The sequence below is a fragment of the Arthrobacter sp. Y3223166 genome (assembly GCF_059090935.1).
Genome location: NZ_JBNHGE010000014.1, coordinates 1 through 57,235, shown reverse-complemented (window position 1 = coordinate 57,235; position 57,235 = coordinate 1). Strand labels below are relative to the sequence as shown.

Below are 57,235 nucleotides of genomic sequence, written 5' to 3'. Positions count from 1 at the left end.
GTCCTGGGTGGACTGGAACAACGTGGACCAGCCGCTGCTCGAGTTCGTGGCCACCGTCAACCGGTTAAGGGCCGAACACCCGACCTTCCGGCGGCGCACGTTCTTCGACGGGAAGCCGGTCCGCCGGGGCCAGGGCGAGCCGTTGAGCGACGTCGTCTGGCTAACCACGGAGGGAACTCCGATGGAGCCCGAGGACTGGGACGAGGCCCTCGGCCGCTGCATCGGCGTCTTCCTCAACGGCCAGGGCATCCGCGGGCGCGACGACCGCGGGCAGCGGATCACGGACGAGCACTTCCTGGTGTACTTCAACGCCGCCGACGACGACGTGCCGTTTGTGCTGCCGCCGCGGGAGTACTCGGCGGCCTGGGACATCATCATCGACACGGCCGGCGGCGACCAACTGCCCGGCCCGCTGACGGCCGGAACGAAGGTGCCGGTCGCCGCCAAGTCCACGGTGGTCCTCAAGGCCCACACGGCGCCGGAAGAAGAGCCCGACCACTCGGTCGCCGCCTCCGTTGCCGCGATGGCCGAGGCGGAGCGGGCGGCCGGGGCCGAGCCGGACGGGGCCGAGCCGGACGGGGAACCCGGGCAGCAGGGCGCCGGGAGCGAGACGGGGCAGGTGAAAGGATGAGGGCCCCGGCGTCGACCTACCGGCTGCAGATCAGGGAATCGTTCACGCTCTATGACGCCGCCGAACTGCTGCCCTACCTGCACCGGCTCGGCGTCGACTGGGTATACCTGTCGCCCCTGCTGACCGCGGAGCCGGGGTCCGACCACGGCTACGACGTTGTCGACTTCAGCGCGGTGGATCCGGCCCGGGGCGGGATCGACGGGCTGCGGGCGCTCTCCGCCGCCGCCCGGAAGTACGGAATGGGCGTCCTGGTGGACATCGTGCCGAACCACATGGGCGTGGCCACGCCGGCCAACAACCGCTGGTGGTGGTCGCTGCTGTCGGAGGGCCGCGGCTCCCGCTATGCGGAAGCGTTCGACATCGACTGGGACGCCGGCGGCGGCAAGCTCCGGCTGCCCGTGCTGGGCGACGGCGACGCGGAACTCGAGGCGTTGGAGCTGGCCGACGGCGAGCTGCGCTACTACGACCACCGCTTCCCCCTCGCCGAAGGGACCGGCGACGACGGCGCTACCGCCCGCGAAGTCCATGAGCGCCAGCACTACCAGCTGGTGAACTGGCGGCGGGCCGATGCCGAACTCAATTACCGCCGGTTCTTCGGCGTCAACTCCCTGGCCGGGGTCCGGGTGGAGGTGCCGTGGGTCTTCGACGAATCCCACGCCGAGATCAAGCGCTGGTTCGACGAGGGCCTGGTCGACGGGCTGCGCGTGGACCATCCCGACGGGCTGGCCGACCCCAAGGGCTATCTGCAGCGGCTGCACGAGCTGACCGGCGGCGCCTACGTCCTGGTCGAGAAGATCCTGGAGCCGGGGGAGGAGCTGCCGGCCGACTGGGCCTGCGCGGGCACCACCGGGTACGACGCGCTGGCGGACGTGGACCGGCTGCTGGTCGATCCCGACGGGCGGGAACGCCTCACCGACGCCGCCCCCGTCCAGCCCTACCAGCACATGATCCACGACACCAAGCGGGGCATTGCCGACGGTATCCTGCGCTCCGAGGTGCTGCGCCTGGCCCGGCTGGTTCCCGCCGGCACCGGCCTGGATTTCGAGACGGCGGCCGATGCGATCGCGGAACTCCTCAGCTGCTTCCCGGTGTACCGGAGCTACCTCCCGGTCGGGGCGCAGTACCTCGAGGAAGCCGGAATCGCCGCCCAGGTCCGCCGTCCCGACCTGGCCGACGCCGTCACCACCCTGCTGCCGCTGCTGAATCCGCAGGGAGTGCTCACCGAACTCGCGGTGCGGTTCCAGCAGACCTCCGGCATGGTCATGGCCAAGGGAGTGGAAGACACCGCGTTCTACCGCTACACCCGCCTGACCTCCCTGAACGAGGTGGGGGCGGACCCGTCGATCTTCGCGGTGGAGCCGTTCGAGCTCCACACCCGGTTGATCCGCCGGCAGCAGGAACTGCCGCTCGCCATGACCGCGCTGTCCACCCACGACACGAAGCGCAGCGAGGACACCCGGGCCCGCATCTCTGTGCTCGCGGAACTGGCGGACCAGTGGCCGGATTGGCTGGCGGAGCTCGACCGGCTGGCACCCTTCGGGGACCTGCCGTTCGCGGACCTGCTCTGGCAGACGGCGCTGGGAGCATGGCCGTTCAGCCGGGCACGGGCCCACGCTTACGCGGAGAAGGCCGCCCGGGAAGCAGGCAACAGCACCTCGTGGATCGCCCCGGACCATGACTTCGAAAAACAACTCCACGCCGCCGTGGACGCGGCCTTCGACAACCCGGAGGTGAACCGGCTGCTGGTCAACCTGGCGGAGAGGATCAAGCCCTTCGGCCGGAGCAACTCCCTCTCGGCCAAGCTCATCCAGCTGACCATGCCCGGAGTGCCCGATGTCTACCAGGGCACCGAGTTCTGGGACCACTCGCTGGTGGACCCGGACAACCGCCGGCCGGTAAATTTCACCGCCCGCCGCCGGGCGCTGGACGACCTGGACCGGGACGGGACGCCGCCGGTGGACGACGGCGCGGCAGCCAAACTGCTGGTGGTCGCCCGGGCGCTTCGGCTGCGTCGCGACCGGCCCGAGCTGTTCACCGGCTACGAGGTCGTCCCGGTCCGGGGCGCCGCGGCCGGCCACGCCTTCGGCTTCGACCGCGGCGGCGCCATCACGCTGGCCACCAGGCTCCCGGTGCGGCTGCAGCGCGACGGCGGGTGGCGGGACACCGCCGTCGTCCTGCCCGCCGGACGATACCGCGATGTGCTGAGCGGGCGGAGCCATGCTGGCAACGGCGTCCTGCCGTTGGCCGGCGTGCTGACGGAATTGCCGGTGGCGCTGCTGGTGCGCGAACAGGAGGAGACGTCATGAGCCGGGACTTCGCGGTGTGGGCTCCGCGTGCCGGAAGGGTGGAACTGCAGGCCGGCGCCGCACGGCTGCCGATGCAGGGCCCGGACGACGCCGGCTGGTGGCGTCTGGCAGACCCCGCCGCCGCGCCCGAGGGGGAAAGCGACTACGGCTATCTGCTGGACGGCGGGGACGCGGTGCTGCCGGATCCACGCTCGCGCCGGCAGCCGGACGGGGTGCACGGGATGTCCCGGACCTTCGACGCCGGGGCCCACGCCTGGCAGGACCAGGACTGGGTTTCGCCGGGGCTGGGCGGGGTGATCTACGAACTGCACATCGGCACGTTCACCTCTGAGGGCACGCTGGATTCCGCCGCGGCCAAGCTCGACTACCTGGCCGGGCTCGGGGTGGATTATGTGGAACTTCTGCCGGTCAACGCGTTCAACGGCACCCACAACTGGGGCTACGACGGCGTGCTCTGGTACGCGGTGCAGGAGAGCTACGGCGGGCCGGCCGCCTACCAGCGGTTCGTGGACGCCGCGCACGCCAAGGGCATCGGCGTCATCCAGGACGTGGTCTACAACCATTTGGGCCCCAGCGGAAACTATCTGCCGCGGTTCGGGCCGTACCTGAGCAGCGGCAGCGCCAACACCTGGGGCGAGTCCGTGAACCTGGACGGGCCCGGATCGGACGAGGTCCGCCGCTTCATCATCGACAACGTGCTGATGTGGTTCCGCGACTACCACGTGGACGGCCTGCGGCTGGATGCGGTGCACGCGCTGCGGGACGAGCGCGCCGTGCACATCCTCGAGGAGATCGCGGCGGCGACGGACGAGTGTGCCGCCGAGCTGGATAAGCCGTTGTTCCTGGTCGCCGAGTCGGACCTCAACAACCCGCGGCTGATCGAGTCCCGGCAGGTGAACGGCTACGGCCTGGCCGGCCAGTGGAGCGACGACTTCCACCATGCCGTGCACGTGAACCTCACCGGCGAAACCAGCGGCTACTACGCCGACTTTGCCGGACTGGGGGCGCTGGAGAAGGTGCTGCGGGACGGCTTCTTCCACGACGGCGGCTACTCCTCGTTCCGGGAACGGCACCACGGCCGCCCGATCGACAAGGACCGGGTGACCGCCCGGCAATTGGTGGTCTGCACCCAGAACCACGACCAGATCGGCAACCGTGCCACCGGAGACCGGCTCACCGGCACCCTCGGCTACGGGCAGCTGGCGCTGGCCGCCGTACTGAACCTGATGTCTCCGTTTACGCCGATGGTGTTCATGGGTGAGGAGTTTGCGGCGTCCACCCCGTGGCAATTCTTCACCTCCCATCCCGAACCGGAGCTCGGCGAGGCAACCTCCGCCGGCAGGCTCAAGGAGTTCGAGCGGATGGGCTGGGACCCCGCGGTAGTGCCCGATCCGCAGGACCCGGCGACGTTCCACAACTCAAAACTGGACTGGGCCGAGCCCGGCACGGGCGACCATGCCCGGCTCCTCGAGCTCTACACCCGGCTGATCGCCCTCCGGAAGCAGCATCCGGAGCTGACGGAACCGGACTTCGCGTCCGCGTCGGTGGAGTCCCAGGCGGAGGAGGGCTGGCTGATCCTGCGGCGCGGCTCCTTCGCGGTCTGCTGCAACTTCTCCACCGAGCCGAGGCGGCTGCCTGTCGGGCCGGGCACGCTGGTCCTGGCCACCGACGACGGCGTCAGGCTCGCCGCAGGGGGCAACGGCGGCAGAACAGGGTCTGCGTCCGGGGACGGCGCCGCGCTCGGAGCCGGGGACATCGCCGGCACAGCCGGCGGGACCGGGTCCGCGGAGGCCGCAGCAGCCGGCCCGCTGATGCTGCCCGCACACTCGGCCGCCATTGTCCGCGGCGGCCCCACCCGCTGAACCGAGGGGATTGCATGATCCGTGCCTGGTCCCCGGAGGACATCCGCGCCGCCGAACGGCCGCTGCTGGACGCCGGGCAGGGGCCGCTGCTGATGGCACGCGCCGCGGCCGGACTCGCGGCCGCCGTCGTCCGGGACCTGAAGCGCGTCCGGGGCCGGGTTTATGGCGCCCGGGTGGTGGTGCTGGCCGGCAGCGGCAACAACGGCGGCGACGCCCTCTTCGCCGCTGCTTCGGTGGCCCGCCGTGGCGCCATGGCGACGGCGGTGCTCACCTCGGAGCGGGTGCATGCGGCGGCGCTGGCCGCGTTCGAGAGGGCAGGAGGATCGGTGCTGCGGCTGGCGGCGGAAGGAGCCGGCGAGGGCCGGGCCCGCCAGGCCCCGAAGGCTGGTGAGGCTCCGCAGCTTCGGGAGGCCGCACGGGTCATCGGCGAGGCGGCCGCGACCTGTTGTGCCGCCGACGTGTTGGTCGACGGGATGTTGGGCACCGGCGCGTCCGGGGCATTGCGGGGACCGGCCCGGGAGCTGGTTCAAGCGGTCCTCGAACCGGAGCCGGGCCGCCGCCACCCGCGGATCGTGGCGTGCGACCTGCCCAGCGGCGTCGACGCCGAAACCGGCGAGGTGAACCACCCCGTGCTGCCGGCGGACCTCACGGTCACCTTCGGCGGAGCCAAGACCGGCCTGATGCTGGATCCCGCGGCGGCGCTCGCCGGTCGGGTGGAAACGGTGGACATCGGCATCGCGGACCTCCTTCCGGCGCCGCGGCTGCGGCGGCTCCAGGTACAGGATCTGGCCCGCTTGTGGCCCGTGCCCCGCCGAACCGACCACAAGTACACCCGCGGGGTGCTCGGTGTCGCCGCCGGCTCTGCGTCCTATCCCGGGGCTGCCCTGCTCGCGACCCAGGCGGCCGCCGCCACCGGCGTGGGCATGATCCGCTACCTCGGCCCGGCCGAGGTGTGCCGCCAGGTCAACGTGCTGACCCCCGAAGCCGTCTGCTCGCAGGAGTCCGTCGCCGCCTCCCGCGTTCAGGCGTGGCTGGTGGGGCCGGGAACCGACGGCGACGCGGAGCAGCGCCGGCGCACCAGGGACGCCCTGGCGTCCGGGCTGCCGGTGATTGCCGACGCCGGTGCCTTCGACGTGTTGCCCGCGGAGCCGGGACCCCGGGTGGTCCTGACGCCGCACGCCGGCGAACTGGTGCGCATCCTCTCAGCCCAAGGGGTGGAGACCGACCGGGAGCACATCGAGGCGGCCCCCGCGGAGTTCGCCGCGCTGGCCGCCGGGCTCACCGGGGCCACCGTCCTGCTCAAGGGCTCCGTAACGGTGATCGCCGCCCCGGACGGCGCCCTGTTCAGCCAGGACGACGGGCCGGTATGGCTGGCCACGGCCGGTTCGGGCGACACCCTGGCCGGGATCCTCGGCGCGCTCGCGGTGACCGTCCGGACCGAAGACCTGGAGGCGGCCGGTTTCGCCGCGGCCGAGCACGGGGCGGTGGTGGCTGCCATGGCCGCCTGCCTGCACGGGCTCGCCGCGACGGAGGCTTCCACGGAGGCATCCATGCGGGACGGCGCAGGGCGGGAGGTCGGGGCCCGGCCGCAGCCTCGGGGGACGGAGAGCCGCAGCGGGCGGCGCGCAACGCCGTCGTCGTCACCGGGCGCGCCCCTGGCCGCCTCCGCTATCAGCGCCGCCCTCCCCGCGGTTGTGGGCAGGATCATTGCCGGTAGGGACCGGTAGCCGCACGATGGCATGATGAGGGGATGGCGTATGAGGCTGCAGAGAACCGGTACCAGAACATTCCCTACCGCCGGGTGGGCCGCAGCGGGCTGAAGCTGCCCGCCGTCTCGCTGGGCCTCTGGCACAACTTCGGCGACGACAAGCCGTTCGAAGTGCAGGGCGCGATCCTGCGCCGGGCCTTCGACCTGGGGGTGACGCACTTCGATGTGGCCAACAACTACGGCCCGCCGGAGGGCAGCGCCGAAACCAATTTCGGCCGGCACATGCGCCAGGATTTCCTGCCCTACCGGGACGAACTGGTGATCTCCACCAAGGCCGGCTACCTGATGTGGCCCGGCCCGTACGGCGAGTGGGGTTCGCGCAAATACCTGCTCTCCAGCCTGGACGCCTCGCTGAAGCGGATGGGCCTGGACTACGTGGACATCTTCTACAGCCACCGGCCCGACCCGAACACGCCGCTGGAGGAGACGATGGGCGCGCTGGACCAGGCCGTCCGGTCCGGCAAGGCCATGTACGCGGGCATCTCGTCCTACACCCCCGAGCAAACCCGGGAGGCTGCACGGATCATGCGCGCGCTGGGGACCCCGCTGCTGATCCACCAGCCCTCATACTCGATGCTCAACCGCTGGGTGGAAGGCGGCAGCCCGAACCTGCTGGAAGTCCTGGAAGACGAAGGCATGGGTTGCATCGCGTTCTCGCCGCTGGCCCAAGGCATGCTCACCGACCGCTACCTGAACGGCATCCCTGGTGACTCCCGTGCCGCGCAGGACAAGTCGCTGTTCCCGCAGATGCTCTCCGACGAGAATCTGGACCGCGTCCGCGGACTGAACCAGTTGGCGGCGGACCGAGGCCAGTCGCTGGCGCAGCTGGCCATCGCCTGGGTGCTCCGCCGGCAAGCCAAGGGCGCCCCGGTCACCTCTGCCTTGATCGGGGCCTCGAGCGTGCAGCAACTGGAGGACAGTCTCGCCGCCGTGGCCAAACTGGACTTCACGGCCGAGGAAGCAGACGCGATCAACCGGTTCGCGGTGGACTCCGACATCAACATCTGGAAGCCGCAGGGCTAAGGGCGCCAAGGCCTCCAAATGCGGTTTCCGATCCGACTGGCCAAGGATCTTATTGATCAGGGGAAAAACCGCGTGACGGGGTACCCGGCGATACCTGTTTCCACTACGCTGTAGGGGTGCCGACCGCACCGCAGGGGCACGGCGCGGGGCACCGGAGGCAGGATCCTCCCGAGGGATGGCAACCTCAAGTAACCACTGTTGGGCCGGGGGCAGTCCCGTCTTTTTTCCGGCACCAGTGAGCGGCAGCGGCGATAGGAAGCCGGGGGGCCCGCCAGGCCGCTCATCGATGACAGGCGGACGCGCCTTCCGCGTTCCCGGCCTCCCGGAAAAGCACGGAAGCACTCTCAGTAATGAAAACTTCAGCAAGACTGCGCGTGTGGTTGATGATGACCGGCGTACTCCTGGGACTTCTCGCGTCAATCGGCGTAGCGGCACCGGCCGGTGCCAGCAGCGTGGCGGTACCTGCTTCGCATTCCGACCACGATTACGGCGACCACCACGACGACGACGCCACCCTGAAGCTGCGCATTTATGATGACGGCGATTACCGGGTAAGGGGCGAGGACTACGAAGCGAGGCGCGTCCACGTGTGGATCATCAACGTTTCGCGGGACCGCGTTGTGGATCATTTCTACGTCCGGACCCATGACGGCGACTTCACCATCCGTGGCGACGACCTGCGCTGCGACAGGACGTACAAGGCCGTCAGCTACAGCCGCGCCGACGGATGGGTGTCGAGCGACCGCGTCAAGTTCCGGTGCGACGACGACGACCACGGCCACGGCCACGGTCACCACTAGGAGATCACCCTTAAGGTAGGTATCCCAACGGTGGGGAGGGACGGGGCTCTCCCGGACCTCTTCACCGTCCTGAGCCACAGCATCACTTAAAACGGCAGTGAGGAGCCGCAGGCCCGAAAACGGCGCCGGCGGCTCCTCACCGATGTGGTCCGGTTGTGACCCGGTTCTAGGCGAACCAGGTATCCGGCGGACCCAGGTAGAGCAGCGAGCCGAAGACGGCGGCAACGGCTGCTATGACGACGGCGATGGCCGCCAGCGGGCGGGCGAGCACGGCGGCCTGCAGCTTTTCGAGGAAACCGTGCGGGGCGTCACCGCCTGCGCCGAGCCGCCAAACGTCGCCGAGCAGGCCGTGGCGGTCCATCGACTTCTCGACGGGAATCGTCGCATACGGAATGGCGGCAGAGACCACGGCCAGGATGCCGCGGCCTGCCGACCACCTTTGGTTCACCCAGGTGAAGCAGGTGCTGACGACGTAGCAGAGGAAGACAAAGCCGTGCAGGCCGCCCGCGATACTGACCGCCAGGCGTGCTTCCGGCACCAGCGCCCGCAGGAGCAGGGCCAGTAACAGCAACGTCCACGTCACCGCCTCGGCGAAGGCGACGGTACGGAACAGGGTACGCGGAGACATGCACGTCCTAGGAGACTAGTTGGCTGCGGCAATCGTGCCGTGGGTGTCCTCGGGGGTAGGGCACCCCCACTAATTTAGCCGAGGACCCGGCCACACCCGAAATGTTTCTGCACACAAGGCAACTTTGCATGGTGTGCAACTTAGCCCTACACTGGCCCGATGAGCGCACAAACTCCGGTTCCCCTGGAAGGGCTCCGTGAACGAAACAAGGCGGCTACGCGCGGCGCCATCACCGCGGCCGCCTTGCGGCTGACCAGGGAACAGGGGCCGGGCGGCTTTACGGTGGACCAGGTGGCAGCAGAGGCGGGCGTTTCGCGCCGGACCTTCTTCAACTACTTCCCCTCCGTCGAGGCGGCGGTCACGCGGCCGGTGGAAGAATTTTTGGCCGAGTCCTTCAAGCGGCTCGATGAGCGCCCGGACGACGAACCGATCATGGACGCGGTCCTGGCCACTTTCGGCGGGGAGATCAGTCAGGGCCGGCTTGCGCTGCTGTGCGAGATCTACCAGATGGGTATCGACGACGCCCAGTTGGAGCGCGTGCAACTGCAAGCCTGGAGCCAGGCCAGGCAATCGCTCGAAGACGGACTGCGCCCCCGGCTGCCGGAGAACGCCGGCGAGCTCATGGTCACGGCGCTTGCCGGTTCGCTGATCGCCTGCGCTCAGGCGGCCATGCGCATGGCCGCCACCCAAACCCCCGCCGGCGGGGCACCCGAACCGTCGGCCTTCCGCCAGCAGTTGCTCGAGAGCCTTGACATGCTGCGCAGCGGCTTCAACCCCCACTCCAAGGACTGACCCCATGGCCTCACTGCTCTACAGACTCGGTAAGCTCGCCGCGCGCAAACGCTGGTGGTTCGTCTCCATGTGGCTGGTGGTCATGGTCGCCGTCGGCGGATCCGTCGCTGCCTTCATGGGCACCCTCTCCAACAGCTTCACCATTCCCGGCACTCCCGCCCAAGCGGTTGCGGACGACCTGCGGGAGAAAATGCCGGCCGCCTCGGGCGGCCTCGGCACCATCGTGTTCACGACGGCCGACGGCCGGGCGTTCACCGCGGGGCACCAGGACGCCATTGCGGCCATCGCCGCGGACCTCACGAAGCTGGACGCGGTCAAGAACGCCACGAACCCGGTGGAATTGCAGGCCGCCCTGGACAATGCGCCACGGACGATCGCCGCCGGCGAAGAGAAGCTCGACGCCGCCGCACAACGGCTTGAGGACGCCCAGGCCGAGCTGGACGCGGGCAAGGCGCAGTTGGAGCCGGGCCTGCAGCAGCTGAAGGCGGCCGAGGCACAGATCGGGCAGCTGGAGGCAGCCGGCCAGGCGGCGATGGCCGAGCAGGCACGTGCCCGGCTGGAGCCGCAGCGGGCGCAGCTGGAAACGGCACGGGCCCGGTTGGCGGAAGCCGAACGCCGGCTGGCAGACGGCCGGGCGGAGTACGAGTCAGGCGTCGCCGATCTGGAGGCGGGGAAGCTGCGGCAGCAGTCCTCCGAGGGGCTGCGGTTCGTATCCGGGGACGGCTCGGCCGCGTTCATCCAGGTCCAGTTCGAGCAGGGCATGATGGAGGTTTCGAAGGAGGACCGCGAACAGGTCCAGGAGGTCACCGAGGCCGGCCTGGTGCCGGGACTGCGGGCGGAGTACAGCAAGGACATCGTCGAGGACATCTCCAGCCTGTTCGGAGCCGCCGAGATCATCGGCATCGCGGTCGCCGCCGCCGTCCTGGTGCTCATGCTCGGCACGCTCATCGCGGCCGGACTGCCGCTGCTGATGGCGATCGTCGGCGTGGGGGTCGGCGTGGGCGGCACCATGGCGCTCAGCGGTGTCATCGAGATGAGCTCGGTTTCGCCGGTGCTGGCGCTGATGCTGGGCCTGGCCGTGGGCATCGACTACTCCCTGTTCATCGTCAACCGCCACCGCACCCAGCTGCTCTCCGGCGTGCCGCTGATCGAATCGATCGGCCGGGCCACCGGCACCTCCGGCAACGCAGTGCTTTTTGCCGGGCTCACCGTGATCATCGCCCTCGCCGCGCTGGCGGTGCCGGGCATTCCGTTCCTGACGGTGCTGGGACTGGCCGGAGCCGCCACCGTGGCGGTCGCCGTCGTCGTCGCCTTGACCTTGACCCCGGCGATGCTGGCCATCATGGGCAGGCGCATTCTCTCCCGACGCGCATGGGCCAAGGCCGGCCTGCCCGGCCCGGCCGCCGCCGACGCAGAGACCACGACGAGGGTGGCGGACTTCCACAACGACCCCAAGCGCAGCTGGGGCAAGACGGTGACGAAGCACCCGTGGCTCGCGCTGGCCGCGGGCGTGGCGGTGCTGGGCCTGATGGCGGTGCCGGCCGCCGAGCTGCGGCTGGGCCTGCCGGACGGCAGCTCCGAGCCTGCGGACTCTACGGCCTACCAGTCCTACCGCCAACTGGGCGAGAGCTTCGGCGAGGGAATCAACGGCCCGCTCATCGTGGTGGCCGACCTCCCTGCGGGCATGGAAGGGACCGGGACCGACGAGGCGCTGCTGCGGCTATCGCAGGAGCTGCGGTCGATGGACCACGTCGCCGCAGCCGTTCCGACCGGCACCAGCGGGGACGGGCGCACCGCCGTGCTCCAGGTCATCCCCGCAGAGGGCCCGGCGGCCGAAAGCACCGAGGAGCTGGTCCATAACCTCCGGGCGCAGGCCGGTGCACTCGAGCAGGAGACCGGCATCGCGATCTCCGTGACCGGGCAGCCGGCGATGCAGATCGACGTCTCCGACAAGCTGGCGGACGCCATGCCGGTCTATCTGGCCATCGTGATCGGGCTCTCGCTGATCCTGCTGCTGCTGGTCTTCCGCTCCGTCCTGGTGCCGCTGCTGGCCACCGCCGGTTTCCTGCTGTCACTCGGGGCCAGCTTCGGCGCCGTGGTGGCGATCTACCAGTGGGGCTGGCTGGGCGGCATCTTCGACGTCCACGACCCCGGGCCGATCCTGAGCTTCCTGCCGATGATCATGATCGGCGTGCTGTTCGGCCTGGCGATGGACTACCAGATGTTCCTGGTCTCCGGCATGCGTGAATCCTATGCGCACGGCGAGGACGCCAGGGCCGCCGTGGTCAGCGGCTTCAACCACGGCGCCAAGGTAGTCACGGCCGCGGCAATCATTATGGTCTCCGTGTTCGCCGGGTTCATCTTTTCCCACCTGACCATGGTCCGGCCGATCGGCTTCGCGCTGGCCCTGGGCGTGCTGCTGGACGCGTTCGTGGTGCGGATGACGCTGATCCCGGCGGCGATGCACCTGTTCGGCAAGGCGGCCTGGTGGATGCCGGCCTGGCTGGACAAGGTGCTCCCTGACGTGGACGTGGAAGGCGCCAAGCTCGCGCAGCACGCCCCGCGGCCCGAGCAGGCCGAGGCGCAGCCCGCCGGGGCGCGCTAACGTCCCGGACGGGCCCGGGGGTGCCGGCCTCCGGCGAGCCGGAACGATTCGTCCAGCAATTCTTCGAGATTGCCGGGTTCGACTTTGTCCAAGCGCATCAGCACCAGCAGCCGGGAACGCTCGTGGTGCGGGGTCCAAAAGAAGACGTCCGGAGCCGTCGCGGCCAGGGCGTCGCGCTCGTCGGACTTGACGGTCAGCACGCCCGGCTCCCACATCCGCGCCATCAGCGACTTGGCGAACCAGGCGGGCTGGCCCCAGCTGAGCCGCTCGGTGACGCCGGGCAGGGCCAGACAGAGGCGGCGCACATCGTCCTCGGTGGGCATGTCCTCACCCTGCCACGTGCGGCGCCGGCGGACCAGCCTCCCCGGCCGGCCTTACCGGCCGGCCTTACCGGCCGGCCGGCCGGGGCCGCGATCAGGCCCGGTCAGTTCCAGCGGTATCCGTGGGCCTGTTCGTAAGCCGCGAGCAGGCGGTTGGCCACGTGGCCGGAGGTAATCAGCGGGTGGATCATGAAGGCCCGCAGGGCCGCCGCGCGGTCGCCCTGCCCGCCGCGGATGACCTCCTGCTCCACGGCCTTGATCTGCGTCATCAGTCCGGCCTGGTGCAGGGTCAGCGGCTTTACCGGCAGGGGACGGGCGCCGTCCGCATCCACCACCGACGGAACCTCCACGACGGCGTCGTCCGGCAGTTGAGGGATGGTGCCGGCGTTGCGCACGTTGAGGATCAGCTCCGTGCGCTCGCCGGACAGGAGGGCGCGCATCACGTCCAGGGCCACCTGCTCGTAGCCGCCGGCGGCCAGGTCCTGTTCGTCGCGCGAGACGCCGATCTCGCGGGCTTCGGAGAGATAGCCCTCCTCGCGGCGGCGCAGGGCGTCCTCCCAGTCCGCGTAGGGGGTTCCGGAAGCCTGCAGCCTGGCGTACAACTCCTGCTGCAAGTCGTGGATGGACTCGCCGCGGGTCTGGGCGGCGCCGGCCAGGGCCAAGGTGGCCTCCCGGCGGAAGTAGTAATAGAACAGATAGGCATTCGGAATGGCGCCGAGCACCTGCAGCTCGCGCGTGCCGAAGATCCGGCCCTCTTCGAACGACTGGAGCCGCCCCGGCTCGCCGAGCAAACCGGGAAGCCGGTCCCGGCCCTCGTGCTCCAGCCCGCGCAGCCACCCCAGGTGGTTGAGGCCCGAATAATCCACGCCCGCCAACGAGCCGCGGCGCAGCGTGACCCCGGCGGCCCTCGCCGCGCGGCGCACCAGCCCGATGGGCGTGTCGCAGATCCCGACCACCCGATGGCCGAGCAGCGGCAGCACGGCTTCGGTGACCAGCCCGGCGGGATTGGTGAAGTTAATCAGCCACGCGCCCGGGCACAGTTCAGTCATCCGCCTGGCGATGTACAGGGCGGCGGGGACGGCGCGCAGGCCGGCGGCTATCCCGGCGGCGCCGGTGGTCTCCTGGCCCAGCAGGTTCAGCCGGGTTGCCACCCGTTCGTCCAGCGTCCTGCCCCGGGTGCCGCCGGGACGGATGGCCGAGAAAACGACGTCGGCGCCGGCCAGGGCGCTATCCAGGTCCCGGGCGGACTCGATCTTCGGCGGCCGGCCGGCCCCGGGCAAGGGCGCATCCTCCAGCACCCGGACGATCGCCCGCTGCCGGCTGGCGTCTACGTCGTGGAGCACCAGCCGGTCCACCAGGCCGGCCGCGGATCCGTTGGCCAGTGCGCGATAGACCAGCGGCACCCGGAACCCGCCGCCGCCCAGTATGGCAAGTGTTGCCACTGCTCCCCCCGAACCATTGACATTGGATAACGATCGGGCCGCCCGCGGCCCAGGACCCGGCCCTTGCTTGTATTGTGCCAGCAAGGGCCAACCACAGGCCCTGGCGGCTGAACCTGCGCCCGCGCCGAAGATCGTCGGCCGGTGTGTTCGCCGCGGTGCAGTGCGCCCCGCGGCGCAGCCCTTCAGCCGGAAGCATGCTTCGGATGGGAGAATGGATCCGTGAGCTCTACAACGTCACCGCTGCCCTATGACCGCCAAGCCGTCATTAACCTGGCCGCCATCCGCGCCAACGTGCGGCACCTGCGCGAGGTCGCCGCTCCGGCCCGGGTGATGGCGGTGGTCAAGGCGGACGCCTACGGCCACGGCGCCGTCCCGGTGGCCCGGGCCGCACTGGAAGCCGGTGCGTCCTGGCTGGGCGTTGCGCACTTCACCGAGGGGTTGGCCCTTCGCGCGGCGGGCATCGATGCCCCCATCCTGGCCTGGCTGCACACCCCGGACACGGACTTCGCCGCGGGAATCGAGGCGGGGATCGACGTCGGCGTGTCCGGTTGGGAACTCGAGCCGGTGGTCAAGGCGGCACGGCGGCTCGAACGGCCGGCACGCGTGCACCTGAAGATCGATACCGGGCTGGGTCGCAACGGCTGCCCGCCGGCGCTCTGGGAGGACCTGGTCAACCGGGCCGTGGAGTACCAGGAACAGGGGCTGCTGCGGGTGGTCGGCGTCTTCTCCCACCTGGCGGTCGCCGACGAACCGCACCGGCCGGAGACGGACGAGCAGGTGGACCGCTTCCGCGAGGCTGTAGCGGTGGCCGAGAACGCGGGGCTGGACCTGGAGGTCCGCCATCTGGCCAACACGCCCGGTACGCTCAGCCGCCCGGACGCGCACTTCGACATGGTCCGCGTGGGGCTGGGCATTTACGGGCTCTCGCCCTTCGAGGGGCAGACCCCCGAGGAACTCGGGCTGGTTCCGGCCATGACGTTGCGCGCACGGGTGGCCAACTGCAAGCAGGTGCCCAGCGGCCAAGGCGTCTCCTATGGGCTCAGCTACCTGACCTCCGGGCCGACCACGCTGGTGCTGGTACCGCTGGGCTATGCGGACGGCATCCCGCGCAGCGCCGCCAACGTCCAGGTGTCCATCCGCGGCCGCCGCTATGACGTGGTGGGCCGGGTGGCCATGGACCAGTTCGTGGTGGACCTGAGGACCACCGACGCCGGAGACCTCGTGGGCGAGGAAGTGATCGTTTTCGGGCCGGGCCGGGACGTCCCGGACGCCCAGGACTGGGCGGCGGGCGCCGGCACCATCAACTACGAGATCGTCACCCGCGTCAGCCAGCGGGTCCCGCGCTACTACACCGAAACCGCCGACGAACAGGAGGGCGGCGACGCCGGCACTCCGGCGGCCGCGGCACCCGGAGTCACGGCGTCCGCGGCCGAGCAGGCAGCGGCGGCGGCCCAGGTCCGGGCAGCGCTGGCGGCGATCGACGACCGGAACACCGACAGCGCCGGGGATCCCGGCGCCGTGCTGGCATGAAGGCCGTGCTTACGTGAAGGATGACACCGACCGGACAGGGGGAGCACCTGCCATGACGCAGCAGCAACCGGCCGCGCCGATGTGGGAGCGCGAGTTCCACGTGGGCTCGGCCGAGGAAACGCAGGCGCTCGCCGCCCGGCTGGGCAGGATTTTGCGGGCAGGCGACCTGGTGGTGCTCAGCGGCGGGCTGGGGGCGGGCAAGACCACCTTCACCCAGGGGCTGGGAGAAGGACTCGGTGTCCGTCCCGGCATCATTTCCCCCACCTTCGTGCTGGTCCGCAGCCACCCCAGCATGAACGGCGGGCCGGATTTGGTCCACGTAGATGCCTACCGGCTGCAGTCGGACGGGGAGATCGACGACATCGACCTGGAAAACACCATGGACCAGGCCGTGACCGTGGTCGAGTGGGGCCGCGGCCGGGTGGAGCACCTCTCCGAGAGCTGGCTGGACATTTCGCTGGTCCGGGCCACCGGGGCAGACCTGGCGAACCGGCCAGCCGAGGGAGCGCAGGACGGGCCGCTGGGTGCGGCACCGGGTGCCGCCGTGCCGGGCGACGCCGCCGTGCAGGCCGCCGGGGGTGACGCCGCGGAAGCGCAGCGGAGCACCGGCGTCGTGCTCGACTTTGACGAGCCTGACGACGGCGAGCCGCGGCTGATCCGCATGGCCGCCTACGGGCCGCGCTGGGCCGCGTACATGTTTGCCTGACCCGCAGCGGATGTTCCCGTTGCGCCGGTTGCGGAGGTGCCGCCGGGCCTGCGGGCCTCGGCGTTTCATCGGCGCGGGTGAATTCAGCCGGACGGGGACCTCGGGGAGCCCGCGGTCTTCACGGCCCCCTGGCGCAGGTCCATAATCGATGGCGTCATCAGACCACGAGGAGGCCCGCCATGGAGACCAAGCTGAACCCGTACCTGGGATTCCGCGACCAGGCCAGGGAAGCCATGACGTTCTACCAGTCGGTGTTCGGCGGCGAATTGACGCTGAACACCTTCGGCGATTTCCAGGCCAGCGACGACCCGGCGGAGATCGACAAGATCATGCACTCGCAACTGTCCACCGAGCGCGGGCTGGTGCTCATGGCAGCGGACACCCCCGCCAGCATGGAATACACCCCCGGGTCCAGCCACTCGCTCTCGCTCAGCGGCGACAACGAGGCCGAACTGCGCGGCTACTGGGAAAAGCTGATCGATGGCGCCGACGTCACGGAGCCGCTGCAAAAAGCGCCCTGGGGCGACACCTTCGGCATGTGCACGGACAGGTTCGGCATCCAGTGGCTGGTCAACATCGCCGGCACGCCACAGGAAGCCGGAACACCGCAGGCGTGAGCGCCGCCCAACACGGCCCGCCTGCGCGGCCGCCGAGGGGCCCTGACCCTGTCCCGGCCGCGGTGCGGCGCCTCCTGATCAGCGCCCGAAAGCCACCCCGCGTGCCTCAAGTAAAATTGATGCGTGCTCATTCTCTCCATTGATACCTCCGCCATCGCCAGCGCCGCGTTGCTGGCCGGACAAGGAGAGATCCTGGCCGCGTTCGCCACCGAGGACACGCGCACCCACGCCGAGGTGCTGGCCCTCGGGATCAGCAAGATCATGACGACGGCGGACGTCACCGGCGCCGAACTCGACGCGTTGGTGGTGGGCGTGGGCCCGGGACCGTTCACGGGCCTGCGCTCCGGCATCGCCACCGCGCGGGCGCTGGCCTTCGCCTGGGGCAAGCCGTTGCACGGGGCGATGAGCCTGGACGCCATCGCCGTGGACGCCGCTCCGGACGCGTGGCGCGCCGGCGTGGACGAGTTCGTGGTGGCCACCGACGCCCGGCGCAAGGAAGTGTACTGGGCGCGCTACCGCAGCACCGGCGGCACGCACGAACTGCTCGACGGCCCGCATGTCGGGCCGCCCTCGGACGTTCCGCACCTGCCCGCCTACGGCATGGGCGCCGGGCTGTATCCGGATCAACTGCTGGCCGTCACGGAGTACAGCGGCACCCAGCCGACCGCCGAAGCGCTGGGCCGCACCGCCGTCGCCCGCCTGGACAACGGGCTTGCCCTGCCGGACACCACGCCGCTGTACCTGCGCGAGTCCGATGCCAAGGTTCCCGGACCGCGGAAGCGCGCCCTGTGACCGCCCGCACGCCGCGGCCGGCGGGCGGCATCCGGCCGATGACCGAGGCCGACGTGCCGGCCGTGGACGCGCTGGAACGGAAGCTGTTCCCGGACGACGCGTGGCCGACGGAAATGTTTTACGAGGAACTGGCACAGGACACCCGCAGCTACTTCGTGGCCGAGGACGCGCTCGGCACGGTGATCGGCTACGCCGGGCTGATGTGCGTGCGGCGGATCGCCGATGTGCAGACCATTGCGGTCGTCCCCGAGCGCGAGGGGCAAGGCATCGGCACCACCTTGCTGACCCTGCTGATCGACCTGGCACGCAGCCAGCGGGCCGACGACGTCTTGCTGGAAGTGCGCGCGGACAACCCCCGGGCGCAGCGGCTCTACCGCTGGTTCGGCTTCGAGCAGATCCATGTGCGCCCGCGCTACTACCGGGGCGGTGTTGATGCCCTGATCATGCGGCTGCGCCTCAAGGACTGGGCAGGTGCTCCCGGCGCCGAGGCCCGCACCGGCGCCGGCACCGACGGCGGCACCGGGACCGGCCGGACAACCCACGAACCCGAGACGACGGAGGACACACGATGAACCGCACCGAACCGCTGGTGGTGGGCATCGAGTCCTCCTGCGACGAAACGGGCGTGGGCATCGTCCGCGGGGATACGCTCCTGGCCAACACGGTGTCCTCCTCGATGGAGGAACACGTGCGCTTCGGCGGGGTGATCCCGGAAATCGCCTCGCGCGCCCACCTCGACGCCTTCATCCCCACGCTGGAACAGGCGCTGGACACGGCCGGGGTCACCCTCGGCGAGGTGGACGCGCTCGCCGTGACCTCCGGCCCCGGGCTGGCCGGCGCCCTGATGGTCGGGGTGTGCGCGGCCAAGGCCCTGGCGCTGGCCACCGGCAAGCCGTTGTACGCCATCAACCACCTGGTCGCCCATGTGGGCGTCGGCGTGCTGGACGGGGGAGCGCTGCCGGAGAACCTGGGCGCGCTGCTGGTTTCCGGCGGACACACGGAGATCCTGCGCGTGCGCTCGCTGACCGACGACGTCGAACTGCTCGGCTCCACCATCGACGACGCGGCGGGTGAAGCCTACGACAAGGTGGCCCGCATCCTGGGCCTGGGCTATCCCGGCGGCCCGGCGATCGACAAACTGGCGCGGGAGGGCGACCCGGGGCGCATCCGGTTCCCCCGCGGACTGAGCCAGCCCAGATACATGGGCTCGGCCGAGGCCCCCGGCCCGCACCGCTATGACTGGTCCTTCTCCGGCCTGAAGACGGCCGTGGCCCGCTGCGTGGAGCAGTTCGAGGCCGCCGGGGACCCCCTGCCGGTGGCCGACATCGCCGCGTCCTTCCAGGAAGCCGTGGCGGACGTCATCACCGCGAAGGCGATGCTGGCCTGCACCGAAAACGGCATCACCAACCTGCTGCTCGGCGGCGGCGTTGCGGCGAACTCGCGGCTGCGGGCGCTGACCGAGGAACGCTGCGCGGAGCACGGCATCTCCCTGCGGGTGCCGCCAGTGTCCCTGTGCACGGACAACGGGGCGATGGTCGCAGCGCTCGGCGCCCAGGTGGTCATGGCCGGCGGCCGGCCCTCCGGCCTCGAATTCGCTCCGGATTCGTCCATGCCGGTCACCAGCGTGCACCTCTAGGGCGATCCGGCCCGCGCCCGCCGCGCAGCACGCACACCGTCTATCCCAATCCTCGGCGGGGTCCTAGGCTGAAACCACGGCGGGGCACGCCGGCCCCTCCTCACAACTCTCCCATCCGGTCGGACGGCGGAACGACGGAGGTCAACGTCATGGGTTCATTTGCCGGACGAATGAAACTGCCGGCGGCGGTGGCCGTCACGGCGGCGCTTTTGCTGACGTCCTGTTCCCGCACGGGTGAAGAGACGGGGGAGGGGCCGGAAGCGGGAGGCGCCGGAGGCTTCGAGAGCGGCTCCTTGATCGGCGTGTCCCTCTCCGCCGACACCGCGTACGCCGAAGCGCTGTTCACCGAACAGATCGAGGACTCGAACTTCGAACCGAATGTCCAGGTTGCCGAAACCGCCGCTGAACAGCAGCAACAAATCAGCACCATGCTCGAGGGTGAACCGGAGGTGCTGATTGTGGACCCGGCAGACCCGGCAGGCCTGGGGGAGCAGTTGGCCGCGGCGCAGGAGGCGCAAGTCCCGGTCATCGCGTTCGGCACCATGGTCATGGGCACCGGCGCGGTCGGCTACCTGGTGGGCGCGGATGCCTTCCAAACCGGTGAGCTCCAGGCCCAGGCACTGCTCGATGGGCTGGCCGAACGGCAGGGCGAAGGACCCTACAACGTCGAGCTGTTCAGCGGCCACCCGGACGACGGCGGCGCGCGCCTGGCGTTCGACGGAGCCATGAGTGTGCTGCAGCCCAAGATCGACGACGGCACCGTGGCCGTGCTGTCCGGCCAGACGGATTTCGAGGCAACCGCCGGCGAAAACCCGGATGCGGCGGCAGAACGGCTGGCCGGCCTGTTGCAGGAGGAATATGCCTCCGACGACGTGCACGGCATCCTGGCCGCCGATGACGCCACCGCCCAGGCCCTCATCCGGGCCGCCGAAGACGGCGGGCAGGACTCCGCCGTCGTCGTCGGCAGCGGATCCGCCCCGGAAGCCGTGGAATCAATCATGGCCGGCAAGCAGTACGCCACCACCTACGCCGACCCCGCGGCCATGGTGGGGGAGGCCCTGACGGTCGTCAAAGGGTTCGCGCAGGACGATGCACCCGAGGCCGACGAGGAAGAGTCTTACGGCAACGCGCAAACCAGCGTGGCCGCCTACCTGACCGAAGCGGAGCCGGTCACCAAGGAGAACGCCGCGAAGGTCTTCGCCGACAACCAGGAGCTGCTCCAGCTCGTCAAGTAGACGCCGCGGGATCTTCCCGTTCAGGCGCGCAGGCGCCGGGCCAGGCCCCTGGCCGCCAGCGCGGCCAGGCCGCCTGCCGCCAGCCAGGGACCGGCCACGATGACCGGGTCGAGCCACTGGTGGCTCAGGTCGGCACGCTTCGCCCCGGTCCGGGAGGCCAGCCCGTGATGGCTGAACTCGCTGCGCACACCGGATTCGGTGACGGGATTGTCCGGACGCAGGGTCGCGAAGGAGCGGAGGTGGCTTTCCCAGGCGTCGACCCGGTCGGCGGCCAGCAGGATCACCCAGTGGGCCGCCCGCGCCTCGCTGTACTTCCGGTAGGAGTACCGCCGCAGGGCGCCCGAGAGTCCCTTGGGCGGCGTCGACGTGCCGAAGACGGGCGTCAGCATGCGGTGCTCAAGGGATCGCTCGCGCGGCCATTTCTCCTCCTGGCGGTCGGGAAAGTCCCAGTGTGCGCCGGTGGCTCCGGGATCGAAGCGTTCCTTCGGCACGGCCGGACGGTCCTTCGGATCCAGGTCGGCACCCCAGCCCGGGATCCGGGCGCGGAGTTCTTCGCTGGTATGCCTGCGCTCGGGTTTTTCGGCTCTGTAGGGCATCGGGGGTCTCCTAGCCGGCATCGGGCACGATGAGCGGCTTGATGCAGCCATCGAGTTTCGACGAGAAAATGTGATAACCGTCGGAGATATGCTCCAGCGGTATGCGGTGGGTAACGATGTCGTTGGGTTTCAGGTAACCGTTGCGGATGTGCTCGAACAGCCGCGGCCACTGGCGCTTGACCGGGCATTGGTTCATCCGCAGCGTCAACCCTTTGTTCAGGGCGTCCCCGAACTTCACCGCGCTGAACATCGGCCCGTAGGCGCCCATCACGGAAATAGTCCCGCCCTTGCGGACCGAATCGATGGCCCAGTTCAGGGCGACGGGCGAGCCGCCCTGCAGCTTGAACTTGGCGGAGGTGAGGTGCTGGGTCAGGTTGCCGTCCGCCTCGGCGCCCACGGCGTCGATCGCCACGTCCGCCCCCAGATCATCCGTCACCTTCTTCAGGTGCACCACGATGTCGTCATGCTCGACGAAGTTGTAGGTTTCCGCATGCGCGAAGGAACGGGCCATCTCCAGCCGGTACTCCAGGTGGTCGATGACGATCACGCGCCCTGCTCCCATGAGCCAGGCGGACTTTGCGGCAAACAACCCCACCGGTCCGGCCCCGAACACCACCACGGTGTCGCCTTCGACGATGTCGCCCAACTGCGCCCCGAAGTAGCCGGTGGGCAGGGCGTCGGTGAGCATCACGGCGTCCTCGTCATCCATCCAGTCCGGGATCGGGGCGGGGCCGACGTCGGCGAAGGGCACCCGGACGTATTCGGCCTGGCCGCCGTCGTAGCCTCCGCAGGTGTGGGAGTAGCCGTAGATGGCGCCCACCGCCGTGGCATTCGGATTCACGTTGTGGCAGTTGGAGTACAGGCCCCGCGCGCAGAAGTAACAGGAACCGCAGTACACGTTGAACGGCACCATGACCCGGTCGCCAGGTGCGAGGTTCCGGACCGACGGACCCACCTCGTGGACCACGCCGATGAACTCGTGGCCGAACGTCATCCCGACCCGGGTATCGGGCATCATGCCGTGGTAAAGGTGCAGGTCCGAGCCGCAGATACCGGCCAGCGTCACCCGGACTATGGCATCGTTGGGGTGTTCAATGGCGGGAATGTCTTTTTCTTCTACCCGGGTCTTGTAGGGCCCGCGGTACACCATGGCTCTCATCGGTGCCTCCTGGGGGAAGCGGATAGTCGAGTGCCCGCAAGCTTCACACGCCCGGCAAGCAACGGTCAAGGCCCCCAGGCGTCCGGGAGGCCCGCGCCCGGGAGACCGTGCTGCCGGGGACGGGCGTGGCCGGTCCTAGGCGCCGTCTTCCGGGTCCCGCGGGGAGGCCGGTTCCTTGTCCCCGTCTTCCGCCCGGTCCTCGGGCCCGCGGTCGACGTCCGGTTCGATGGCGGCAGCCAGGCCGGCCGAGCCGGCGTGCGGCGGCGCGTCGGAATCCTGCTCCGGATCCGGGGCGTCCGCCTGGTACAGCGCCTCGTCGTCAGCGTGCTTGTCCCCGGCCATGCCCAGCCCTTTCCCGCATCCGGCTCTGTATTCCCTGGGGCAGAGCCTACGCCTGTTCGGGACCAAACGGGACCGGTTTCCGGCTCTCAGTTGCTCCCGCGAAGCTGGCTGACCACGTCGAGGACGACGGCGCGCAGGTCGCCGCCGTGTTCCGCGGCAACCCTGCGCTGGCGCTGGTAGCCGGCGCCGGCTTCGAGGATCTTCTCCACGTCTGCCAGTTCGTCGCTGCAGCCAAGCTTTCGGGCGACCGGTTCCAGCCGGTTCAGCACGTGTTCGCGCAGGTGCTCCGTGACCGGCATTTCCTTGCCGGCGGCGTTGAGGATGATGATGGCGTCCATGCCGTAGCGGGCGGCACGCCACTTGTTCTCCTGCACGTGCCACGGCGGCATGGTGGGGATCGCCCAGCCGTTGTCCAGGGCGGTGGAGAACTCGTCCACCAGGCATTGCGTCAGCGCGGCCACGGCCCCGACGTCCTGCAGGGTGGACAGCCCGTCGCACACCCGCATCTCGATGGTGCCCAGCGCGGGAACCGGCCGGATGTCCCAGCGGATCTCGCTGATCGTGTCGATCACCCCGGTGGTGAACATGTCCTCGACGTAATCCTCGTACACCGCCCAGCTGGGGAACTGGAACGGCAGCCCCGCGGTGGGCAGCTGCTGGAACATCAGCGCGCGCTGCGAGGCGTAGCCGGTGTCCTCTCCCGCCCAGAAGGGGGAGGAGGCGGAGATCGCCTGGAAGTGCGGGAAATAGTTGACGAGCCCGTCCAACACCGGCAGGGCCTTGTCCCGGTGGTCCAGGCCCACGTGCACGTGCACGCCGTAAATCACCATCTGGTGCCCCCACCACTGGGTACGGTCGATCAGCTTGGCGTACCGTTCCTTGTCGGTGACCGGCTGCAACCGCGGCGCGGCAAACGGATGGCTGCCCGCGCAGAAAAGCTCCACCCCCATCGGGTCGGTGACGTCGCGGACGGCCGCCAGGGCGCTGCTCAGGTCCGCTTTGGCCTCGCGGACGGTGTTGCAGACGCCGGTGACCAGCTCCACGGTGTTCAGCAGCAGCTCTTGCTTCACGTGCGGGTGCTCGTCATCGTCCCGCAGCTCCGGATGCCCGGCGCGGACGGCGTCCAGCACCTGCTCGGCCACCGAGACCAGTTCGCCGGTCTGGGCATCCACCAGCGCCAGCTCCCACTCAACCCCGAGGGAGGATTGGGCGGACCGTGCGAAATCGATGTACAAACGTTGCTCCGTCTTTGGCTGGACCGGCTGCCGCCGGAGGTATGCGTCTGCTGGGGCCGCGGGGCCAGACACAGCTTGATTCTAGTGCGTCAGGGCCTGGCGCTGCGCTCGCGGCTGCGGGCGCCGGCGGCGGGAACGGGCTCGACGACGATGGCGATCCGGTCCTCGCCGACCCTCGTCAGCACCAGGGTCGCCTTGTTCGGCCCCTTGCCGGAACCGGTCAACAGGGTCTTGCGCAGCTCGTCCGGTGCAACCGACGTGCCGCGCTTCTTGATCTCCAGCGTGCCGATCCGGCTCGCCTTCACCCAGGCCTTGAGCTTCTTGACGTTGTACGGCTTGACCTCCAGCACCCGGTACGCCCGGGCGAACGGCGATGGCTGCAGCTGCGGGGCGCAGATGTAGGCGATGTGCTCATCCAGCAGGTGCCCGCCCAGCCCGCGGGCCAGGTCGGCCACCAGCCCGGCGCGGATCACGGCGCCGTCGGGCTCGTACAGGTACCCCGCCGCCGGTCCGATCGCCACGTCCTGGTTGGCCGGGTCGTAGCCGACGGCGCTGGTCAGCTCGGCGGTGCCGCCGGCTCCGGTGACCAATGCCGCCCGCCGGATGCCCGGCCGCGCCAGCCGGTTGAACCACAGCGCCGCCTCGACCACGTCGCCGTCGACGGATACCCATTGGGCCTCGCAGTTGTCGGGCAGCGCCTCATGGGGAATCCCCGGGCCGAGCTTGACCCCGACCGGCATTCCCCGGTCAGCCAGCCTCTCCACGAAGGACAGCGGCGGAGAAAACGCCTCCGGGTCGAAGATCCGGGTGGTGCCCGAGGCCGTCGTCGTCCGCCGCGCCGGGTCCAGCCACACGCCGTCGATCCCGGTGAGGTCCAGTCCCTCCGCATCGGCATTGACCACGGTCGCGGTCGGCCACGGCATCAGGTTGATGGTGGCCACCGCGGCGGTGGTCTCGTCCCGTTCCACGGCGGTGACTCTGCGGTCCAGGCTGGCCAGCGCCATGGCGTCCGCGCCGATTCCACAGCCCAGGTCCGCGACGTGCTCCACCCCGGCGGCCTGGAACCGCCGCGCGTGCAGGGCCGCGATGTTCAGCCGCGTGGCCTGTTCCAGCCCCGCCGTGGTGAACAGCATTTTCTCCGCGAACGGACCGAACTTCGCCTTGGCCTTCGCACGCAGGCGGGACTGTGTCATGGCGGCTGAGACCAGTTCGGGGGAGTGGCCGGCCTTGCGCAGTTCGGTGCCGGTGTGCAGGCTCTCCGCCTCGGAATAGGGGCCGAGCGAATTCAGCAGCTCCCAGCCTTCCGGAGTGAGAATCGGTGCAATGCTCTCGGCGTGGGTCTCGGGTGCCATGGTTTCAAGCCTAGTGCAGCGGATTCAGGCGGCCGACGCAGGCAGGCGGACCGGCCGATTCGTGCCTTAAAAGCGGCGATGGGTAGTTCTCCCCATGGCGGGATATGCTGGGACTCCGTAGGGTCGGTAAGGAAGCTTACTGTGAGGAGGCGTGCATGATGTCCACATCCATCGACGGGTACGACATTGATACAGACGCTTGCCAAGCCGAGATTGAAGCGGAACTTGGCGAGCTGATCGAAGCCGGCAACAGGGCGCACCGGGGCTGGCAGGCCCTCTGGGATGACGTCGCCGCAGGCGTCGCCGCACCTGCCCCGGGCTGGAAGCCGGAGCTGCGGCGCCTCGCCTGAACGACTCCCGCGGTCATTCCCGGCCGGACCGGCCGGGACGAAGGGGGACGCTGGTCGCGGCCGCCCGCCGGCCGTAGCATGGGCGCATGATCGAATCGGCGGCAACGTTCCTGTCCGCGGGCCGGTACTTCCGCGAGGTGCTGGCAAACGTGCCGCCGACCGCATGGAACGCACCCGGGCTGGACGATTGGAGCGTCCGGACGCTCGCCGGACATACCAGTCGGGCGCTGTCCACGGTGCTGACCTACCTGGGTCGCCCCGCCAAGACTGTCCAGGTGGAATCGGCCGCGGACTATTACCTGGCCACCGGACTGGCCAATGATCCCGGCGTCACCGAACGGGCCGTGGCAGCCGGCAAGGAGTTGGGCCCGCACCCGGTGGATATGGTGGACCGGCTGCTGGCCCAGCTGGAAAACACGCTGCCGCTGACCGAGGACCGGGTCATCGAGACGGCCGCCGGCGGGATGCGCTTCAGCGACTACCTGCCCACCCGGATCTTCGAACTTGCGGTGCACACGCTCGACCTGTCCCGGGCCTGCGGCCTGGTGGCGGAGCTGCCGCGCGGCGTGGAGCTGGAAGCCGGGCGGCTGGCCATGGAGATTGCCGCCGAACGCGGCGACGGGGCGCAGGTGCTGCTGGCCCTGACCGGGCGGACCATGCTGCCCGGCGATTTTTCCGTGGTCTGACGCCGTGTCGCCCTGCCGACCCTGCCGGCCTCGCCGGCCGGGCCCTCCGGGGCCCCGTGGCGGCAACAACTCCGCCGTCCGGCCTCAGGCGAAGTAGACGCCGATCCTGTTGCCCTCGATCTCCTCGATGCGGATGTCGATGTCGTACACGTCGCGCAGCACGTCCGGCTGCATGATCTGCGCCGGCGGGCCCTGGTGCACCAGGCGGCCGGAGCGCATGGCGATGATCGAGTCCGAGTAGCAGGACGCGAAGTTGATGTCGTGGATGACCAGCACCACGGTCTTGCCCAGCTCATCGGTCAGCCGGCGCAGCAGCCGCATCATCTCCACCGAGTGCTTCATGTCCAGGTTGTTCAGCGGTTCGTCCAGCAGCAGGTAATCGGTGTCCTGGGCCAGCACCATGGCGATGAACGCCCGCTGCCGCTGGCCGCCGGAGAGTTCGTCCACGAACTTGTCCGCCATCGACGTCAGGTCCAGGTACGCCAGCGCCTGCTCGATCTGGACGAGGTCGGCCGGGCCCGGCCGGCCGTTGTTGTGCGGGAAACGGCCGAAGCCCACCAGGTCCCGTACGGTCAGGCGGACGGTCAGCTGGTTGTCCTGGCGCAGGATGGCCATCTTGCGGGCCAGTTCCTTGCCCGCGGTCTTGCCGACGTCGAGCCCGTCGATGGTCACCGCCCCGGCGTCCATGGGCAGCAGCCGGGAGACCATGGACAGCAGCGTGGACTTGCCGGCGCCGTTCGGCCCGATGATCGAGGTGATGCCGCCGTCCTTGATGTAGCAGCTGACGTCGTCCACCACGGTCTGCGTGCCGTAGGTCTTGGAGACTCCGGAGACGTGGATCATTTGATGGAGCCTTTCAGCAGCAGGGCGATGAACAGGATGCCGCCGGCGAATTCAATGACGATGCTCAGCGCGGTATCGAAACCGAACACCTGCTCGAGGACCAGCTGGCCGCCGACCAGGGCGATGGCGCCCAGCAGCACGGCGATGGGCAGCACGTACACGTGCCGGAAGTGCGAGCACAGCAGGTAGGCCAGGCTGGCCACCAGCAGGCCAAAGAACGTGATCGGGCCCACCAGTGCGGTGGAAACGGCCACCAGGATGGCGCACAGCATCAGGACGGTGGTCACGGCCCGCCGGTGGTCCACGCCCAGGTTCAGCGCCGTGTCCCGGCCCAGCGCCAGCACGTCCAGCTGCCGGCGCATCCGCCAGACCGGGACGGTGGCCGCGGCCACGGCCACCGCGGACACGGCCAGCAGCACGCCGTCCACGTTGTTAAAGCTGGCGAAAAACAGGTCCTGCAGGATGATGAATTCGCTCGGGTCGATCAGCCGCTGCAGCAGCGAGGAGATGCCGCGGAACATGGTCCCGAACACGATGCCCACCAGCAGCATCAGGTGCAGGCTCTTGCCGCCGCCGGTGAACAGCCAGCGGTAGATCAGGAAGGAGAAGCCCACCATCAGCATCACTTCGATCACGAAGCGCACCGGCGCGCCCAGGCTCAGCAGCGCCTGCCCGCCGATCGCGAAGGTCAGCCCGGTCTGGATCAGCATGTAAAGGGCATCGAAGCCCATGATCGACGGGGTCAGGATCCGGTTGGCGGTCACCGTCTGGAACAACACCGTGGACACGCCCACGGCGTACGCCACCAGCAGCATCGAACCGACCTTGATGGCACGCCGGGGCAGGATGTAGCCGAGGTTGCCGCGCAGGTCGATGGTCATGAACACCGCCACGAGGGCGGCCGTCAGCAGGCCCAACAAAATAATCCAGGTCCGCGGCCGGACCGTGGTGAGGGTGCGGCGCTTGCGCTGCGTCAGCGCGGCGGGAAGTACCGAATCAGCCATTCTTGCGGGTCCTCAGCAGCAGGTAGAGGAAGACGGCGCTGCCGACGGCGGAGACGATCACGCCCACCGGGATTTCGTAGGGGTAGCGGATGGTGCGGCCGATGATGTCGCACAGCAGCACAAAGCCCGCACCGAAGACCGCGACCCAGGGAACCGCGCGGCGGGCGCTGTCGCCGAACGCCAGCGACACCAGGTTGGGCACCACCAGCCCCAGGAACGGAATGGCGCCGATGTTGACCACCACCACGGCGCTGATCAGCGAGACGATGACCAGCCCGAGCGTCAGGATCCGGCCGTAGTGCAGGCCCAGATTGGTGGAGAATTCCTGCCCCATGCCGGCCATCGTGAAGCGGTCCGCGCACAGGTAGCCGATCACCGCGAGCAGCGCGACAATCCAGAGGAGCTCGTAGCGGCCGCGGAGCACGCCGGAGAAGTCGCCGATCATCCAGCTGTTCAGCGTCTGCAGCAGGTCGAAGCGGTAGGCGAAGAACGTGGTCACCGCGGCGATGACGCCGCCCAGCATGATGCCCACCAGCGGCACGATGAGCGTGTTGCGCAGCGGGATCCGGCGCAGCACCAGCAGGAACAGGCCGGTCCCGGCGGCCGCAAACACGGTCGCCACGGACATCTTGGCCAACAGGGTGGCACCGGGGATCGCCACCGTGACCACCAGGATGCCCAGCGAGGCAGACTCCACGGTGCCCACGGTGGACGGCTCCACGAATTTGTTCCGTGCCATCAGCTGCATGATCAGCCCGGCAATCCCCAGCGCCGCGCCGGCCAGGATGACCGACAGGGTGCGCGGCAGCCGGCTGATCCAGAAAATGTCCCAGGCCTTCTGGTCGCCGGCCAGCAGGGCAGGCAGCGACACGTCGCTGACGCCCACAAACATGCTGGCAATGGCCAGGACGACGACGGCGGTGGCCGCCCAGGCGAGCTGGGACCCGGATCCGCGGGCGCGGGAGCGTCCCGCCGCGGCTGCTGCGGCCGGGGCCGGACTGGAAATCGTGGAGGAAGCCATGGGTCGGGCCACCGCGCAGGCCGCCGGCGGGACGCCGGCGGCCGTACGGGGTGCTACTTCGTGACGGCTGCCTGGACGGCGCTGATCATGGCGTCCGTATTATTCAGGCCGTAGCCCACCAGGTACCAGGAGGCCGAGTCCAGATAGGTGATGCTGTCGTTCTTGGCGGCGCTGGTGCCGTTGACCAGGTCGTTGTCCAGGACGGCCGCAGCGGCTTCCCCGGATTCGCCGACGGCGGAGTCGCGGTCGATCACGAACAGGTGGTCCGGGTTGGCCTCGGCGACGAATTCGTGCGAAATGGCCTCGCCGTGCGGGCCCTCGGACTTCACGTCCGCGGCGGTCTGCACGCCCAGGACATCGTGAACGATGCCGAAGCGGGACCCCGAGCCGTAGGCCGTCATCTCGCCGCCGCTCGTCATCAGCACCAAACCGGTGCCGGCGTCGGCAGCTGCGGCCTTGGTGTCCTCGATCCGGGTGTCGATGGCCGCCAGCTTTTCTTCGACTTCGGCTTCCTTGCCGAAGATCTCGCCGAGGGTCGCGGAGACTTCCTTGAAGCTCTCGATCGGAGCGGCGGTGTCCACGCTCAGGTCGATGGTCGGGGCGATTTTGCTCAGCTCCCCGTAGGCCTCGGCGGTGCGGCCCGAGATGATGATCAGGTCGGGTGCGCCTTCGCTGATGGCCTCGAATTCGGGTTCCTTCATGGAGCCGATCTTGGTGTATTCGTCGCCGGCGTACTGCGCCAGCGATTCGGGGAACACGGCCGCCTCCGGGACGCCGTCGACCTCGACGCCCAGGGCGGTGAGGCTGTCCAGCACCCCGAGATCGAAGGTGTAGACCGTCTCCGGGTTCACCGGCACGTCGGTGGTGCCGGAGGCGTGCTCAACGCTGATCGTCTCGGCACCGGTGCCTGCCGCGGCGTCGGTCTGCTGGCCGCAGGCGCTCAGGGCGAGCATGGAAACGGCTGCGGTCATGGCCACCAGGCCGGACTTCAGGGGCTTTTTCACTGACTCTCCATTGTTCGTCAACGCCGTCCCGGGCGGGGACCGGCATTAGGCAACATAAACGTTTGCTATTTGCGCGCAGCTTGAAAGCTACCGGGTTAGGTTAGCCTTACGCAACTTGGCCGGTGGACGGCGGGGCCGATCTTCGTCACATGGGCGGCGGCCGCGGAAGCCGGAGGGCCCGCCGCTGGCACTCGCCTTGACCGAGTGCTAATCCTTCTCATAGAGTCGCAGTTAGCACTCACCCCGTGTGGGTGCTAATACAAGGAACCGCCTGCCGGCACCGCGACGACGGCAGACATCTCCTTGGCCAACCTATTCGTAGCGCATGAAAAGGAGAGAGCCGAGTGTCGGTCTCCATTAAGCCTCTTGAGGATCGTATCGTTGTCCAGCCGCTCGAAGCAGAGCAGACCACGGCCTCCGGCCTGGTCATTCCGGACACCGCCAAGGAAAAGCCGCAGGAAGGCAAAGTTGTCGCGATCGGCCCCGGCCGCGTCGATGACAATGGCAACCGGGTTCCCGTTGACGTAGCCGAGGGTGACGTCGTCATCTACTCGAAGTACGGCGGAACCGAGGTCAAGGTCGGCGGGGAAGAGTACCTGGTGCTCTCCGCCCGCGACGTGCTGGCCATCGTCACCAAGTAAGGCCCATCAGCTGAGTCCGGCGGCTCGGGCGCGCGCAGTCGACGCCCGCAGCCGGAATCACGGACAACCGAAATGCCCCGGCTGCCTCCTATAGCAGCGCAGCCGGGGCATTTTGCGTGAAAGGAACAAATTCATGGCAAAGCAGTTGGAGTTCAACGACGCCGCCCGCAAGGCGCTGGAAGCCGGCGTCGACAAGCTCGCCAATACCGTCCGGGTCACCCTCGGCCCGCGTGGCCGCAACGTGGTCCTGGACAAGAAGTGGGGCGCCCCCACCATCACCAACGACGGCGTGACCATCGCCCGTGAGGTGGAACTCGACGATCCGTACGAGAACCTCGGCGCGCAGTTGGCCAAGGAAGTCGCCACCAAGACCAACGATGTTGCCGGTGACGGCACCACCACCGCTACCGTCCTGGCCCAGGCGCTGGTGAAGGAAGGCCTCCGCAACGTGGCCGCCGGCGCCGCCCCCGGGGCACTCAAGCACGGCATCGAGGTAGCGGTCGAAGCCGTTGCCGCCCGCCTGCTGGAGAATGCCCGCGAGGTCGAAGGCAGGGTCGCCGAGGTCGCCACCATCTCCGCCCAGAGCCCCGAGGTCGGCAAACTGCTGGCCGAAGCCTTCGACAAGGTGGGCAAGGACGGCGTCATCACCATCGAAGAGGGCTCCAGCATGGAGACCGAGCTGGTGCTCACCGAGGGCATGCAGTTCGACAAGGGCCTGCTGTCGCAGTACTTCGTCACCGACCAGGAGCGCCAGGAGGCAGTCCTCGAGGACGCGCTGATCCTGATCTCCCAGGGCAAGATCTCCACGGTGCAGGAGTTCCTGCCGCTGCTGGAGAAGGTGCTGCAGGCCAACAAGCCGCTGTTCATCATCGCCGAAGACATCGACGGCGAGGCCCTGTCCACCCTGGTGGTCAACAAGATCCGCGGCACCCTCAACGTTGCCGCCGTGAAGGCGCCGGGCTTTGGCGACCGCCGCAAGGCCATGCTGCAGGACATCGCGGTGCTCACCGGCGCCCAGGTCGTGTCCGCGGACCTCGGCCTGAAGCTGGACCAGGTGGGCCTCGAGGTGCTGGGCACGGCACGCCGCATCACCGTCACCAAGGACAACACCACCATTGTTGACGGCGCCGGCTCCGAGGCCGACGTGGCCGACCGCGTGTCCCAGCTGCAGGCGGAGGTGCTGCGCACCGATTCCGATTGGGACCGCGAGAAGCTCCAGGAGCGGCTGGCCAAGCTGTCCGGCGGCATCGGCGTGATCAAGGTCGGCGCTGCCACCGAGGTCGAAATGAAGGAGAAGAAGCACCGGATCGAGGACGCCGTGTCCTCCACCCGCGCTGCCCTGGAAGAAGGCATCGTGGCCGGTGGCGGCACCGCCCTGGTGCACGCCGCCCAGGCTCTGGACACCGACCCGAACGTGCTGGCGCTCGAGGGCGACGCAGCCACCGCCGTCGGCCTGGTCCGCCGCGCGCTGGCCCAGCCGCTGCGCTGGATCGCCGAAAACGCCGGCCACGAGGGCATGGTCGTCGTCTCCAAGGTGGGCGACATGGAGCTCAATAACGGCTTCAACGCCGCCACCGGCGAATACGAGGACCTCGTCGCCGCGGGCATCATCGACCCGGTGAAGGTGACCCGCTCGGCGCTGCGCAACGCGGCCTCGATCGCGGCACTGGTGCTGACCACCGAAACCCTGGTCGTCGAGAAGCCGGCCGAAGAGGACGGGCACAACCACCAGCACTAGCGCACGCCGCCGGCTGTTGGTCGGGCTTCGCCCGTCCGGAGGGGATCCTGCCAGTGCAGGGTCCCCTCCGTCGTCGTGGGGTCCGGGGTGGTGGAAGCCCCGGCGCCGGGCGCGCACGTTAGCTCCGCCACATCGGTTGCCGCGGGAAATAGTGGGCAGGGCGGAATCGTTTTAGGATGTAACCAACCCCGGAACCCGATCCCCGCTGTCGGTGACCGGCGGCCGCCACCGGTATCGCTCGAAAGGCCCTGCAGTGTCCGAAGAATTCAATCCGTTCGCTTTCGAGGGTCTGACCTACGACGACGTGCTCCTGCTGCCCGGCCCGACGGATGTGATTCCGTCCGAGGCCGATACCAGCTCCCGCCTGACCCGCCGGATCACGGTCCAGACCCCGCTCCTCTCCGCCGCCATGGATACCGTGACGGAATCGCGGATGGCCATCGCCATGGCGCGCCAGGGCGGCCTGGGCGTCATCCACCGCAACCTGTCCATCCAGGACCAGGCCGAGCACGTGGACCGGGTCAAGCGCAGCGAGTCCGGCATGATCACCAACCCGGTGACCATCGCCCCGGACGCCACGCTGGCCGAACTGGACGAACTTTGCTACAACTACCGCGTGTCCGGACTGCCCGTGGTGGACTCCGAGGGCAAGCTGGTGGGCATCTGCACCAACCGCGACACCCGTTTCGTGCCCCGCGCCGACTATCCCACCACCAAGGTGCACGAGGTGATGACCTCCATGCCGCTGATCACGGGCAAGGTGGGCATCAGCCGCCCGGAAGTCATCGAACTGCTGGGCAAGAACCGGATTGAGAAACTCCCGCTGGTGGACGACGCCGGCATGCTGCAGGGCCTGATCACCGTCAAGGACTTCGACAAGGCGGAGCAGTACCCGCTGGCCACCAAGGACGACGACGGCCGGCTGCGCGTCGGCGCGGCTGTGGGCTTCTTCGGCGACGGCTACGAGCGCTCGATGACCATGATCGAGGCCGGCGTGGACGTCCTCGTGGTGGACACCGCCAACGGCCACAGCCAGGGCGTGCTGGACATGATCGCCCGGCTGAAGAAGGACCCGGCCGCGGCCCACGTGGACGTGATCGGCGGCCAGGCCGCCACCCGTGAGGGCGCGCAGGCACTGGTCGACGCCGGCGCCGACGCCATCAAGGTGGGCGTGGGCCCGGGCTCCATCTGCACCACCCGGGTGGTCGCCGGCGTTGGCGTACCGCAGATCACGGCGATCTACGAGTCGGCCAAGGCGGCCATCCCGGCGGGCATCCCGGTGATTGCCGACGGCGGCCTGCAGCACTCCGGCGACATCGGCAAGGCCCTGGTCGCCGGCGCGGACACGGTGATGCTCGGCTCGCTGCTGGCCGGCGCCGCGGAATCCCCGGGGGACCTGGTGTTCGTCAACGGCAAGCAGTTCAAGGCCTACCGCGGCATGGGCTCGCTGGGGGCCATGCAGACGCGCGGGAAGAACACCTCCTACTCCAAGGACCGCTACTTCCAGGCCGACGTGCCCGACGACGAGAAGCTGATCCCCGAGGGCATCGAAGGCCAGGTGCCCTACCGCGGCCCGCTCTCGGCCGTCGCGCACCAGCTGGTCGGCGGCCTGCGCCAGACCATGTTCTACACCGGTGCCCGCAACATCGCCGAGCTGAAGGCCAAGGGCAAGTTCGTGCGGATCACAGCGGCGGGGCTGAAGGAGTCCCACCCGCACGACATCATGATGACCGTGGAGGCACCGAACTACAAGCGGTAATCCCGCAGTCGTCGACGGCGCCGTTCCCCGCACCAGGGGAGCGGCGCCACTCGCGTTAACCAGCGGCAGGACCTTCGCCGGCGCCCCGCGACCAGCCCCGCGTATGGACGGGACAGCGCCTCGGCGCGTGGGCCCGGGCGTGCGCGCGGCCACCGACCGCGACGCGGGTGAGCCAACGGAGCCGGCGTCGGAAGATCAGGAGCGCGATGAGCACGAGGGCCGCGGTGTCAGGCCAGCGCGGCGCCGGCCAGTTGTCCGGCGCGGGCGGATACGCCCCATCGGCCAATCCGGCGGCCCGCTCGAAGTGGTTGCGCGAGGAGGGGAACAGTGCCCCGTCGATGATGTACGCCGCCGGAAATGCGAACGGGCCGGCGAGCAGATTGGCTACGGCCCACTGGTCAACATGCCGCGACTCGTGGAGGGCGAGGGCCTCGTCCCCGGTCCGGGTCTGGGAGATGTTCGGGCCGTAGCGGACATACTGGCCTTCATCGGCAATGCCATATCCGTTGACGCTCAGTGCACCGGCCGGGTCCACGGGCGGCATCCACGCAACGAACACGTCTCCGAGCATTGTTCCGCCGCCGCTGGTGCGCGGCGGGGGCCAGAACATGACCAACAGCGACGGTCCCGAGCACGCTTCCATATCAAGGCTGCGCCCGGTCAGGACCCCGACGCCGCTGATGGGGGCGACCAGAAAATTGCGGGTGATGCGCCACGGGGCCGGCGGTGAAATCTGCAGGCGCGGCTCGGGCTTGATCTGCCCGTCGGCAGTGATATGGCTGTGGCAAACGATCTGCGGGGAGAGCGCCTCCTGGACGCGGGCTCCGGCTCCGGCGACCAGGAGGGCCGCCACCACAAAGAGGGCGGTGCCGCGCACCCGCTGGTGGGAAGCGCAAACGGTGCACGATGCGGCTCTCCGCAACCGGCGCGCATGAAGGGAGGGCATGGACCAGACCAGCCCGGCGATGCCAAAACACAGGGTGGCCGCCAAGCCGCTCGCGAACGGTCGCATGCGCCCGACGGACCGCCGGAATCTTCCTCCCATGACTGACCACTTCCCGCTCCGGCTGCCTGCGGCCGGCCCGCGGCAACCGTCAAGAGAGAGGGCCTGCGGTGCGCTTGCCGGCCGTGCGGCAGGTCGAGCGTACCGCCTGCGCCGGGACGACGCCAGCAGTCCGAAGAGGAGAGCCGTGCAGCCGTCACGAGGGGTCCGCCCTGTCCGCCAGGCGCCGGCGAAAGTCCTCTCCCTGCCCGTTCCAAGGTGAAGCGTTCCAGTGGTGGGATAACCTAGAGCCGTGACTTACGAGATTGAAATTGGCCGTGGCAAGCGTGGGCGCCGAGCCTACTCCCTCGATGACGTGGCGATCGTCCCCTCGCGCCGGACGCGCGATCCCAAGGATGTCTCGGTCAGCTGGCAGATCGACGCCTACACGTTCGACGCGCCGGTCATCGCCGCGCCGATGGACTCGGTCATGTCGCCGGCCACCGCCATCGCGCTGGGCAAGCTCGGCGGCCTGGGCGTCCTCAATCTCGAGGGCCTGTGGACCCGGTACGAGGATCCGCTGCCGGTGCTGGACGAGATCGCCGCGCTGGGCACGGAGAACTTCAGCCCGGCCGCGACCAAGCGGATGCAGGAGCTCTACTCCGCCCCCGTGCAGCCGGAACTGATCACCTCCCGGCTGGCCGAAATCCGGGAAGCCGGGGTGACCGTGGCCGGCTCGCTGACGCCGCAGCGCACCCAGGAGTTCTACAAGACCGTGGTCGCCGCCGGCGTGGACATCTTCGTGATCCGCGGCACCACCGTCTCCGCCGAACACGTCTCCAAGACGCAGGAACCGCTGAACCTCAAGCAGTTCATCTACGAGCTGGACACGCCGGTGATCGTCGGCGGCGCCGCCGGCTACACCCCGGCGCTGCACCTGATGCGCACCGGCGCGGCCGGCGTGCTGGTGGGCTTCGGCGGGGGAGCGACGACGACCACGCGCCGGGCGCTGGGCATCCACGCCCCGATGGCCTCGGCGATCTCCGATGTGGCGGCCGCGCGCCGGGACTACATGGACGAATCGGGCGGCCGCTACGTGCACGTGATCGCCGACGGCGGCGTGGGCTTCAGCGGCGACATCGTCAAGGCCATCGCCATGGGGGCGGACGCCGTGATGCTCGGTTCCGCCCTGGCCCGGGCGGAGGAAGCGCCGGGCCGCGGCTGGCACTGGGGCCAGGAGGCCCACCACGACGAACTGCCCCGGGGCGACCGCGTGAACGTGGGAACCGTCGGACCGCTGGAGCGGGTGCTGCACGGCCCGTCCAACCACACCGACGGAACCTCCAACCTGGTCGGTGCGCTGCGCCGGTCGATGGCGACCACCGGGTACTCGGACCTGAAAGAGTTCCAGCGCTGCGAAGTGGTGCTGGCGCCGATCCAGGCCCGCGACTGATCCGACCATGCTGGGAGGCTGATAGGCGATGACCACCGGAGCCCTGAGTCCCGAGAGCCGCGAGCAGGCGCTGGCCGCGCTGCGCGCCACACAGGAGCGCGGGGCCGAGCTGGACGTGCTGATCGTCGGCGGCGGGGTGGTGGGCGCCGGGGCCGCCCTGGACGCGGTCACGCGCGGGCTGGACGTGGGCATCGTGGAGGCCCGGGACTGGGCCTCGGGCACGTCGTCGCGGTCTTCCAAGCTGATCCACGGCGGGCTGCGGTACCTGGAGATGCTGGATTTCGCTCTGGTCCGCGAGGCGCTGCAGGAACGGGGACTGCTGTTGGAGCGGATCGCGCCGCACCTGGTGCGCCCGGTGCCGTTCCTGTACCCGCTGACCAGGCGGTACGTGGAGCGGCCCTACGTCGGCGCCGGCGTGGCCTTGTACGATGCCCTGGCCATCGCCTCCGGGCGCGGCCGCGGCGTCCCCTTCCACAAACACCTCTCCCGGCGGGGGACCCTTCGGGCGGCACCCAGCCTGAAAAAGGACGCCATGGTGGGGTCCATCCGCTACTACGACGCGCAGGTGGACGACGCCCGGCTGGTGGTCAACCTTGTCCGCACCGCGGCGGCGTTCGGGGCGCACGCGGCCAACCGGCTGGCGGTGGTCGACTTCCTGCGCGAGGGCGAACGCGTGGTCGGCGCCCGGGTGCGGAACCAGGAGGACGGCAGCGAGTTCAACATCCGGGCCAAGCAGGTGGTCAACGCCACCGGCGTGTGGACGGACGAGACCCAGGCCATGGTGACCGAACGCGGCCAGCTGAGCGTCCGTTCTTCCAAGGGAATCCACCTGGTGGTGCCGCGGGACCGGTTCCAGTCCACGGTGGGCCTGATCCTGCGCACCGAGAAGTCGGTGCTGTTCGTGATTCCATGGGGGCGGCACTGGATCATCGGCACCACCGATACCGACTGGAATCTGGACAAGGCCCACCCGGCGGCCTCGTCCAAGGACATCGACTACCTGCTGGAACACGTCAACCGGGTCCTCCAGCGCCCGCTCACCCGGGAGGACGTCGAGGGTGTCTACGCCGGGCTCCGGCCGTTGCTGGCGGGCGAGAACGATTCCACCGCCAAGCTCTCGCGCGAACACGTGGTGGCGCACCCGGTCCCCGGGCTCGTGGTGGTGGCCGGCGGCAAGTACACCACGTACCGCGTGATGGCCAAGGACGCGGTGGACGAGGCGGCCCGGGCCCTCGACGAGCGCGTCCCGCCAAGCTGCACCGACACCATCCCGCTGCTCGGCGCCTCCGGTTTCAAGGCGGCCTGGAACAGGCGCAGCCGCATGGCGGACCGCACGGGCATCCACGTTGCCCGGGTGGAACACCTGCTCAACCGGTACGGAGCCATGGCCGGCGACGTGCTGGACATCATCACCGAACGGCCGGAGCTGGCCGAACCGCTGCCCGGCGCCGACGACTACCTGGCGGCCGAGGTGGTCTATGCGACCACGCACGAGGGAGCCCGGCACATCCACGACGTGCTTACCCGCCGGACCCGGATCTCCATCGAGGCCTGGGACCGCGGCGTCTCCGCCGCCCCGGTCGTCGCCCGGCTGATGGCGCCCCTCCTCGACTGGAGCGAAGGACAGGTGGAACGCGAGGTGAAGCACTACCTGGCCCGGGTCGAAGCCGAACGGCTCAGCCAGGAGCAGCCCGACGACGTCACGGCCGACAGCGCCCGGATGGGCGTCGACGACATCGTTCCGCTGGCCTGAGGGCACCGGGCAGGATTCGTTTTCTACATGGTTGCGAAGTACCTTTAATGGGTGCTCAAGACTGCCCTGAAACCCCGCTGGATAGCGGCCCTGGTGCTTGCGCTGGCGCTGTCCACGGTGTTCGTGCTGCTGAGCCAGTGGCAGTTTTCCACGTCGCAGAGCGAACCGCCCCCGCCCCCGGGCGAGACCGAAACGGTCAAGCCGCTCACCGACGTCTTTGAACCGGGCATCCCGATGACCGCCGCCACCGCGGACCAGATGGTCACCTTCGACGGCAGCTTCGTCCAGGGCGGGCAGGTGCTGGTCCGGAACCGCCTGCAGGACGGCGAAGAAGGCCTCTGGGTGGTCGACCCGTTCACCGTGGACGGCGTGGAGCAGTTTGGCGAAGACGTGGTCATCCCCGTGGTGCGCGGCTGGGTCGAGGAACCGGCGGATGCCGTTCCCGCCCCGGACGGTGAGGCCACCGTCGTCGGGCGGCTGCTGCCCACGGAAGCCCCGCTGCCCGGAAGCCTGCCCGCCGGCCAGGTGGCTTCGCTGTCGGCGGCCGAGCTGATCAACCGCTGGAACGCGCCCGGCTACTCCGGCTTCGTGGTCGGGACCGGCTTCACCGTGGGCGGCACGGACCTTGGCACCGCGACCGAGGGGACCTCGATGCAGCCGGTGGTTGTCGGACCGCAGCCGCAGGAAGCGCCGGTCAACTGGATGAACGTCTTCTACGCGGTGGAATGGGTCGTGTTCGCCGGATTCGCAATCTTCCTCTGGTGGCGGCTGGTGGCCGACGACTACCGCCGCGACCTGGAGGCGGCCGAAGACGCGGCCGAAGCGGCCCGCCATGCAGCCGGATCCGGGCGGGGGAGCGCGGCGGGCCCCGCCGGCACCCGCCAGGGCGGCGATGCCGCCGCCGACCAGACCACACCCAGCTCACCCCACACAACGAGGTAGTCCACGTGACCGAAAACGCCCCCGACCGTTCCGCCGCGACCCAGCGTCCGGCCAAACGCCGCTTCGGCGGAACCCACGCCCAGATCCGCTCCGCCCTGACCTTCTACAAGGTCACCTCCTACATCACCGGCATCATGCTGCTGCTGCTCTGCGTGGAGATGGTGCTGCGGTACGGCTTCAACCTGTTCCTGTTCGCCGGGGCCACCAACACCCTGACGGGCGAGACCTTCGCGCTGGGCCTGGCGCAGGCCGAACCGTCCGTGATCGACGGCCTGAACCTGTCCATCGCGGTGCTGATAGCGCACGGCTGGCTGTACGTGCTGTACCTGATTGCCGACTTCCGGCTCTGGTCGCTGATGCGCTGGCCGTTCAGCAAGTTCGTGCTGATCGCCCTGGGCGGCGTCATCCCGTTCCTGTCCATCATCCTGGAACGCAAGGTGCACCGCGAGGTGGAAGAAGAACTGGCCGCCCACCCCGAAGCCGCCAAGCGCTACTGACCGGAGCCGGGCGTGCGCTACCTCACGCAGCGGGGCCGGACGCCGGAGTGCGAGGCGCCGGACCCGGCGACTATCCTGTAAGGGTGACTACTCCTCCCCCCGCCACTACGGACCACCGGCCCGTCCTCGTCGTCGACTACGGGGCCCAGTACGCGCAGCTGATCGCCCGCCGCGTGCGCGAGGCCAACGTGTATTCCGAGATCGTTCCGCACACCTACACCACCGAACAGCTGATGGCCAAGAACCCGGTGGCCATCATCCTCTCCGGCGGGCCCTCCAGCGTTTACGCCGAAGGAGCGCCGAGGATCGGCGCGGACCTGTTCGAAGCCGGCGTCCCGGTGTTCGGCATCTGTTACGGCTTCCAGGCCATGGCGAACGCCTTGGGCGGCAAGGTAGCCAGGACCGGGCTGCGCGAGTACGGTGCCACGGACGCCACCGCGGTGGGGGAGGGCCGGTCCATCCTGGCCGGGGTGCCCCCCGTCCAGAACACCTGGATGAGCCACGGCGACTCGGTGCAGGAGGCACCCGCAGGCTTCGACGTGCTGGCCAGCACGGCCGGCGCCCCGGTGGCCGCCTTCGCGAACGACGAGAAGAAGCTGTACGGCGTGCAATGGCACCCCGAGGTCAAGCACTCGGCCCACGGCCAGCGCGTGTTGGAGAACTTCCTGTTCCGTGGTGCCGGGCTCGAGCCCAACTGGACCACCGGCAACATCGTGGAGGAGCAGGTGGAGCGCATTCGCGCCCAGATCGGCGACTCCCGCGTGATCTGCGGGCTGTCCGGCGGCGTGGACTCCGCCGTCGCCGCGGCCCTGGTGCAGCGCGCGGTCGGCGACCAGCTGACCTGTGTCTTTGTGGACCACGGACTGTTGCGCGAGGGCGAAGCCGAGCAGGTGGAGCGTGACTTTGTCGCGGCCACGGGCGTGAAGCTGTACGTAGCCAACGAACAGCAGCGCTTCCTGTCCGCGCTGGCCGGTGTCACCGACCCGGAGACCAAGCGCAAGATCATCGGCCGCGAGTTCATCCGCGCCTTTGAAGCCGCCGAAAAGGCCGTGCTGGCCGAGGCGGCCGCCGAGGGGGAGTCGGTGAAGTTCCTGGTGCAGGGCACGCTCTACCCGGACGTGGTCGAGTCCGGCGGCGGCGAGGGCGCCGCGAACATTAAGAGCCACCACAACGTGGGCGGGCTGCCCGAGGACCTGCAGTTCGAGCTGGTGGAACCGCTGCGGACGCTGTTCAAGGACGAGGTCCGCGCGGTCGGCGCCCAACTGGGCCTGCCGGCCGAAATCGTCGGACGCCAGCCCTTCCCCGGCCCGGGACTTGGCATCCGGATCATCGGCGAAGTCACCCAGGAGCGGCTGGACCTGCTGCGCAAGGCGGACGCGATCGCGCGAGCCGAACTGACCGCTGCGGGCCTGGACCAGGAAGTCTGGCAGATGCCGGTGGTCCTGCTCGCCGACGTGCGCAGCGTGGGCGTCCAGGGCGACGGCCGAACCTACGGACACCCGATCGTGCTTCGTCCGGTCTCCTCCGAGGACGCGATGACCGCAGACTGGTCGCGGCTGCCCTACGACCTGCTGGCCAAAATCTCCAACCGCATCACCAACGAAGTGGACGGCGTCAACCGCGTGGTGCTCGACGTGACGAGCAAACCGCCGGGAACCATCGAGTGGGAGTAGCCACAACGGGCGACCGCCGCCCGCCCGCAGCGCGGCTGCGGGTGAACTGCGAGGCAATTTCGCCGAGCAGTGTTGCGGTCGCCCGTTTGGCGTTTAAAGTCCGATACCTTGTTTGACATGCCGTTGTGGTCCAGGCAAGTCGCCGAGAGTGAAGTAAAGGGGGCAGCCGTGTCGCTGGCCAGCGTAGCTGAGGCTGCTGAAGACGTTGTGGCATCGTGGCTGGAAAACCTGGGCGATCTCGCCGGGTCGGACACCCTGCTGCGGTTCGCCCCGACGTCGTCGAACAGCATTGACCTGACGCATGCCCACCCTTCCGGCCTGGCGCAGTTGCTGGCCGGCCGCCGCACCCGTCTTTCCACCCTGCTGCGCGAGCCGAACCAGTACGCCGCGGCCATGCGTACCGCCCGCAGCCTGCGCGCCAAAATCTACGAACTGGGTTCGGACCGCGGTATCGACGTCGGGTATCTGGCCGCCGGAACGGCCTCCTGGCGGGTTCCCGACATCGGCCGGTCGGAGTCCCTGAATGCCCCGGTGATGCTGATCCCGGTGGCGCTGACCGTCCGCCCCAGCCAGGACGACTTCGAACTGCAGTTGACCGACCGCGCCCGGCTGAACCCGGCGCTCGTCCGCCACCTCTCCGCGGAGCAGGGGATCGGTATCGACGCCGAGGCGACCGCCCGGCTGGCCTACAGCACCGCCCGCCTGGATCCGCACCCGGTGCTGGAACGGCTGCGCCTGCTCACCGCCGGCGTGCGGAACATGACCATCGAACACCATTTGCTGGTGTCGACCTTCGCGGACCTGGAAGCAGTCACCGACCCGGTCCTGCTCGATGCCGGGCACCCGGTGATCCGCGCGCTGGCCGAAGCCGGAGCCGGATCCCAGGCCGGTCCCCGTCCCCGGGCCGGCCGGAACGCCGTGCCCGTGCCGGAGGTGGAACTGCCGCCGATCGACGAACGCGATCCGCAGGATGAGTTCCTGCTGCTCGACGCAGACGCCGCGCAGCAACGGGTGCTGGACCTGGTCCAGGCGGGGCATTCGCTGGTGGTTTCCGCGCCGCCGGGCACCGGACAAACCCAGACTGCACTCAACGCTGCGGCCGCCCTGGCCTACGAGGGCAAGAGCGTGCTGGTGGTCGCGGAACGCCGGGGCACGCTGGTCGAATTCACACAGCAGTTGGAAACCGTGGATTTGGGGTCGCTGGCCCTGCAGTTGAGCGCGGACCTGACGCCGGAGCAGCTGCGTCGGGCGATGATCCGCGCGATCAGCCGCAACGAGAAGGCGCAGGAGCCGCAGCTGCAGAAGCTGCACACCACCCTCACCGAGCACCGGCACAAGCTGATGGAGCATGTGAAGTCGCTGCACAATGTGCGCAGTCGCTGGCGCTGTTCCCCCTACCAGGCGATGCAGTCGCTGGCCAAGCTCACCTCGCTCGATCCGGCTCCGGCGACCACCGTGCGGCTGAAGCGGTCGGTGCTGGACAACATCACCGACCGGGCGGAGCTGGCGGCACGGCTGGTCCGGGCTGCCGAGTTGGGCAGCTTCAGCAAGTCCGCGACCACCAGCCCGTGGTTCGGTGCCAAGCTGCTTAACCGCAAGGAGACCGAAGACGCCCACCAGCTGGCCGCCGACCTGGCCAAGGACGTCCCGCGGCTGCGCGAACGGATGAACAAGGTCGCCGAACACTCGCAGATCGCCCTCGCCGGGACGTTCCGCGAGTGGGGGGAGCAGCTCCAGCTGCTGGTGGAGGTCCGCGGCAGCCTCGACAAGTTCACCCCGGACATCTTCGACCGGCCGGTCACGGATCTGATTTCCGCGACCGCGCCGAGTTCCTGGCGGCGTGACCGCGGAATCGAAATGAGTTCGATGACGCGTTCCCGGCTGCGCAAGGTGGCCAAGGAATACATCCGCCCGGGCGTGCACATCTCCGACCTGCATGAGTCCCTCTTCGAGGTGCAGCAGCAGCGGACAAAGTGGGCCGACTACGCAACGTCGCAGCGGCATCCGGCGGTGCCCTCCGGGTTGGCGGACCTGAACGGCTTTTACCGGGAGGTGGCGCAGCGCCTCGAGAAACTGGCCGCCCTGCTGGCACCGGTGCCCGAAGACCGGGCCCTCGCGGCCCTGCCCGACGGCGAACTCCAGGAACAGCTGGACGCCCTGGCAGCGGACCGCGAAACGCTGGTGAACCTGCCCGAACGTACGCTGCTGCTGGAGCAGATGCGCGAACACGGGCTGACCGAACTGCTGGACGACCTGGCCACACGCGAAGTCGGTGCGGGCGAGGTCAGCGCTGAACTGGACCTGGCGTGGTGGCAGTCGGCACTCGAAGCGATGATCAGCGGCGACGACTACCTGGCCATGTCGGACGGCGACAATCTCCGCAAGCTCGAGGCGGTCTACCGGCTCGCGGACAACGCGCACATCGCGTCCGGGCCCGCCCGGCTGCGCTGGGAACTGGCACAGAACTGGCGGCATTCGCTCAAGAGCAAGCCCAAGGCCGCGCAGCGGTTGCGCGACCTGCTCAAGGCCGGCGAACCCACCCTGGCCGCGTTGGGACAGCAGTCGGAGTCGCTGGTTTCGGCGCTGTTGCCGATCTGGACTGCCTCCCCGCTGGTGCTGCCGCTCCTGCTCCCGGAAGGCAAGCACTTCGATGCCGTCATCATCCTCGACGCCGAGGCCACAAGCCTGCCGTCGGCGCTGACCGCGGTCTCACGGGCGCATCAGGTGGTGGCGTTCGGCGACGGCGAGTTGGGCCGCGCCGAGCCTTTCGAAGTCAACGTGGACCGGCGGAATGACCCCGTCACCGGCGAAGCACCGCAACCGTTGGCCAGCTGCTTCCACGCGCTCTCCGAGGTGCTGCCGGTGGTGGCGCTGACCACCGCCTACCGTGCCGTCGACCTCGACCTGACCCGCTCGCTGAGTGAGAAGTTCTACGGCGGATCGCTGTCCCGCCTGCCCGGCGCCAGCTCCATCCGCGGGGGCGGCCTGGAAGTGGAATATCTGCCCGACGGTACCGGGATGCCCGGCGCCGGACACGAAGGCGTGGAGAGCGTCCCGGCCGAACTCAACCGGGTGGTGGACCTTGTCTTCGAGCACATCAGCCTTCGGCCGTCGCGGTCGCTGGCGGTGGTGACGGCCAGCGCCAGGCACGCCGCCCGCGTGGCGGAGGCCATCCGGCTGCAGATGCCCAATTATCCTGCGGCGGCGGACTTCTTCAACCGCCGGCAGGAGCCCTTCCGCGTGGTTCCCGTCGAACGCGCGTCCGGATTGGTCCGCGACGATGTGATCTTCTCGCTCGGCTTTGGCCGGACGCCGCACGGGCGGGCGGTCCACGACTTCGGACCCCTGTCGGCGCCGCACGGGCGGTCGCTCTTCGCGACCGCGGTCACCCGTTCCCGGCAGTCGCTGCACGTCCTCAGCTGCTTCCGCCCGGAGGATCTGGACCCCGAGCGGCTGCGGCATGGGGCCGCCGACTTCCATGACCTGCTGGACCGCCACCTCGGCGACGGCCGGTTCGCGGCGCCCGAACTGTCTCCCGGGATCGACGACCCGCTGGTCGCGGACCTCGTGGAACGCATCCGCACCCGCGGCGCGCGCGTTTGGGACCACTATTACGGGGTCATCGACATCGCCGCCAGCACCGGAACGGTGCAGTATTCGCCGGATGTTGAACCGGCCCTGCCCGTGGCCCTGGAGTCTGACGGCAGCCCGCAGTACCAGGAGCTGACGGTGCGGGAGCGCAGCCGGCTGCGCCCGCAACAGCTCGAGCGGCTGGGCTGGCGGCCGCTGACGCTGTGGACCATCGAGGTGTTCACGGATCCGGAGAAATGCGCAGACCTGATCGGAGGCTACTTGGGACTGCAGAAGCCGGAAGAACCGGCAGACAAGGACGACCGTCCCGCCAGCGCACGGGGACCGAAGCCGGCGGCGGAGCAGACCCCGCGGGCGGAGGAGTCCCCGCACTCCGCGCACTCCGCAGGCTCGGCGGACGAGGCCGGCGAGGCCGGCGACGACCGGTTGCGGCCGCGCCGGGCCAGGCGGAACCAGTCGCCGACGCTGCCGACCAAGGCAGCGGAGGACGACCCCCGTGCGTGGGGCGACCGGGACGAGGACCGGGACGCCTGGCTGCGGGAGCAGCGACCGCCGCACTGGGGCTAGGCCGGGAGCCGGTCCGCGGGCCGGCCGGTCCTGGGCAGTCATCAGCCGACCAACACGAGGAAGACGTTGCCCCGGCTGGAGGCGCCGGCCAGCGCGGTTGCGTCGGACGGTGCCGCCGCCACCACCACGAGCCCGTCGGGCTCGCCCGCGCCGAGCAAGCCGGCCGCGGCAGCGCCGTCGTCGGCCTTCCACAGCACCGGAACGGCCCGAGCCAGGACCGTAGTTTCGGCAGGCTCTTCGAACCCGTTGCCGCTACTGAGCACGATGTCCACCAACTGGCCGGGCGACACCAACTGGACGGTGGAGGGGTCCGCGGGGCGCACGGGCACGGCCACCGTCTCCGGCGGCGCCCCGGTCAACAGGCCGGGACCGACGATCGAGGTGTCCACGACAGGAGAGCCGGCGCGCAGCGCCGTCGCCAGCCGCTGGCCCACCACCAGGGCCGGACTGTCGGCAGTTCCCTCGGGTACGGAACCGGCCGGCAGCTCGCCCAGCACCACATCGTCGGCGGACAGGTGGGCGCCGGCCGGGAGGTCGGACGCGGCGACCACCACGGAGTAGGTGGGGCTCGGCACAGGGGTCAGCTGCTGCACCACCAGCGCCGCGGCCGCACAGAGCAGCAGGGCGGCCAGCAGCCGGTAATGCCGGCGCAGCAGGCGGCGCGGCGACAGTGCAGGGCGGGCGGATCGGGACGCGGCAGCAACGGGCATGCGGCCACGCTAGAAGCATCCGGCCCGCACGGGTCAGCGGGGCGGGCCCGCCTGTGGATCAGCGCCGCCGCCGCTTCGCGGTGTAGGAGCGGCCGCGGCGTCCGAGGCGGCTAGCTGGCTGCTGCCGCCGGAGCCGGGGCGGCGGCAGGCTTGGAGGCTTCGGCCGCGGCGGGCTTCGCCGCCTCGGAAGAGGCGGTTGACCCGGTGCCGGCGGATCCCGAGGCGGCGGCGGGAACGGAGCCTGCCGAGGAAGAGTCGCGCGAATCGGTGCGGTAGAAGCCCGAGCCCTTGAAGACGACCCCGACGCTGTTGAACTTCTTGCGCAGGTTGCCGCCGCACTCGGGGCAGACCGTCAGCGATTCATCGCTGAAGGACTGCTGGATGTCGAAGGCATGGGCGCAGTCTTTGCAGGCGTAGGCGTACGTGGGCACAGTAATTCCTCCTGAAAAAAACTTGGCAGGAGCAGGAAGCGCCCGGCCAGGCGTTGGCACTCACCCGCTCAGAGTGCCAATTCTACACCGTCCGGCGGGGGAACCACGTCCAGCCGTCGGGCGACACGGCGCCGTCCAGCGGAGCGTCGAGCGCCGTGGACTCGAAGGCTCCCGCGGCCACCACCTCGTCGGCGTAGAAAACCCCGACAAACCTCGGGCGGTCTTTGCCGTCGCCAAGCGACGCCAGGAACCGGTCGTAATAACCGCCGCCCTGGCCCATCCGGTTGCCCTCGGAGTCGACGGCCAGCCCGGGCACGAGCACCAGCGGCAGGCCGGCCATGATTTCCGCTCCAAAACGTTCTCCGACCGGCTCGTCGATCCAGGCCCGGGGACTGCGGACCAGCTCCACACCGCTGAACCAGCGTGCCCACCTGAGCCGGTAGTCCGGTTCGCAGATCGGGACCACCACCTGGTAGCCGGCCTCCTCAAGGGCCGGCAGCAGCATGCGCGTGGACGGTTCGGAACCGACGGACAGGTAGGCCGGCACGATGGTTCCGGCCGGGACGTTCAGCCGCCGAAGACCGTCCAGCACCTGGTGCGCCAGGGCGGTCCCGGCCTTGATCTGCTCTTCCTCGGGGCGGGCCCGGCGGCGTGCCCGGAAGAATGCGCGGGCGGTTTCCTTGTCCATGCCGGTTTGCATCTCCATGGCCGACATCGTAGTTGCTTCCCCCCGGATCGGCTTGCTTCGCACCTTCGTTCGGTAGTCTGAACCCATGACGTCTCATCGCACGGTACGCAAAGCTGTCATCCCGGCCGCTGGTTTGGGAACCCGTTTCCTGCCCGCCACCAAGGCCATGCCCAAGGAAATGCTCCCCGTGGTGGACAAGCCGGCCATCCAGTACGTGGTCGAGGAAGCCGTGCGCGCTGACTTGAGCGACGTCCTGGTCATCACCGGCCGCAACAAGCGCCCGCTGGAAGACCACTTCGACCGCGTGCCCAACCTCGAGCAGATCCTGGAGGAGAAAGGCGATCTGGAGAAGCTCGCCGCCGTACAGGCAGCCTCGGAACTGGCGGACATCCACTACCTGCGCCAGGGGGATCCGCTGGGCCTCGGCCACGCAGTCCTGCGGGCCCGCCAGCACGTGGGCGACGAACCGTTCGCCGTGCTGCTCGGCGACGACCTTATCGACGAACACGACGACCTGCTGACCCAGATGATCGCGGTCCAGCAGCAGACCGGCGGCTCCGTGGTCGCCCTGATGGAAGTGGACCCCGCCCAGATCAGCGCCTACGGCTGCGCGGACGTTACCGCGATGGGCGACGGCGGCTACGTGCGGATCAACGAACTGGTGGAGAAGCCATCGCCGGACGAGGCCCCGTCCAATCTGGCGGTCATCGGCCGCTACGTCCTGCACCCGTCCGTCTTCGACGTGCTGGAGGACACCAAGCCCGGCCGCGGCGGCGAAATCCAGTTGACCGACGCGCTCGAAGCCCTGGCCGGCCGCGAAGGCGAAGGCGGCGGCGTCTACGGCGTGGTCTTTTCCGGGCGCCGGTACGACACCGGCGACAAGCTCAGCTATCTCAAGGCCGTCGTGACCATCGCCTCCGAACGTGAAGACATCGGGACGGAACTGCGGACCTGGCTGAAGAGTTTCATTGACGGCTCGGGCGACTGAGCCCCGCCACGACCGCTAAGAACTTCACATGGGGTACGGACCGGCAATCTGGCCAGCGACGCTGGCATGCGGGAACTTGTCGCTGCGCCCGATCCGGTACCGGGACCGGAGCGAGTGGACGGCCGTGCGGCGCCGCAACGCGCGCTGGCTGGAACCGTGGGAGGCCACGAACCCGGCCCCGGACGGGTATCTGCCCTCGTTCTCGGAGATGGTCCGCTCGCTCAAGCACCAGGCACGACTTGCCACGGCCCTGCCCTGGATCATCACCGAACTGCAGGAGGGGAGGCCCCGGCCGGCGCTGGTCGGGCAGCTTACTGTCTCCAGCATCGTCTGGGGCTCTGCAATGTCGGCCACTTTGGGGTACTGGGTGGATGAGGCGCGTGCCGGCCGCGGGATAGCGCCCACGGCGGTGGCCATGGCGACCGACCATTGCTTCCAAACGCTCGGGCTCCACCGGATGGAGATCAACATCAGGCCGGAGAACCGCGCCAGCCTGCGCGTCGTGGAGAAGCTCGGCTTTCGAGACGAAGGACTGCGTCCGCGGTACCTGCATATCAACGGGGCCTGGGCAGACCACCGCAGCTTCGCGCTCACTGCCGAGGAGGTTCCCGGCGGCCTGCTGGACCGCTGGCTGGAGCACGGCGACGTCGGATGGACACCTTAGCCGGGCCGGCACCTAAGCCGCCCCGACGCCGCAGCAGGGCCCGCACCAAAGTCGGCCCGACACCATAAGGCAGCGCCGCACGGAATCGTTATCCGACACACCGTGATGAATGCCGCGTACGGCATGCTTGAGCTTCTACGGTTTTGAGAGTGGACATTCAGAGCTCTGTGATCTTGGCGGTCATCGTCGGGCTGTGGTTTGTCTGGGTAGGACCGTACGTGCTCCGCGGAGCATTCCGTCCCGCGCTGGCTGAACCGGCGCCGGGACACGCAGCACCACTAGTTTCAGTACCCGCAACCGCCTCGGGCGGCAACCAGGGGATCATCATGGAATACAACGCCCAGCCGGCACCCTCGACAGCGTCGCCCGTGCCCCCGCCCGCCCGGCAGCCCGAGTTCCGCATCCGCTACGGCCGGACCGCGCTGGCACTTGCCGGGGCCTCCGCCCTGTTGGTGTTCGTCGTCGGCGGCGCCCTGGCGCTGGCCGGCGCAGTTTCGGGCCGCGTGCCGGGCTTCGCGCTGCTGGCGGTGGCCGCCGTCGTCGTTATCCTGCGCTCCCTGGCGGTCCGCGACCGCAGCAAGCGCGCCGCCGCACGCGCCCGGCAGGCCTCTCGCGCGGCATCGGCATCGCAGCCGGCGGGAGCCGCGAAGAATCCCCGGAAGCCCACCGAACTGTTTGACGGGGCCGCGGGGGACACCGGGGCCGCGCAGCAGGCCGCCCAGCCCGGTCCGGCGCCGCTGACGGCCGCCGAGCTCCGCGAGGAAGCCTTGAAGGTCGCCGCCGACGCCGGCGACACCGCCGCGCCGGGTCAGCCGTCCGGCACTCCCTGGCAGCCGGTCGACGTGCCCAAACCGACGTATGTCGCGGCGGCCAAGGCCACCCGCCCGGCTCCCGCGCCGCTGCCGGTCCCCGAGGTCAAGAAGCCGCAGACCAAGACATCGATCAAGCAGACCGCCGCGCAGCGGACCGACGAGGCCGCCGCCCGGACATCAGAGAAGACTGCCGCCACGCAGCAGCCGGCGGACGGCGCCTCGGCCGCCGAGGCATCCGCCCAGCAGTCGGCCGCGAACCGGCTTAATCTGGACGACGTCCTGCAGCGCCGGCGGGCCTGACCCGAGGCGCCCGGCAGGTTGGCTGCGGCCCGTCCACACCCGGACGGGCCGCAGCCTTGTCCGGTCCCCGGTTCCGAGCGTTCCGGGCCGCAATGGTGTGCAATGGAGACATGGACGCAGCGAACGTTGACCTGATGGCCACCGAGACCGCCGGCATCGACGTGTTGGAAAGTCCCGGCATGCGCGAAGCGCTGGAACTCGCCGTCGGCACCGTCGGCGGGACGGTCCGGTCCTGGCAGTTGGCGAAGCTGCAGCACCGGCCCGGGGCCGGCGCGACCGGGATCTACACCGTGCGGCTCCGCGGGCACGACGGCGGCGAGCGGACCGAGTACGTCTGCGTCACCACGGCGCCGGTGCCCGACTGCGGGCTTCCGCTGGTACGCCTGGACGGCGGGCCCGTCCCGCTGACCGCCTGGCTGTATCCGTCCGACCCGGTGCTGGTCGGACTGCCCGCGGCGTGCGACCCGGCTGCGGTGGGCCGCAGCGTTTTCGGCGGGGGAGAAGCCGACCTGAAAATGGTCAGCTACCGGCCGCTGCGGCGGGCCGTGCTGGAAGCCGTCCAGGACGGACACCGGGTCTTTTTGAAGGTGGTCCGTCCGGACCGGGCGGCGCAGCTGATGCTCCGGCACCGGCTGCTGACCGACGCCGGGCTGCCGGCCCCGATTGCCTCCGCCGGACCGGCCGACGGCGTGGTGGTGCTCACGGAGGCGAAGGGGGTGCCGCTGGCCCAGGCTTTGATGGACGACGGCGCCGCCAGCCTGGCGCCCGAAACCCTCCTGGCGCTGCTGGATGAGCTCCCGGCCGGTGTGCTGGAACTCTCGCGTCGCCCGGCCTGGGCCGACCGCGCAGCCGACTACGCCAAGGCAGCGGCGGCCGTGCTCCCCGACGAGCAGGACCGGGTGTTTAACCTGGCCGATCGGGTGGAACAGCTGCTGGCGGCCACCGACGCCGGCCCGCTGGTCCCGACGCACGGCGACTTTTACGAGGCGAACCTGCTGGTGGACGGCGGGAAGATTACCGGACTCATGGACGTGGACTCGCTGGGGCCGGGCCATCTGGTGGACGACCTGGCCTGTTTCCTCGGGCACCTGGCCGTGCTGCCCGCCGTGCACCCGGGGTACGTGCATGTCCCGGCGGCGCTGGAACGTTTCGCTGCCGCTTTCGACACCGTGGTGGACCCGGCGGCCCTGCGCGGCCGGGCCGCCGGCGTGGCGCTGTCGCTGGTGGCCGGGGCGAAGACCCCCGGGGAGGGTGACGGGTGGCAGCAGGACGCCCGGCAACGGCTTGCCATCGCCGAGGACCTGGCCGCCGGCGCGGCCTGACCGGACCCTTCACTCAGGCGTCGGCGACGAGGCGGTAGCCCATGCCGCGCACGGTGGCGAACTTCTCCGCCCCGAGCTTGTTGCGCAGGTAGCGGACGTACACGTCCACCACGTTGGAGCCGGGGTCGAAGTCGTATCCCCAGACCCGCGAGAGCAGCTGCTCGCGGCTGAGCACCTGGCCCGGATTCCGCAGGAAGGCCTCGGCGAGGGCGAACTCCCGGGCGGAGAGATCCACCTCCCGGCCGCCGACGCTGGCCCGCCGGGTCCGCAGGTCCAGGCTCAGCGTGCCGCTGCCGAGGACGGCCAGGTCGGCCGGCTGCGCCTCGGAGCGCAGGCGCAGCCGCACCCGGGCCAGCAGCTCCTCGAACCGGAACGGCTTGGACATGTAGTCGTTCGCGCCGTTCTCCAGCCCGGCAACGGTGTCGTCCACCGAGCTGCGGGCGGTGAGGATGATCACCGGGATGTCGTTGCGGCCCTCGCGCAGGCGGCGCAGCACGGTGAAGCCGTCCTGGTCCGGCAGTCCCAGGTCGAGGATGGCCAGCTCGAAGTCCCCGGTCATGGCCAGGTGGTAGCCCTCCCGCCCGGTGCCGGCGACCGTGGGCACGTAGCCGGCGGCCTTCAGGCCCTTGGCGATGAAGGAACTGATCCTGTCCTCGTCCTCAATGATCAGAATCTGACTCACGCGCTCTCCTCCTTGTCTGCGCCCGCCTCCGGGCCGCTGAGCACGACGGTGAAAGTGGATCCGGCGCCCGGGGCCGAGGCCAGTTCGACGCTGCCGCCGTGCGCCGCGGCGATGGCGCTGACGATGGTCAACCCCAGTCCCGAGCCTTCCGCCCGCGTCCCGTTGCTGCCCCGTGCGAAACGGTCGAAAATCCTGCCCTGATCCTCCGGGAGGATGCCCGTTCCCTCGTCCCTGACCCACAGCCGCAGCTCATTGCCGCGCACGGCCGAACCGATCGCCACCGTGGACCCGGGCTCGGAGAATTTCACGGCGTTGGCCACCAACTGCAGCCAGGCCTGGGTAATCCGCCGCCCGTCGAGCGGCCAGCGGGTTTCGGCCCGTGCATCGACGGTCCAGCGCTTGGCGCCCAGCGGCCGGGCCTTGTCCAGCACGTCGTCGGTCAGCTGCCCCACCTCGACGTCGGACGGGTTCACGAAGCCGGGACGTTCCGCCTTGGCCAGCAGGACCAGGTCGTCGACGAGCAGCCGCATCCGGTCCAGCTCGTCCAAGGCGATGCCGCGCACCGACTCGACGTCCGCCGGGTCACGCGGGTCCTGCAGTTCCAGGTGGCCCTGCAGGATGGTGATCGGGGTCCGCAGCTCGTGCCCGACGTCATCCAGCAGCTGCCGCTGCGCTGTCATGGACGCCTCCAAGCGGTCCAGCATGTCGTTAAAGGTGCGGGAGAGTTCGGAGATGTCGTCGTTGCCGCCCACCGGGATGCGCTGGGTCAGGTCCGCGTCGGTGATCCGTTGTGCCGTTTCGCGCACCAGCCGGATGGGTGCCAGCAGCCGGCCGGCCACCTGCCAGCCGACGACGCCGATCAGTACCAGCGAACCGAACCCGATCAGTGCGTAGGTCAGGAAGATATCGTCAAGTTGCTGCAGCTCGGCGTCGTAATCGTAGGCCAGCACGAACGTGCTGTGGGCCGGGTCGGAGGAGAGCTGCACCGGCACGGCGACCACCCGGTACGTCGTGGTCGACGTCTCCATAGTGCTGAGCACCACCCGGTCGGACGCAGTGGCGTCCGGGCCCAGCAGGGCTACGAGTTCGGCATCCCGCTCGAGCCGGAGCCGCACGGACGGGCTCGCCGTGTATGTCACCTTCCCGTCGACGAGGCCGAGCATGCCTTCGTTCGCGGAGGGAAGCGTCCGCTCCATCGCCAAAAAGACCAACCGGCTGGCCTGCGTGAAGGGTTCGCCCGTGTCCGGGTCGATGCCTGTCTCCGCCAGAGTCTTGAACTCGCTCACGCTGCGCTGGAGCGAGTCGTCCACCCGCTGGATGATATGGGACCGCTGCAGCGCGAACGCCACCGAGCCGGCCACCAGCAGGCCCAGGGCCGAAAGGGCGAGCACGGCGGCCAGCACCCGGACGCGGACGGACGGCCCGCCCGACGGCCTACGCACGGCCGCCGCGCGGGCTGCCGCCGCCACGCGGAGCGCCGCCGCGGTGCCGGACGGCGTGGGGGTGTGGGGACAGGGGGACGGACTCAGTCATCGTCCCCGCCATCGTCGTCCCAGTCGTCCGTGTCATCGTCGTCGTAGTCCTGTGGCGGCGCCGGCTGGACCGGAACCGGTCCCTTGCCTTCCTGCGGGCGGGTCGGAGCGGCCGGGGACGAGGGGGCGGTGGGCGTGGGCGTGGGGGACGGCTGCTCGCTGCCGGCCGGAGCAGGGTCGCCGGCAGGGGACGGCGGCCCGGACTGCGTGACGGTGATGGACGGGCCCAGGTCGGTGGGCCCGGGCTCGCGCAGGGTCGCAGCAAGTGCCGCGCCTCCGGCGCCCAGCCCGAGCAGCACGGCCAGCGCCACCAGGACGGTGCGGATGGCTGTACGGGGCATGACACCAGTATCCACGGCGCAGATGAGACCAAGATGAGAACCCTGCCCCGCGGCCCAACCCCGCGGCGCAACGGGCCGCGTCCGCCGTCGGTCAGTCGGGGCTGTCGGCCGCGGCGTCCGCGGCACGGCGGGCAATGTCCGCCTCGACGGTCCGGCCCAGGGCGTCCAGCGCCGAGGCCAGCCCCAGCTGCGCCGCGACGCGGAGTGTGCGGCTGACGTCGGGCTCCTGCAGCACCAGCTTGAACATCGGCACGGCGTCGTCGGCCCGCCCCATCTCGGCCAGCACATGGGCCGCGAAGAGTTCGGCGTTGCCGGCCGAGGCTGCGTCGTCGGCAGCGGAGTAGAGGTCCGCCGCCTGCAGCGCCGCCGAGACCGCCCCGGTGCCGTCCTCCAGCGCCCACAGCCCCCTCGCCCGCGTGTCGCTGTAGTCCGCCTCGTACCACCGGGCCCCGTAGAGGTGCGCCAGCCGGATTGCCTCGTCCAAGACAGTGAGCCCGTCCGGGTCGCCGGCCTCGCACAGGGCATGTCCGAGGGCATGCAGGGCCTGCGGCAGCGCGGCGTCGTCGTCCTCGGCCTTGCGGGCCGCGGCCACCGCCGCCTCGAAGCAGACCAGCGCGTCCGTGTCGCGGTCCTCGCGGGAGAGCAGCGTGCCGGTCGCCAGCAGGCCGCGGGCCGCCTCGCCGAACTCGCCGCCGTGGCTGAATTCGGCCACCGCCCGGCGCCAGCAGTCCAGGGCGTCGGCGGTCCGGCCGGCGTGCCGGTGGGCGTGGCCCAGGCTCATCAGCGCCCGCGCCACCTGCGCATGGGGCGCCTTGGTGTGTTCCAGCCGCGCCAGCAGCTTGGACAGCACCTCGCCCGCCAGTTCGTACTCTTCGGCCTCCAGCAGCTGGTTTCCCAGCGCCAGGCGCAGCGTGAGCTCTTCCTGGACCTCGCCGCGTTCGGCCTGGGCGACCGCCGCCTGCCAGGCCAGCACCGAGTCCTCATAGTCGCCGATGCCGGCACAGAGCCGGGCCAGCACGACGGCGGCACTGATGGCACCCTTGCGGACCCCGGCAGCCGCATACAGTTCCAGCGCCGTCAGCGCTTCCTCCAGCCCGGCCGCGCCGTCGCCGCCGGCGGCATTGGCCTTCAAGAGCCACATGCTGGCGGTGGTGGCGCGGTTGCCGGGCAATGCCAGCATGCGGTCGGCAACTGCGGTGGCCCGTTCCGGCTGGTCGGCCTGCAGGTAGGTGTTGGCCAGGTACATCAGCGCGCCGGACAAGCTGTCCGTCCGGCCGGAATGCTCGTAGCCGGCCACCGCGTCTTCCAGCAGCGCGATCGCCTGCTTCGCTTCCCCGCGCTGGGAACGGACGACGGCGATGGCCAGCTGGACGTCCGCCGTCACCGATCCCGGGGCACGGGCCTCCAGCAGGCGGTCAAGTTCTGCCTCCAGGAGCGGGAGGTCGTCGTCGCCGGCTTCGCGGAACAACGCCGTTCCCAGCCGCTCACCGGCCGCGGCCTCGGCTTCCAGCCCATGGCTGCGGAGCAAGGCGATGCGGGCGTAGAGATATTCCCGGGCCTGCTTCTCTTCGCCTGCCAGCTGGGCGAGCGCAATCAGCACCGAGTACAAGCCCAGCCGGACGTCGAGTTCGGTGTCCGAGGACCGGGCGAGTCCGGCCTGCGCCAGGGCACGGGCGCCCGCGTGGTTCTCGGCATAGGCTGCCTCGTAAGCGCGGTCCAGGCAGTCCCTGGCTGACGACGGGAACCGTGCCGGGTCGGGGCCGGCGCTCTCCAGCACGGCGCGCAGGCGGTCGGCGATCAGCCCGCGCGGCACCGTTGCGGCGGATTCAGGCACGGCCGCCCCGCCTCCGCAGCGCTGTGCCGTGGAACCCAGCTGGCGCGTTCCCCATGGTCTTAGTTCTAGCCGCGAACAGGGGTGGGCGCAATGCCCCGGCGCTCCCCGAACGGGCGCGCCGGAACCTCGCCTACAGACCGTCGGTCGGCACGACAAATCGCAAAGGAAGCATTGCAAAGAAATGCTTGCAAAGCTTTGTTTGCACCGCTACGCATGGTGCCCATGGAGCAGCAGAGAGAGCAGGAAAGCGACCCCGGACGCGGCGGCTACGGCGACGAACGCCACGTAGACGTGGTCGCGCTGAAGGCCCTCGCGCATCCGCTCCGGGTGCAGCTGCTCAACGCGCTGTCCCAGTACGGCCCGCAAACAGCCAGCAGGCTGGCGGAACGGCTGGGGGAGTCCAGCGGCGCCACCAGCTATCACCTGCGCCAGCTGGCCAGGCACGATTTCGTCCGGGAGGTCGAAGGCCGCGGCACGGCCCGCGAACGCTGGTGGCGACGCACTCCCGGCAGCCTGACCATCAGCGCCGGCGATCTGTCCGGCACTCCGGCCACCCGGGAGGCGGCCCGCCTGGTCACCCGTGAATTCGAGCGCAGCCGCGCCGACCTGCTGGCCGACTTCATGACCCGCGGCGCCGACCTGTTGCCGCAGGAATGGCTGGAGGCGTCGGTGGCCAGCACCATCAACGTCCGCCTGACCCGTGAACAGCTGGCTGACATCGCCGAACAGGCAGCCGCCTTTGTGCGGAAACTGGCCGAACCCTACCTGGAGCAAAATGCCGAGGGCGCGGAGGACGTCCGCCCGGTTCAGCTCCACGTCAATGCCTTTCCCATCATCGACTCCCGGTCGGACCGGCCGGCACATCACCTGTGAGAGCCCATCATGACAACTGTCCCCACCCAGCCGTACCGCCCGCCGTCGTCAGCCCTCGCCGGCATCCGGACACCGGTCTTGGAGTCGCTGCTGATCCGCGCCGGACGCGCACTGGTGCGGGCCGGGGAGCGGCGGGCGCGGCTGAAAGCGCAGCGCCTGCGGCCCGGCCCGTGGGCC

Annotated in this window: 51 protein-coding genes (1 of these 51 cut by a window edge); 31 read left to right on the top strand and 20 right to left on the bottom strand. The window is 69.7% G+C overall.

What is annotated here, in order from left to right; translation table 11 throughout:
• The 6 genes from glgX to AC5RUH_RS08740 form a co-directional block, all read left to right on the top strand.
• Positions 1-631: the 3' end of a glycogen debranching protein GlgX gene (glgX, locus tag AC5RUH_RS08765; RefSeq protein WP_494128368.1), read on the top strand. Its footprint begins 1,628 nt before the window's first position; only the last 631 of its 2,259 coding nucleotides appear in the window; its start codon lies off the left edge, out of view; it ends in the stop codon at positions 629-631.
• Positions 628-2,937, top strand: coding sequence for a malto-oligosyltrehalose synthase (gene treY / locus AC5RUH_RS08760; RefSeq protein ID WP_494128367.1), 2,310 nt, complete (start codon positions 628-630; stop codon positions 2,935-2,937). Before glgX ends, treY begins: the two co-directional genes overlap by 4 nt.
• Positions 2,934-4,799, top strand: coding sequence for a malto-oligosyltrehalose trehalohydrolase (treZ, locus tag AC5RUH_RS08755; protein WP_494128366.1), 1,866 nt, complete (start codon positions 2,934-2,936; stop codon positions 4,797-4,799). Before treY ends, treZ begins: the two co-directional genes overlap by 4 nt.
• A gap of 14 nt (positions 4,800-4,813) precedes the next feature.
• Positions 4,814-6,526, top strand: a complete 1,713-nt coding sequence (locus AC5RUH_RS08750; RefSeq protein WP_494128365.1) for an NAD(P)H-hydrate epimerase — start codon at positions 4,814-4,816, stop codon at positions 6,524-6,526.
• Between the two features lie 23 nt (positions 6,527-6,549).
• Positions 6,550-7,590: an L-glyceraldehyde 3-phosphate reductase gene (mgrA, locus tag AC5RUH_RS08745; RefSeq protein WP_494012667.1), complete on the top strand. Its 1,041-nt coding sequence runs from the start codon at positions 6,550-6,552 to the stop codon at positions 7,588-7,590.
• Between the two features lie 350 nt (positions 7,591-7,940).
• Positions 7,941-8,390: a hypothetical protein gene (locus tag AC5RUH_RS08740; RefSeq protein ID WP_494025453.1), complete on the top strand. Its 450-nt coding sequence runs from the start codon at positions 7,941-7,943 to the stop codon at positions 8,388-8,390.
• 166 nt (positions 8,391-8,556) lie between these two features.
• On the opposite strand, the gene AC5RUH_RS08735 is transcribed toward AC5RUH_RS08740, so the two are convergent.
• Positions 8,557-9,018 carry a DUF3817 domain-containing protein gene (locus tag AC5RUH_RS08735; RefSeq protein WP_494128364.1) on the bottom strand — a complete coding sequence of 154 codons (462 nt, stop codon included), beginning with the start codon at positions 9,016-9,018 and terminating at the stop codon, positions 8,557-8,559.
• 159 nt (positions 9,019-9,177) lie between these two features.
• Here AC5RUH_RS08735 and AC5RUH_RS08730 point away from each other — a divergent pair, with 159 nt between their 5' ends.
• Entirely contained in the window at positions 9,178-9,810 is a 633-nt protein-coding gene (locus AC5RUH_RS08730; protein ID WP_494025454.1) for a TetR family transcriptional regulator, read from the top strand.
• 4 nt (positions 9,811-9,814) lie between these two features.
• Positions 9,815-12,415: an MMPL family transporter gene (locus AC5RUH_RS08725; RefSeq protein ID WP_494128363.1), complete on the top strand. Its 2,601-nt coding sequence runs from the start codon at positions 9,815-9,817 to the stop codon at positions 12,413-12,415.
• Here the strand turns inward: AC5RUH_RS08725 and AC5RUH_RS08720 are convergent.
• Positions 12,412-12,738 (bottom strand): MmcQ/YjbR family DNA-binding protein, encoded by a 327-nt coding sequence (locus tag AC5RUH_RS08720; RefSeq protein WP_494128362.1) that lies wholly within the window; start codon positions 12,736-12,738, stop codon positions 12,412-12,414. The two genes, AC5RUH_RS08725 and AC5RUH_RS08720, sit on opposite strands and share 4 nt — an antisense overlap.
• A gap of 101 nt (positions 12,739-12,839) precedes the next feature.
• Entirely contained in the window at positions 12,840-14,177 is a 1,338-nt protein-coding gene (locus AC5RUH_RS08715; RefSeq protein WP_494128361.1) for a family 4 glycosyl hydrolase, read from the bottom strand.
• 219 nt (positions 14,178-14,396) lie between these two features.
• On the opposite strand from AC5RUH_RS08715, the gene alr reads away from it, so the two are divergent.
• The 7 genes from alr to AC5RUH_RS08680 all read left to right on the top strand — a co-directional run bounded on the left by alr (position 14,397) and on the right by AC5RUH_RS08680 (position 20,693).
• Positions 14,397-15,707 carry an alanine racemase gene (gene alr, locus AC5RUH_RS08710; RefSeq protein WP_494101499.1) on the top strand — a complete coding sequence of 437 codons (1,311 nt, stop codon included), beginning with the start codon at positions 14,397-14,399 and terminating at the stop codon, positions 15,705-15,707.
• A gap of 52 nt (positions 15,708-15,759) precedes the next feature.
• Positions 15,760-16,413 (top strand): tRNA (adenosine(37)-N6)-threonylcarbamoyltransferase complex ATPase subunit type 1 TsaE, encoded by a 654-nt coding sequence (tsaE, locus tag AC5RUH_RS08705; RefSeq protein ID WP_494128360.1) that lies wholly within the window; start codon positions 15,760-15,762, stop codon positions 16,411-16,413.
• A 179-nt stretch (positions 16,414-16,592) separates the two neighbouring features.
• The gene (locus AC5RUH_RS08700) at positions 16,593-17,030 is read left to right on the top strand and encodes a VOC family protein (RefSeq protein WP_494128359.1); all 438 of its coding nucleotides are present in this window, start codon (positions 16,593-16,595) and stop codon (positions 17,028-17,030) included.
• Between the two features lie 123 nt (positions 17,031-17,153).
• The gene (tsaB, locus tag AC5RUH_RS08695) at positions 17,154-17,822 is read left to right on the top strand and encodes a tRNA (adenosine(37)-N6)-threonylcarbamoyltransferase complex dimerization subunit type 1 TsaB (RefSeq protein WP_494128358.1); all 669 of its coding nucleotides are present in this window, start codon (positions 17,154-17,156) and stop codon (positions 17,820-17,822) included.
• Between the two features lie 38 nt (positions 17,823-17,860).
• Complete coding sequence (rimI, locus tag AC5RUH_RS08690; protein ID WP_494128375.1) at positions 17,861-18,394, top strand: ribosomal protein S18-alanine N-acetyltransferase; 534 nt, start codon at positions 17,861-17,863, stop codon at positions 18,392-18,394.
• On the top strand, positions 18,391-19,458 hold the full coding sequence (tsaD, locus tag AC5RUH_RS08685) for a tRNA (adenosine(37)-N6)-threonylcarbamoyltransferase complex transferase subunit TsaD (RefSeq protein WP_494128357.1): 1,068 nt from the start codon (positions 18,391-18,393) through the stop codon (positions 19,456-19,458). Before rimI ends, tsaD begins: the two co-directional genes overlap by 4 nt.
• Positions 19,459-19,607: 149 nt before the next feature.
• Positions 19,608-20,693 carry a substrate-binding domain-containing protein gene (locus AC5RUH_RS08680; protein WP_494128356.1) on the top strand — a complete coding sequence of 362 codons (1,086 nt, stop codon included), beginning with the start codon at positions 19,608-19,610 and terminating at the stop codon, positions 20,691-20,693.
• A gap of 20 nt (positions 20,694-20,713) precedes the next feature.
• Here AC5RUH_RS08680 and AC5RUH_RS08675 read toward each other — a convergent pair whose 3' ends face one another.
• From AC5RUH_RS08675 to AC5RUH_RS08655, 5 genes are all read right to left on the bottom strand, one after another.
• Positions 20,714-21,289, bottom strand: coding sequence for a hypothetical protein (locus tag AC5RUH_RS08675; RefSeq protein WP_494000403.1), 576 nt, complete (start codon positions 21,287-21,289; stop codon positions 20,714-20,716).
• A gap of 10 nt (positions 21,290-21,299) precedes the next feature.
• The gene (locus AC5RUH_RS08670; RefSeq protein WP_494128355.1) at positions 21,300-22,448 is read right to left on the bottom strand and encodes a zinc-dependent alcohol dehydrogenase; all 1,149 of its coding nucleotides are present in this window, start codon (positions 22,446-22,448) and stop codon (positions 21,300-21,302) included.
• A gap of 135 nt (positions 22,449-22,583) precedes the next feature.
• A complete protein-coding gene (locus tag AC5RUH_RS08665) occupies positions 22,584-22,790 on the bottom strand; it encodes a hypothetical protein (RefSeq protein ID WP_494000401.1) in 207 nt (68 codons plus the stop codon).
• A gap of 86 nt (positions 22,791-22,876) precedes the next feature.
• Positions 22,877-24,025 carry a glutamate--cysteine ligase gene (locus AC5RUH_RS08660; protein ID WP_494000400.1) on the bottom strand — a complete coding sequence of 383 codons (1,149 nt, stop codon included), beginning with the start codon at positions 24,023-24,025 and terminating at the stop codon, positions 22,877-22,879.
• An 89-nt stretch (positions 24,026-24,114) separates the two neighbouring features.
• Positions 24,115-25,377 carry a THUMP-like domain-containing protein gene (locus AC5RUH_RS08655; protein WP_494000399.1) on the bottom strand — a complete coding sequence of 421 codons (1,263 nt, stop codon included), beginning with the start codon at positions 25,375-25,377 and terminating at the stop codon, positions 24,115-24,117.
• A gap of 155 nt (positions 25,378-25,532) precedes the next feature.
• Between AC5RUH_RS08655 and AC5RUH_RS08650 the strand changes: the two genes are divergently transcribed.
• Positions 25,533-25,727: a hypothetical protein gene (locus tag AC5RUH_RS08650; RefSeq protein ID WP_494000398.1), complete on the top strand. Its 195-nt coding sequence runs from the start codon at positions 25,533-25,535 to the stop codon at positions 25,725-25,727.
• 86 nt (positions 25,728-25,813) lie between these two features.
• Positions 25,814-26,413, top strand: a complete 600-nt coding sequence (locus AC5RUH_RS08645; protein ID WP_494000397.1) for a maleylpyruvate isomerase N-terminal domain-containing protein — start codon at positions 25,814-25,816, stop codon at positions 26,411-26,413.
• A gap of 84 nt (positions 26,414-26,497) precedes the next feature.
• On the opposite strand, the gene AC5RUH_RS08640 is transcribed toward AC5RUH_RS08645, so the two are convergent.
• Genes AC5RUH_RS08640 through AC5RUH_RS08625 form a run of 4 tightly spaced genes read right to left on the bottom strand, consistent with a single transcriptional unit; the run spans position 26,498 to position 30,285 of the window.
• Positions 26,498-27,256 carry an iron ABC transporter ATP-binding protein gene (locus tag AC5RUH_RS08640; RefSeq protein ID WP_493979500.1) on the bottom strand — a complete coding sequence of 253 codons (759 nt, stop codon included), beginning with the start codon at positions 27,254-27,256 and terminating at the stop codon, positions 26,498-26,500.
• Positions 27,253-28,260, bottom strand: a complete 1,008-nt coding sequence (locus AC5RUH_RS08635; RefSeq protein WP_494128354.1) for an iron chelate uptake ABC transporter family permease subunit — start codon at positions 28,258-28,260, stop codon at positions 27,253-27,255. The genes AC5RUH_RS08640 and AC5RUH_RS08635 overlap by 4 nt, the downstream gene beginning before the upstream one ends.
• The gene (locus AC5RUH_RS08630; RefSeq protein ID WP_494000395.1) at positions 28,253-29,281 is read right to left on the bottom strand and encodes an ABC transporter permease; all 1,029 of its coding nucleotides are present in this window, start codon (positions 29,279-29,281) and stop codon (positions 28,253-28,255) included. The genes AC5RUH_RS08635 and AC5RUH_RS08630 overlap by 8 nt, the downstream gene beginning before the upstream one ends.
• A 53-nt stretch (positions 29,282-29,334) precedes the next feature.
• On the bottom strand, positions 29,335-30,285 hold the full coding sequence (locus AC5RUH_RS08625; protein WP_494128353.1) for a siderophore ABC transporter substrate-binding protein: 951 nt from the start codon (positions 30,283-30,285) through the stop codon (positions 29,335-29,337).
• A gap of 344 nt (positions 30,286-30,629) precedes the next feature.
• Between AC5RUH_RS08625 and groES the strand changes: the two genes are divergently transcribed.
• The 3 genes from groES (at position 30,630) to guaB (ending at position 34,423) form a co-directional block, all read left to right on the top strand.
• Positions 30,630-30,926, top strand: coding sequence for a co-chaperone GroES (gene groES, locus AC5RUH_RS08620; RefSeq protein WP_127511177.1), 297 nt, complete (start codon positions 30,630-30,632; stop codon positions 30,924-30,926).
• A gap of 133 nt (positions 30,927-31,059) precedes the next feature.
• Positions 31,060-32,664, top strand: coding sequence for a chaperonin GroEL (gene groL, locus AC5RUH_RS08615; RefSeq protein ID WP_494000393.1), 1,605 nt, complete (start codon positions 31,060-31,062; stop codon positions 32,662-32,664).
• Positions 32,665-32,917: 253 nt separating this feature from the next.
• On the top strand, positions 32,918-34,423 hold the full coding sequence (gene guaB / locus AC5RUH_RS08610) for an IMP dehydrogenase (RefSeq protein WP_494000392.1): 1,506 nt from the start codon (positions 32,918-32,920) through the stop codon (positions 34,421-34,423).
• Positions 34,424-34,478: 55 nt separating this feature from the next.
• Here the strand turns inward: guaB and AC5RUH_RS08605 are convergent, their stop codons facing one another.
• A complete protein-coding gene (locus AC5RUH_RS08605) occupies positions 34,479-35,300 on the bottom strand; it encodes a hypothetical protein (RefSeq protein ID WP_494128352.1) in 822 nt (273 codons plus the stop codon).
• Positions 35,301-35,718: 418 nt separating this feature from the next.
• Here AC5RUH_RS08605 and AC5RUH_RS08600 point away from each other — a divergent pair, with 418 nt between their 5' ends.
• The 6 genes from AC5RUH_RS08600 to AC5RUH_RS08575 all read left to right on the top strand — a co-directional run bounded on the left by AC5RUH_RS08600 (position 35,719) and on the right by AC5RUH_RS08575 (position 45,881).
• Complete coding sequence (locus AC5RUH_RS08600; RefSeq protein WP_494000390.1) at positions 35,719-36,858, top strand: GuaB3 family IMP dehydrogenase-related protein; 1,140 nt, start codon at positions 35,719-35,721, stop codon at positions 36,856-36,858.
• Positions 36,859-36,886: 28 nt separating this feature from the next.
• Positions 36,887-38,611 carry a glycerol-3-phosphate dehydrogenase/oxidase gene (locus AC5RUH_RS08595; RefSeq protein WP_494000389.1) on the top strand — a complete coding sequence of 575 codons (1,725 nt, stop codon included), beginning with the start codon at positions 36,887-36,889 and terminating at the stop codon, positions 38,609-38,611.
• Positions 38,612-38,662: 51 nt separating this feature from the next.
• Complete coding sequence (locus tag AC5RUH_RS08590; RefSeq protein WP_494128351.1) at positions 38,663-39,553, top strand: SURF1 family protein; 891 nt, start codon at positions 38,663-38,665, stop codon at positions 39,551-39,553.
• A 5-nt stretch (positions 39,554-39,558) separates the two neighbouring features.
• Positions 39,559-40,050: a DUF3817 domain-containing protein gene (locus AC5RUH_RS08585; protein WP_494012646.1), complete on the top strand. Its 492-nt coding sequence runs from the start codon at positions 39,559-39,561 to the stop codon at positions 40,048-40,050.
• A gap of 83 nt (positions 40,051-40,133) precedes the next feature.
• Entirely contained in the window at positions 40,134-41,723 is a 1,590-nt protein-coding gene (guaA, locus tag AC5RUH_RS08580; protein WP_494101697.1) for a glutamine-hydrolyzing GMP synthase, read from the top strand.
• Between the two features lie 117 nt (positions 41,724-41,840).
• A complete protein-coding gene (locus AC5RUH_RS08575) occupies positions 41,841-45,881 on the top strand; it encodes a DUF4011 domain-containing protein (RefSeq protein ID WP_494128374.1) in 4,041 nt (1,346 codons plus the stop codon).
• 41 nt (positions 45,882-45,922) lie between these two features.
• On the opposite strand, the gene cpaB is transcribed toward AC5RUH_RS08575, so the two are convergent.
• The 3 genes from cpaB to AC5RUH_RS08560 all read right to left on the bottom strand — a co-directional run bounded on the left by cpaB (position 45,923) and on the right by AC5RUH_RS08560 (position 47,728).
• On the bottom strand, positions 45,923-46,591 hold the full coding sequence (gene cpaB, locus AC5RUH_RS08570; protein WP_494128350.1) for a Flp pilus assembly protein CpaB: 669 nt from the start codon (positions 46,589-46,591) through the stop codon (positions 45,923-45,925).
• 110 nt (positions 46,592-46,701) lie between these two features.
• Complete coding sequence (locus AC5RUH_RS08565; RefSeq protein ID WP_494000384.1) at positions 46,702-47,022, bottom strand: FmdB family zinc ribbon protein; 321 nt, start codon at positions 47,020-47,022, stop codon at positions 46,702-46,704.
• 82 nt (positions 47,023-47,104) lie between these two features.
• Positions 47,105-47,728, bottom strand: coding sequence for a 5-formyltetrahydrofolate cyclo-ligase (locus AC5RUH_RS08560; protein WP_494128349.1), 624 nt, complete (start codon positions 47,726-47,728; stop codon positions 47,105-47,107).
• A gap of 67 nt (positions 47,729-47,795) precedes the next feature.
• Between AC5RUH_RS08560 and galU the strand changes: the two genes are divergently transcribed.
• From galU to AC5RUH_RS08540, 4 genes are all read left to right on the top strand, one after another.
• The gene (galU, locus tag AC5RUH_RS08555) at positions 47,796-48,698 is read left to right on the top strand and encodes a UTP--glucose-1-phosphate uridylyltransferase GalU (RefSeq protein WP_494128348.1); all 903 of its coding nucleotides are present in this window, start codon (positions 47,796-47,798) and stop codon (positions 48,696-48,698) included.
• A gap of 28 nt (positions 48,699-48,726) precedes the next feature.
• Entirely contained in the window at positions 48,727-49,362 is a 636-nt protein-coding gene (locus tag AC5RUH_RS08550) for a GNAT family N-acetyltransferase (protein ID WP_494128347.1), read from the top strand.
• A 149-nt stretch (positions 49,363-49,511) separates the two neighbouring features.
• The gene (locus AC5RUH_RS08545; RefSeq protein WP_494128346.1) at positions 49,512-50,474 is read left to right on the top strand and encodes a hypothetical protein; all 963 of its coding nucleotides are present in this window, start codon (positions 49,512-49,514) and stop codon (positions 50,472-50,474) included.
• A 110-nt stretch (positions 50,475-50,584) separates the two neighbouring features.
• Positions 50,585-51,796, top strand: a complete 1,212-nt coding sequence (locus AC5RUH_RS08540) for a phosphotransferase (RefSeq protein ID WP_494128345.1) — start codon at positions 50,585-50,587, stop codon at positions 51,794-51,796.
• Positions 51,797-51,809: 13 nt separating this feature from the next.
• On the opposite strand, the gene AC5RUH_RS08535 is transcribed toward AC5RUH_RS08540, so the two are convergent.
• From AC5RUH_RS08535 to AC5RUH_RS08520, 4 genes are all read right to left on the bottom strand, one after another.
• Positions 51,810-52,478, bottom strand: a complete 669-nt coding sequence (locus tag AC5RUH_RS08535; RefSeq protein ID WP_494128344.1) for a response regulator transcription factor — start codon at positions 52,476-52,478, stop codon at positions 51,810-51,812.
• Positions 52,475-53,947 carry a sensor histidine kinase gene (locus tag AC5RUH_RS08530; RefSeq protein WP_494128343.1) on the bottom strand — a complete coding sequence of 491 codons (1,473 nt, stop codon included), beginning with the start codon at positions 53,945-53,947 and terminating at the stop codon, positions 52,475-52,477. The genes AC5RUH_RS08535 and AC5RUH_RS08530 overlap by 4 nt, the downstream gene beginning before the upstream one ends.
• Positions 53,948-54,003: 56 nt before the next feature.
• A complete protein-coding gene (locus tag AC5RUH_RS08525) occupies positions 54,004-54,351 on the bottom strand; it encodes a hypothetical protein (protein ID WP_494128342.1) in 348 nt (115 codons plus the stop codon).
• Positions 54,352-54,442: 91 nt separating this feature from the next.
• Positions 54,443-56,185: a hypothetical protein gene (locus AC5RUH_RS08520; protein WP_494128341.1), complete on the bottom strand. Its 1,743-nt coding sequence runs from the start codon at positions 56,183-56,185 to the stop codon at positions 54,443-54,445.
• Positions 56,186-56,407: 222 nt separating this feature from the next.
• Between AC5RUH_RS08520 and AC5RUH_RS08515 the strand changes: the two genes are divergently transcribed.
• Complete coding sequence (locus AC5RUH_RS08515) at positions 56,408-57,058, top strand: ArsR/SmtB family transcription factor (RefSeq protein WP_494128340.1); 651 nt, start codon at positions 56,408-56,410, stop codon at positions 57,056-57,058.
• Positions 57,059-57,235 lie beyond the last annotated feature (177 nt).

Bases quoted from the DNA above. Each gene is read 5' to 3' on its own strand.
- AC5RUH_RS08730 (WP_494025454.1), top strand. From the start codon at position 9,178: ATGAGCGCACAAACTCCGGTTCCCCTGGAAGGGCTCCGTGAACGAAAC.
- AC5RUH_RS08550 (WP_494128347.1), top strand. From the start codon at position 48,727: ATGGGGTACGGACCGGCAATCTGGCCAGCGACGCTGGCATGCGGGAAC.
- AC5RUH_RS08655 (WP_494000399.1), bottom strand. From the start codon at position 25,377: ATGGCACCCGAGACCCACGCCGAGAGCATTGCACCGATTCTCACTCCG.
- AC5RUH_RS08735 (WP_494128364.1), bottom strand. From the start codon at position 9,018: ATGTCTCCGCGTACCCTGTTCCGTACCGTCGCCTTCGCCGAGGCGGTG.
- AC5RUH_RS08560 (WP_494128349.1), bottom strand. From the start codon at position 47,728: ATGGAGATGCAAACCGGCATGGACAAGGAAACCGCCCGCGCATTCTTC.
- AC5RUH_RS08635 (WP_494128354.1), bottom strand. From the start codon at position 28,260: ATGGCTGATTCGGTACTTCCCGCCGCGCTGACGCAGCGCAAGCGCCGC.
- AC5RUH_RS08665 (WP_494000401.1), bottom strand. From the start codon at position 22,790: ATGGCCGGGGACAAGCACGCTGACGACGAGGCGCTGTACCAGGCGGAC.
- groL (WP_494000393.1), top strand. From the start codon at position 31,060: ATGGCAAAGCAGTTGGAGTTCAACGACGCCGCCCGCAAGGCGCTGGAA.
- AC5RUH_RS08720 (WP_494128362.1), bottom strand. From the start codon at position 12,738: ATGCCCACCGAGGACGATGTGCGCCGCCTCTGTCTGGCCCTGCCCGGC.
- AC5RUH_RS08750 (WP_494128365.1), top strand. From the start codon at position 4,814: ATGATCCGTGCCTGGTCCCCGGAGGACATCCGCGCCGCCGAACGGCCG.
- AC5RUH_RS08575 (WP_494128374.1), top strand. From the start codon at position 41,841: ATGCCGTTGTGGTCCAGGCAAGTCGCCGAGAGTGAAGTAAAGGGGGCA.
- AC5RUH_RS08630 (WP_494000395.1), bottom strand. From the start codon at position 29,281: ATGGCTTCCTCCACGATTTCCAGTCCGGCCCCGGCCGCAGCAGCCGCG.
- AC5RUH_RS08670 (WP_494128355.1), bottom strand. From the start codon at position 22,448: ATGAGAGCCATGGTGTACCGCGGGCCCTACAAGACCCGGGTAGAAGAA.
- AC5RUH_RS08725 (WP_494128363.1), top strand. From the start codon at position 9,815: ATGGCCTCACTGCTCTACAGACTCGGTAAGCTCGCCGCGCGCAAACGC.
- AC5RUH_RS08680 (WP_494128356.1), top strand. From the start codon at position 19,608: ATGGGTTCATTTGCCGGACGAATGAAACTGCCGGCGGCGGTGGCCGTC.
- galU (WP_494128348.1), top strand. From the start codon at position 47,796: ATGACGTCTCATCGCACGGTACGCAAAGCTGTCATCCCGGCCGCTGGT.
- AC5RUH_RS08740 (WP_494025453.1), top strand. From the start codon at position 7,941: ATGAAAACTTCAGCAAGACTGCGCGTGTGGTTGATGATGACCGGCGTA.
- tsaD (WP_494128357.1), top strand. From the start codon at position 18,391: ATGAACCGCACCGAACCGCTGGTGGTGGGCATCGAGTCCTCCTGCGAC.
- tsaE (WP_494128360.1), top strand. From the start codon at position 15,760: ATGACGCAGCAGCAACCGGCCGCGCCGATGTGGGAGCGCGAGTTCCAC.
- AC5RUH_RS08640 (WP_493979500.1), bottom strand. From the start codon at position 27,256: ATGATCCACGTCTCCGGAGTCTCCAAGACCTACGGCACGCAGACCGTG.
- AC5RUH_RS08700 (WP_494128359.1), top strand. From the start codon at position 16,593: ATGGAGACCAAGCTGAACCCGTACCTGGGATTCCGCGACCAGGCCAGG.
- AC5RUH_RS08650 (WP_494000398.1), top strand. From the start codon at position 25,533: ATGATGTCCACATCCATCGACGGGTACGACATTGATACAGACGCTTGC.
- AC5RUH_RS08645 (WP_494000397.1), top strand. From the start codon at position 25,814: ATGATCGAATCGGCGGCAACGTTCCTGTCCGCGGGCCGGTACTTCCGC.
- treY (WP_494128367.1), top strand. From the start codon at position 628: ATGAGGGCCCCGGCGTCGACCTACCGGCTGCAGATCAGGGAATCGTTC.
- treZ (WP_494128366.1), top strand. From the start codon at position 2,934: ATGAGCCGGGACTTCGCGGTGTGGGCTCCGCGTGCCGGAAGGGTGGAA.
- AC5RUH_RS08540 (WP_494128345.1), top strand. From the start codon at position 50,585: ATGGACGCAGCGAACGTTGACCTGATGGCCACCGAGACCGCCGGCATC.
- AC5RUH_RS08675 (WP_494000403.1), bottom strand. From the start codon at position 21,289: ATGCCCTACAGAGCCGAAAAACCCGAGCGCAGGCATACCAGCGAAGAA.
- AC5RUH_RS08525 (WP_494128342.1), bottom strand. From the start codon at position 54,351: ATGCCCCGTACAGCCATCCGCACCGTCCTGGTGGCGCTGGCCGTGCTG.
- AC5RUH_RS08595 (WP_494000389.1), top strand. From the start codon at position 36,887: ATGACCACCGGAGCCCTGAGTCCCGAGAGCCGCGAGCAGGCGCTGGCC.
- rimI (WP_494128375.1), top strand. From the start codon at position 17,861: ATGACCGAGGCCGACGTGCCGGCCGTGGACGCGCTGGAACGGAAGCTG.
- cpaB (WP_494128350.1), bottom strand. From the start codon at position 46,591: ATGCCCGTTGCTGCCGCGTCCCGATCCGCCCGCCCTGCACTGTCGCCG.
- mgrA (WP_494012667.1), top strand. From the start codon at position 6,550: ATGGCGTATGAGGCTGCAGAGAACCGGTACCAGAACATTCCCTACCGC.
- AC5RUH_RS08515 (WP_494128340.1), top strand. From the start codon at position 56,408: ATGGAGCAGCAGAGAGAGCAGGAAAGCGACCCCGGACGCGGCGGCTAC.